The 54,638-nt window shown below is 71.8% G+C and carries 58 protein-coding genes (1 of these 58 running past the window's edge); 25 read left to right on the plus strand and 33 right to left on the minus strand.

Annotated elements, in window-relative coordinates; translation table 11 throughout:
• Positions 1–521: 521 nt before the first annotated feature.
• Positions 522–1,172, minus strand: a complete 651-nt coding sequence (locus ACIQ6Y_RS06405; RefSeq protein ID WP_404033749.1) for a DNA-3-methyladenine glycosylase — start codon at positions 1,170–1,172, stop codon at positions 522–524.
• Between the two features lie 98 nt (positions 1,173–1,270).
• Between ACIQ6Y_RS06405 and ACIQ6Y_RS06410 the strand changes: the two genes are divergently transcribed.
• The 3 genes from ACIQ6Y_RS06410 to ACIQ6Y_RS06420 all read left to right on the plus strand — a co-directional run bounded on the left by ACIQ6Y_RS06410 (position 1,271) and on the right by ACIQ6Y_RS06420 (position 3,286).
• A complete protein-coding gene (locus tag ACIQ6Y_RS06410; RefSeq protein WP_404033751.1) occupies positions 1,271–2,053 on the plus strand; it encodes a sporulation protein in 783 nt (260 codons plus the stop codon).
• A 40-nt stretch (positions 2,054–2,093) separates the two neighbouring features.
• Positions 2,094–2,633, plus strand: coding sequence for a YbhB/YbcL family Raf kinase inhibitor-like protein (locus tag ACIQ6Y_RS06415; protein ID WP_404033753.1), 540 nt, complete (start codon positions 2,094–2,096; stop codon positions 2,631–2,633).
• A gap of 146 nt (positions 2,634–2,779) precedes the next feature.
• Positions 2,780–3,286, plus strand: coding sequence for an HNH endonuclease (locus ACIQ6Y_RS06420; RefSeq protein ID WP_404033755.1), 507 nt, complete (start codon positions 2,780–2,782; stop codon positions 3,284–3,286).
• Between the two features lie 112 nt (positions 3,287–3,398).
• Here the strand turns inward: ACIQ6Y_RS06420 and ACIQ6Y_RS06425 are convergent, their stop codons facing one another.
• The 3 genes from ACIQ6Y_RS06425 to ACIQ6Y_RS06435 form a co-directional block, all read right to left on the minus strand.
• Complete coding sequence (locus tag ACIQ6Y_RS06425) at positions 3,399–4,328, minus strand: SPFH domain-containing protein (RefSeq protein WP_404033757.1); 930 nt, start codon at positions 4,326–4,328, stop codon at positions 3,399–3,401.
• Positions 4,329–4,468: 140 nt separating this feature from the next.
• Positions 4,469–4,900 carry an NfeD family protein gene (locus ACIQ6Y_RS06430; protein WP_404033759.1) on the minus strand — a complete coding sequence of 144 codons (432 nt, stop codon included), beginning with the start codon at positions 4,898–4,900 and terminating at the stop codon, positions 4,469–4,471.
• Positions 4,901–4,982: 82 nt separating this feature from the next.
• Positions 4,983–5,780 carry an ABC transporter ATP-binding protein gene (locus tag ACIQ6Y_RS06435; protein WP_404033761.1) on the minus strand — a complete coding sequence of 266 codons (798 nt, stop codon included), beginning with the start codon at positions 5,778–5,780 and terminating at the stop codon, positions 4,983–4,985.
• A 162-nt stretch (positions 5,781–5,942) separates the two neighbouring features.
• On the opposite strand from ACIQ6Y_RS06435, the gene ACIQ6Y_RS06440 reads away from it, so the two are divergent.
• Positions 5,943–6,728 (plus strand): hypothetical protein, encoded by a 786-nt coding sequence (locus ACIQ6Y_RS06440; protein ID WP_404033763.1) that lies wholly within the window; start codon positions 5,943–5,945, stop codon positions 6,726–6,728.
• Between the two features lie 128 nt (positions 6,729–6,856).
• On the opposite strand, the gene ACIQ6Y_RS06445 is transcribed toward ACIQ6Y_RS06440, so the two are convergent.
• The 4 genes from ACIQ6Y_RS06445 to ACIQ6Y_RS06460 form a co-directional block, all read right to left on the minus strand.
• Positions 6,857–7,096 (minus strand): chaplin, encoded by a 240-nt coding sequence (locus ACIQ6Y_RS06445; protein ID WP_404033765.1) that lies wholly within the window; start codon positions 7,094–7,096, stop codon positions 6,857–6,859.
• A gap of 144 nt (positions 7,097–7,240) precedes the next feature.
• Positions 7,241–7,483, minus strand: a complete 243-nt coding sequence (gene chpE / locus ACIQ6Y_RS06450) for a chaplin ChpE (RefSeq protein ID WP_404036302.1) — start codon at positions 7,481–7,483, stop codon at positions 7,241–7,243.
• Positions 7,484–7,609: 126 nt separating this feature from the next.
• The gene (locus ACIQ6Y_RS06455) at positions 7,610–8,251 is read right to left on the minus strand and encodes a response regulator (RefSeq protein WP_404033767.1); all 642 of its coding nucleotides are present in this window, start codon (positions 8,249–8,251) and stop codon (positions 7,610–7,612) included.
• Positions 8,244–9,389 carry a GAF domain-containing sensor histidine kinase gene (locus ACIQ6Y_RS06460; RefSeq protein ID WP_404033769.1) on the minus strand — a complete coding sequence of 382 codons (1,146 nt, stop codon included), beginning with the start codon at positions 9,387–9,389 and terminating at the stop codon, positions 8,244–8,246. The genes ACIQ6Y_RS06455 and ACIQ6Y_RS06460 overlap by 8 nt, the downstream gene beginning before the upstream one ends.
• Positions 9,390–9,576: 187 nt before the next feature.
• Between ACIQ6Y_RS06460 and ACIQ6Y_RS06465 the strand changes: the two genes are divergently transcribed.
• The 3 genes from ACIQ6Y_RS06465 (at position 9,577) to ACIQ6Y_RS06475 (ending at position 12,492) form a co-directional block, all read left to right on the plus strand.
• A complete protein-coding gene (locus ACIQ6Y_RS06465) occupies positions 9,577–10,275 on the plus strand; it encodes an SDR family NAD(P)-dependent oxidoreductase (RefSeq protein ID WP_404033771.1) in 699 nt (232 codons plus the stop codon).
• Positions 10,272–11,399 (plus strand): S-adenosylmethionine:tRNA ribosyltransferase-isomerase, encoded by a 1,128-nt coding sequence (locus ACIQ6Y_RS06470; RefSeq protein ID WP_404033773.1) that lies wholly within the window; start codon positions 10,272–10,274, stop codon positions 11,397–11,399. The genes ACIQ6Y_RS06465 and ACIQ6Y_RS06470 overlap by 4 nt, the downstream gene beginning before the upstream one ends.
• A 325-nt stretch (positions 11,400–11,724) precedes the next feature.
• Complete coding sequence (locus tag ACIQ6Y_RS06475; RefSeq protein ID WP_404033775.1) at positions 11,725–12,492, plus strand: transglycosylase SLT domain-containing protein; 768 nt, start codon at positions 11,725–11,727, stop codon at positions 12,490–12,492.
• A 102-nt stretch (positions 12,493–12,594) separates the two neighbouring features.
• Here the strand turns inward: ACIQ6Y_RS06475 and ACIQ6Y_RS06480 are convergent, their stop codons facing one another.
• Positions 12,595–15,168: an FHA domain-containing protein gene (locus tag ACIQ6Y_RS06480; protein WP_404033777.1), complete on the minus strand. Its 2,574-nt coding sequence runs from the start codon at positions 15,166–15,168 to the stop codon at positions 12,595–12,597.
• Between the two features lie 241 nt (positions 15,169–15,409).
• On the opposite strand from ACIQ6Y_RS06480, the gene ACIQ6Y_RS06485 reads away from it, so the two are divergent.
• Together ACIQ6Y_RS06485 and serB are read left to right on the plus strand one after the other, a co-directional pair.
• On the plus strand, positions 15,410–17,509 hold the full coding sequence (locus ACIQ6Y_RS06485) for a streptophobe family protein (RefSeq protein WP_404033779.1): 2,100 nt from the start codon (positions 15,410–15,412) through the stop codon (positions 17,507–17,509).
• A gap of 129 nt (positions 17,510–17,638) precedes the next feature.
• Complete coding sequence (gene serB / locus ACIQ6Y_RS06490; RefSeq protein WP_404033781.1) at positions 17,639–18,850, plus strand: phosphoserine phosphatase SerB; 1,212 nt, start codon at positions 17,639–17,641, stop codon at positions 18,848–18,850.
• Between the two features lie 64 nt (positions 18,851–18,914).
• On the opposite strand, the gene ACIQ6Y_RS06495 is transcribed toward serB, so the two are convergent.
• The 4 genes from ACIQ6Y_RS06495 to ACIQ6Y_RS06510 all read right to left on the minus strand — a co-directional run bounded on the left by ACIQ6Y_RS06495 (position 18,915) and on the right by ACIQ6Y_RS06510 (position 21,543).
• On the minus strand, positions 18,915–19,433 hold the full coding sequence (locus ACIQ6Y_RS06495; RefSeq protein ID WP_404033783.1) for a SixA phosphatase family protein: 519 nt from the start codon (positions 19,431–19,433) through the stop codon (positions 18,915–18,917).
• A gap of 119 nt (positions 19,434–19,552) precedes the next feature.
• A complete protein-coding gene (locus ACIQ6Y_RS06500) occupies positions 19,553–19,768 on the minus strand; it encodes a hypothetical protein (RefSeq protein ID WP_404033785.1) in 216 nt (71 codons plus the stop codon).
• Positions 19,769–19,995: 227 nt separating this feature from the next.
• Positions 19,996–20,112 carry an SGM_5486 family transporter-associated protein gene (locus ACIQ6Y_RS06505; protein WP_086169366.1) on the minus strand — a complete coding sequence of 39 codons (117 nt, stop codon included), beginning with the start codon at positions 20,110–20,112 and terminating at the stop codon, positions 19,996–19,998.
• Positions 20,113–20,187: 75 nt separating this feature from the next.
• Complete coding sequence (locus ACIQ6Y_RS06510; protein WP_404033787.1) at positions 20,188–21,543, minus strand: CynX/NimT family MFS transporter; 1,356 nt, start codon at positions 21,541–21,543, stop codon at positions 20,188–20,190.
• Between the two features lie 70 nt (positions 21,544–21,613).
• On the opposite strand from ACIQ6Y_RS06510, the gene ACIQ6Y_RS06515 reads away from it, so the two are divergent.
• Positions 21,614–22,303, plus strand: coding sequence for a FadR/GntR family transcriptional regulator (locus ACIQ6Y_RS06515; protein ID WP_404033789.1), 690 nt, complete (start codon positions 21,614–21,616; stop codon positions 22,301–22,303).
• On the opposite strand, the gene ACIQ6Y_RS06520 is transcribed toward ACIQ6Y_RS06515, so the two are convergent.
• The 3 genes from ACIQ6Y_RS06520 to fabG form a co-directional block, all read right to left on the minus strand.
• Positions 22,284–22,622 (minus strand): hypothetical protein, encoded by a 339-nt coding sequence (locus ACIQ6Y_RS06520; RefSeq protein WP_404033791.1) that lies wholly within the window; start codon positions 22,620–22,622, stop codon positions 22,284–22,286. The genes ACIQ6Y_RS06515 and ACIQ6Y_RS06520 overlap by 20 nt on opposite strands.
• A 165-nt stretch (positions 22,623–22,787) precedes the next feature.
• Entirely contained in the window at positions 22,788–23,555 is a 768-nt protein-coding gene (gene fabI / locus ACIQ6Y_RS06525) for an enoyl-ACP reductase FabI (RefSeq protein ID WP_404033793.1), read from the minus strand.
• A 5-nt stretch (positions 23,556–23,560) separates the two neighbouring features.
• The gene (gene fabG / locus ACIQ6Y_RS06530) at positions 23,561–24,265 is read right to left on the minus strand and encodes a 3-oxoacyl-[acyl-carrier-protein] reductase (protein ID WP_404033795.1); all 705 of its coding nucleotides are present in this window, start codon (positions 24,263–24,265) and stop codon (positions 23,561–23,563) included.
• 284 nt (positions 24,266–24,549) lie between these two features.
• On the opposite strand from fabG, the gene ACIQ6Y_RS06535 reads away from it, so the two are divergent.
• From ACIQ6Y_RS06535 to tyrS, 3 genes are all read left to right on the plus strand, one after another.
• Positions 24,550–26,073, plus strand: coding sequence for a TldD/PmbA family protein (locus ACIQ6Y_RS06535; RefSeq protein WP_404033797.1), 1,524 nt, complete (start codon positions 24,550–24,552; stop codon positions 26,071–26,073).
• A gap of 82 nt (positions 26,074–26,155) precedes the next feature.
• Positions 26,156–27,550, plus strand: coding sequence for a metallopeptidase TldD-related protein (locus ACIQ6Y_RS06540; protein ID WP_404033799.1), 1,395 nt, complete (start codon positions 26,156–26,158; stop codon positions 27,548–27,550).
• A gap of 88 nt (positions 27,551–27,638) precedes the next feature.
• A complete protein-coding gene (gene tyrS, locus ACIQ6Y_RS06545) occupies positions 27,639–28,907 on the plus strand; it encodes a tyrosine--tRNA ligase (RefSeq protein ID WP_404033801.1) in 1,269 nt (422 codons plus the stop codon).
• Between the two features lie 86 nt (positions 28,908–28,993).
• Here the strand turns inward: tyrS and ACIQ6Y_RS06550 are convergent, their stop codons facing one another.
• Positions 28,994–29,275 (minus strand): GlsB/YeaQ/YmgE family stress response membrane protein, encoded by a 282-nt coding sequence (locus ACIQ6Y_RS06550; RefSeq protein WP_404033803.1) that lies wholly within the window; start codon positions 29,273–29,275, stop codon positions 28,994–28,996.
• Positions 29,276–29,448: 173 nt separating this feature from the next.
• Between ACIQ6Y_RS06550 and ACIQ6Y_RS06555 the strand changes: the two genes are divergently transcribed.
• Both ACIQ6Y_RS06555 and ACIQ6Y_RS06560 read left to right on the plus strand, forming a co-directional pair.
• Positions 29,449–29,787: a DUF3099 domain-containing protein gene (locus tag ACIQ6Y_RS06555; protein ID WP_404036305.1), complete on the plus strand. Its 339-nt coding sequence runs from the start codon at positions 29,449–29,451 to the stop codon at positions 29,785–29,787.
• A 220-nt stretch (positions 29,788–30,007) separates the two neighbouring features.
• On the plus strand, positions 30,008–30,226 hold the full coding sequence (locus ACIQ6Y_RS06560; RefSeq protein WP_057618194.1) for a hypothetical protein: 219 nt from the start codon (positions 30,008–30,010) through the stop codon (positions 30,224–30,226).
• A gap of 243 nt (positions 30,227–30,469) precedes the next feature.
• On the opposite strand, the gene moaA is transcribed toward ACIQ6Y_RS06560, so the two are convergent.
• The 3 genes from moaA to ACIQ6Y_RS06575 all read right to left on the minus strand — a co-directional run bounded on the left by moaA (position 30,470) and on the right by ACIQ6Y_RS06575 (position 33,590).
• Entirely contained in the window at positions 30,470–31,459 is a 990-nt protein-coding gene (gene moaA, locus ACIQ6Y_RS06565) for a GTP 3',8-cyclase MoaA (protein ID WP_404033805.1), read from the minus strand.
• Between the two features lie 149 nt (positions 31,460–31,608).
• Positions 31,609–33,237 carry a cation acetate symporter gene (locus ACIQ6Y_RS06570; RefSeq protein WP_404033807.1) on the minus strand — a complete coding sequence of 543 codons (1,629 nt, stop codon included), beginning with the start codon at positions 33,235–33,237 and terminating at the stop codon, positions 31,609–31,611.
• The gene (locus tag ACIQ6Y_RS06575; protein WP_404033809.1) at positions 33,234–33,590 is read right to left on the minus strand and encodes a DUF485 domain-containing protein; all 357 of its coding nucleotides are present in this window, start codon (positions 33,588–33,590) and stop codon (positions 33,234–33,236) included. The genes ACIQ6Y_RS06570 and ACIQ6Y_RS06575 overlap by 4 nt, the downstream gene beginning before the upstream one ends.
• 351 nt (positions 33,591–33,941) lie before the next feature.
• Here ACIQ6Y_RS06575 and ACIQ6Y_RS06580 point away from each other — a divergent pair, with 351 nt between their 5' ends.
• From ACIQ6Y_RS06580 to ACIQ6Y_RS06590, 3 genes are all read left to right on the plus strand, one after another.
• Positions 33,942–35,468 (plus strand): S8 family serine peptidase, encoded by a 1,527-nt coding sequence (locus tag ACIQ6Y_RS06580; RefSeq protein WP_404033811.1) that lies wholly within the window; start codon positions 33,942–33,944, stop codon positions 35,466–35,468.
• A 76-nt stretch (positions 35,469–35,544) separates the two neighbouring features.
• The gene (locus tag ACIQ6Y_RS06585) at positions 35,545–36,897 is read left to right on the plus strand and encodes a CoA transferase (protein WP_404033813.1); all 1,353 of its coding nucleotides are present in this window, start codon (positions 35,545–35,547) and stop codon (positions 36,895–36,897) included.
• Positions 36,894–37,586 carry a hypothetical protein gene (locus tag ACIQ6Y_RS06590; protein WP_404033815.1) on the plus strand — a complete coding sequence of 231 codons (693 nt, stop codon included), beginning with the start codon at positions 36,894–36,896 and terminating at the stop codon, positions 37,584–37,586. Before ACIQ6Y_RS06585 ends, ACIQ6Y_RS06590 begins: the two co-directional genes overlap by 4 nt.
• A gap of 135 nt (positions 37,587–37,721) precedes the next feature.
• On the opposite strand, the gene ACIQ6Y_RS06595 is transcribed toward ACIQ6Y_RS06590, so the two are convergent.
• Positions 37,722–38,765 (minus strand): zinc-dependent alcohol dehydrogenase family protein, encoded by a 1,044-nt coding sequence (locus ACIQ6Y_RS06595; protein WP_404033817.1) that lies wholly within the window; start codon positions 38,763–38,765, stop codon positions 37,722–37,724.
• 81 nt (positions 38,766–38,846) lie between these two features.
• The gene (locus tag ACIQ6Y_RS06600) at positions 38,847–39,557 is read right to left on the minus strand and encodes a VIT family protein (RefSeq protein WP_404033819.1); all 711 of its coding nucleotides are present in this window, start codon (positions 39,555–39,557) and stop codon (positions 38,847–38,849) included.
• 122 nt (positions 39,558–39,679) lie between these two features.
• On the opposite strand from ACIQ6Y_RS06600, the gene ACIQ6Y_RS06605 reads away from it, so the two are divergent.
• The 5 genes from ACIQ6Y_RS06605 (at position 39,680) to ACIQ6Y_RS06625 (ending at position 44,599) form a co-directional block, all read left to right on the plus strand.
• Entirely contained in the window at positions 39,680–40,672 is a 993-nt protein-coding gene (locus ACIQ6Y_RS06605) for a DEDDh family exonuclease (protein WP_404033821.1), read from the plus strand.
• Positions 40,673–40,779: 107 nt separating this feature from the next.
• Complete coding sequence (locus ACIQ6Y_RS06610; RefSeq protein WP_404033823.1) at positions 40,780–41,013, plus strand: hypothetical protein; 234 nt, start codon at positions 40,780–40,782, stop codon at positions 41,011–41,013.
• Positions 41,014–41,087: 74 nt separating this feature from the next.
• Entirely contained in the window at positions 41,088–41,876 is a 789-nt protein-coding gene (locus ACIQ6Y_RS06615; protein WP_404033824.1) for an SURF1 family protein, read from the plus strand.
• 178 nt (positions 41,877–42,054) lie between these two features.
• Complete coding sequence (locus ACIQ6Y_RS06620) at positions 42,055–43,839, plus strand: glycoside hydrolase family 15 protein (RefSeq protein ID WP_404033826.1); 1,785 nt, start codon at positions 42,055–42,057, stop codon at positions 43,837–43,839.
• A gap of 4 nt (positions 43,840–43,843) precedes the next feature.
• Entirely contained in the window at positions 43,844–44,599 is a 756-nt protein-coding gene (locus tag ACIQ6Y_RS06625; protein WP_404033828.1) for an SDR family oxidoreductase, read from the plus strand.
• Between the two features lie 51 nt (positions 44,600–44,650).
• On the opposite strand, the gene amaP is transcribed toward ACIQ6Y_RS06625, so the two are convergent.
• Genes amaP through ACIQ6Y_RS06650 form a run of 5 tightly spaced genes read right to left on the minus strand, consistent with a single transcriptional unit; the run spans position 44,651 to position 47,005 of the window.
• A complete protein-coding gene (gene amaP / locus ACIQ6Y_RS06630) occupies positions 44,651–45,229 on the minus strand; it encodes an alkaline shock response membrane anchor protein AmaP (RefSeq protein WP_404033830.1) in 579 nt (192 codons plus the stop codon).
• A 4-nt stretch (positions 45,230–45,233) separates the two neighbouring features.
• Positions 45,234–45,884: a DUF6286 domain-containing protein gene (locus ACIQ6Y_RS06635; protein WP_404033832.1), complete on the minus strand. Its 651-nt coding sequence runs from the start codon at positions 45,882–45,884 to the stop codon at positions 45,234–45,236.
• Complete coding sequence (locus ACIQ6Y_RS06640) at positions 45,881–46,291, minus strand: Asp23/Gls24 family envelope stress response protein (RefSeq protein WP_404033834.1); 411 nt, start codon at positions 46,289–46,291, stop codon at positions 45,881–45,883. Before ACIQ6Y_RS06640 ends, ACIQ6Y_RS06635 begins: the two co-directional genes overlap by 4 nt.
• Entirely contained in the window at positions 46,288–46,473 is a 186-nt protein-coding gene (locus tag ACIQ6Y_RS06645; protein ID WP_399639422.1) for a hypothetical protein, read from the minus strand. The genes ACIQ6Y_RS06640 and ACIQ6Y_RS06645 overlap by 4 nt, the downstream gene beginning before the upstream one ends.
• 43 nt (positions 46,474–46,516) lie before the next feature.
• Positions 46,517–47,005 (minus strand): Asp23/Gls24 family envelope stress response protein, encoded by a 489-nt coding sequence (locus ACIQ6Y_RS06650; RefSeq protein WP_404033836.1) that lies wholly within the window; start codon positions 47,003–47,005, stop codon positions 46,517–46,519.
• 87 nt (positions 47,006–47,092) lie between these two features.
• Here ACIQ6Y_RS06650 and ACIQ6Y_RS06655 point away from each other — a divergent pair, with 87 nt between their 5' ends.
• Positions 47,093–47,821: a nucleopolyhedrovirus P10 family protein gene (locus ACIQ6Y_RS06655; RefSeq protein ID WP_404033838.1), complete on the plus strand. Its 729-nt coding sequence runs from the start codon at positions 47,093–47,095 to the stop codon at positions 47,819–47,821.
• 89 nt (positions 47,822–47,910) lie between these two features.
• Here the strand turns inward: ACIQ6Y_RS06655 and ACIQ6Y_RS06660 are convergent, their stop codons facing one another.
• From ACIQ6Y_RS06660 to ACIQ6Y_RS06670, 3 genes are all read right to left on the minus strand, one after another.
• Positions 47,911–48,702: an enoyl-CoA hydratase/isomerase family protein gene (locus ACIQ6Y_RS06660; protein ID WP_404033840.1), complete on the minus strand. Its 792-nt coding sequence runs from the start codon at positions 48,700–48,702 to the stop codon at positions 47,911–47,913.
• Between the two features lie 132 nt (positions 48,703–48,834).
• Positions 48,835–49,056 (minus strand): helix-turn-helix domain-containing protein, encoded by a 222-nt coding sequence (locus ACIQ6Y_RS06665; protein WP_018567695.1) that lies wholly within the window; start codon positions 49,054–49,056, stop codon positions 48,835–48,837.
• Positions 49,057–49,391: 335 nt separating this feature from the next.
• Positions 49,392–50,990 carry an ABC-F family ATP-binding cassette domain-containing protein gene (locus ACIQ6Y_RS06670; protein ID WP_404033842.1) on the minus strand — a complete coding sequence of 533 codons (1,599 nt, stop codon included), beginning with the start codon at positions 50,988–50,990 and terminating at the stop codon, positions 49,392–49,394.
• Between the two features lie 261 nt (positions 50,991–51,251).
• Here ACIQ6Y_RS06670 and ACIQ6Y_RS06675 point away from each other — a divergent pair, with 261 nt between their 5' ends.
• Entirely contained in the window at positions 51,252–51,662 is a 411-nt protein-coding gene (locus ACIQ6Y_RS06675) for a VOC family protein (RefSeq protein WP_404033844.1), read from the plus strand.
• 15 nt (positions 51,663–51,677) lie between these two features.
• On the opposite strand, the gene ACIQ6Y_RS06680 is transcribed toward ACIQ6Y_RS06675, so the two are convergent.
• The 3 genes from ACIQ6Y_RS06680 to ACIQ6Y_RS06690 all read right to left on the minus strand — a co-directional run.
• Entirely contained in the window at positions 51,678–53,084 is a 1,407-nt protein-coding gene (locus tag ACIQ6Y_RS06680; protein ID WP_404033846.1) for a hypothetical protein, read from the minus strand.
• A gap of 160 nt (positions 53,085–53,244) precedes the next feature.
• Entirely contained in the window at positions 53,245–54,372 is a 1,128-nt protein-coding gene (locus tag ACIQ6Y_RS06685; protein WP_404033848.1) for an alpha/beta hydrolase, read from the minus strand.
• Between the two features lie 93 nt (positions 54,373–54,465).
• Positions 54,466–54,638 carry the 3' portion of a class II aldolase/adducin family protein gene (locus ACIQ6Y_RS06690; protein ID WP_404033850.1) on the minus strand. Its footprint extends 493 nt past the window's final position, so 173 of the gene's 666 nt are visible here — the last part of the coding sequence; its start codon lies off the right edge, out of view — the gene reads right to left on this strand; its stop codon occupies positions 54,466–54,468.

Consider the following 54,638-nt stretch of genomic DNA (forward strand, 5'->3'; position numbering starts at 1 on the left):
ACCGGTAATCCGGTCGACACACACGAGAGCGGAACATCGGGAGGAATAGTCCCGATGTTCACAGCGTCCTCGCTGTGTTTTTTCAAAGGAACCTCAACCCGATCGGAACCGATCAGGTCGGGGTATCAACATATCTGGCGTTGACTTTTGGCACGCTGTTGAGTTCTCAAGGAACGGACGCTTCCTTTGTACTCACCCTCTCGGGCTTTCCTCCGGGCGCTTCCCTTCGGTCTTGCGTTTCCGACTCTATCAGATCTTTTTCTCGATCCGATTCCCTGTCGGCGGGATGTCCAGGGCTTTCGGGCTTTCGCCCGGCGGCCTTTCGACATTCACTACGTTAGCTCATTCCCTCTGCGACTCATAATCGAGTCTCGCGAGTTCGAATTCAGACGTGCGGACACGACGGAATTCACCCCCGCTGAGGGGATGTAGTAGGTAGTGGGTTGGCCGCTTCCGGCTGCAGGCGATTGCCGTACCCGTTCCAGCGGCTCGGGCTACATTACGCACCTCGTAGGGGCGAGTCAAGTTCGGCGCCGCCGGGGCACATGGGCCCGGTAGGGGCTGACCGTGGGGTCGTCCGCGACCCAGAAGCGCCAGGGGTGGAGGTCGCCGCTGCCGCCCTCGCCGGCCACTCCGGTGCGGGGGCCGTTGCGTACCTGGTCAGAGGGGACCGGGGTGCCGGTGAGGATCCTCAGCGGCGTCTCCTTTGAGGTGCAGGCGTCCGTGCCGTCGAGGGTGCGGTCGATGTCCAGGGCCGTGGCGAGGCGGGCGGGGCCTTTGGCGAGTTCCTTGTCGTTGCGGGCCGAGAGTCGACGGGTCCGGGCGAGCTCGGCGCCCTCGACGATCTCTCCGGCGCGGAGCAGGACGGCGCTCGCCCTGCCCTCGGGGCCGCAGACGAGGTTCATGCAGTGCCACATGCCGTAGGTGAAGTAGACGTACACATGTCCGGGCGGTCCGAACATCACCGCGTTGCGGGGCGTACGCCCGCGGTAGGCGTGGGAGCCCGGGTCGTCCTGGCCGTCGTAGGCCTCGACCTCGGTCAGGCGGAGGGCGATCGGACCGTCCGGGGTGCGGCGCACGAGGATGCGGCCGAGGAGGTCGGGGGCGACGTCGAGGACGGGTCGGTCGAAGAAGTCTCGGGGCAGGGGCGTACGGTCGGGGCTCGCGATCACGCCGTCCGAGAGTAGTGCAGGCGGAACCGGCCACGGCCGGATCGCGTTTCTAGGGGACAAGGGTCCGGGACAAGGGTCCACTCGTCACAAGGAGAGTCATGGGGTTCAAGAAGCTGCTCGCGAGCCTGGGTGCCGGCGGTGCGTCGGTGGAGACGGTGCTGACCGAGGTCAACGTCGTGCCGGGCGGTGTCGTCCAGGGCGAGGTGCGCATCCAGGGCGGCAACGTCAGCCAGCAGATCGAGGGGCTGTCCGTCGGGCTCCAGGCGCAGGTCGAGGTCGAGGGCCAGGACCAGGAGTACAAGCAGAACATCGAGTTCACCAAGCAGCAGCTGGGTGGTGCCTTCGAGCTTCAGGCGGGTGCCGTGCACGCGGTGCCGTTCGGGCTGGAGATCCCGTGGGAGACGCCGGTCACCACGATCGACGGTCAGACGCTGCGCGGGATGCACATCGGTGTGACGACCGAGCTGGCGATCGCGCGTGCGGTGGACTCCAGCGACCTGGACCCGATCAACGTGCACCCGCTGCCGGCGCAGAAGGCGATCCTGGACGCGTTCATCCAGCTGGGCTTCCGGTTCAAGAGCGCCGACATGGAGCGCGGCCACATCCGCGGGACGCGGCAGACGCTGCCGTTCTACCAGGAGATCGAGTTCTTCCCGCCGCAGCAGTACCGGGGGCTGAACCAGGTGGAGCTGAGCTTCGTCGCCGACGCGCAGGCCATGGACGTGGTGCTGGAGATGGACAAGAAGCCGGGTCTGTTCGGCGAGGGCAGCGACACGTTCCGCTCGTTCCAGGTCGGTCTGAACGACTATCAGGGGACCGACTGGGCGGCGTACCTCAACCAGTGGCTGTCCGAGGTCGGCAGCAAGCGCAACTGGTTCTAGGCTCGGTTCCGACTGCAGGAACCGATCAGGAGGTACCGAGGTGACCGAGCTCAAGCGGCGGCCGCTCCCCCATGACTTCCATCCGCCCGTGCCGTCGTTCACGGTCACGAGCGAGGACGTCCAGGAGGGGGCGACGCTCAAGGAGGCTCAGGTCTACGCGGCCGGCAACACCTCGCCGCAGCTGCGGTGGGAGGGCTTCCCGCCGGAGACCAAGAGCTTCGCCGTCACGTGCTTCGACCCGGACGCGCCCACGGGCAGCGGGTTCTGGCACTGGAGCGTCTTCGACATCCCGGCCTCCGTGACCGAGCTGCCGGCGGGTGCGGGCAGCGGCAAGTTCGAGGGGCTGCCGGAGGGCGCCGTACAGGTGCGCAACGACTACGGGTCGAAGGACTTCGGCGGTGCCGCGCCGCCGCCCGGGGACGGGCCGCACCGCTATGTGTTCACGGTGTACGCCGTGGACCAGGAGAAGCTCGGTCCGGACTCGGACACCTCGCCCGCCGCCGTCGGCTTCAACCTGCGGTTCCACACGCTCGCGCGTGCCCAGCTCGTCGGTGAGTACGAGGTGCCCGCCGAAGACTGACGTTCATGGAACGTTTGCCCGCCCCCGGTCATGGAATTGATCGGGGGCGGGCACTTTTTATTGCGTTGTCCATCTCGGCGTGCCCGGCCAGAGTTGATCGCAGCCCGCCAGGGGGGTGGGCCGCTGCGCACGGGAGGTGGGCTGGTATGCGGGACACGCTGGTGCTGAACGCGAGCTTCGAGCCGCTGTCGACGGTGACGTTGAACCGAGCCGTCGTTCTGGTGCTCCAGGACAAGGCCGTCGTCGAGCAGTCCCACCCCGAGCTGCGGATGCGAGGAGCCGAGGTCGACATACCGGCGCCGCGGGTGATCAGGCTGTGCAGGTACGTACGGGTGCCCTTCCGAAGACAAGCTCCGTGGTCTCGGCGGGGTGTGCTGGTCAGGGACCGGCACCGGTGCGCGTACTGCGGGCGCAGGGCGACGACCGTGGACCACGTCGTGCCTCGGGCTCAGGGGGGTCAGGACACCTGGCTGAACACGGTGGCTTCCTGCGCGGAGGACAACCACCGCAAGGCGGACCGGACTCCTGAGCAGGCGGGTATGCCTCTGCTGCGGGAGCCGTTCGAGCCGAGCCCTCAGGATGCGATGCTGCTGGCGCTGGGGGCCGAGGACCTTGCAGCGCTGCCTGACTGGTTGGCTGTGCACGCTGCCTGATGGTCTCGCCGTTGGGGCGATGGTCGTCCTTCGGCGCTCCCGCCGTTGTGGTTGACCGCGCCCCCGCAGCGGAGCCGCATGTCGATGCGGCCCCGCGCCCCTCAAAGGAACGTCAGTCGATGCTCGGCTTCTCCGTGCGCTCCGTGCCGTTGCCCGAACTCGGCTTCGGGGCCCCGAAGTTGCCCATGGCGCCGGAGAGGCCCTTGAGGGCGTCGCCGATCTCGCTGGGGACGATCCAGAGTTTGTTGGCGTCGCCCTCGGCGATCTTGGGGAGCATCTGGAGGTACTGGTAGCTGAGGAGCTTCTGGTCGGGGTCGCCTGCGTGGATGGCCTCGAAGACCGTGCGGACGGCCTGGGCCTCGCCCTCGGCGCGCAGGGCGGCGGCCTTGGCCTCACCTTCGGCGCGCAGGATCTGGGACTGCTTCTCGCCCTCGGCGCGCAGGATCTCGGACTGGCGGACACCTTCGGCCTGGAGGATGGCGGCGCGCTTGTCGCGGTCGGCGCGCATCTGCTTCTCCATCGAGTCCTGGATGGAGGTGGGCGGCTCGATGGCCTTCAGTTCGACGCGGTTGACGCGGATGCCCCACTTGCCGGTGGCCTCGTCGAGGACGCCGCGCAGGGCGGCGTTGATCTCCTCGCGGGAGGTCAGGGTGCGCTCCAGGTCCATGCCGCCGATGATGTTGCGCAGTGTGGTGACCGTGAGCTGCTCGATGGCCTGGATGTAGCTGGCGACCTCGTACGTCGCGGCCCGCGCGTCCGTCACCTGGTAGTAGATGACGGTGTCGATGTTGACGACCAGGTTGTCCTGGGTGATCACCGGCTGGGGCGGGAACGGCACGACCTGTTCGCGCAGGTCGATGCGGTTGCGGATGGTGTCGATGAACGGGACGACGATGTTGAGGCCCGCGTTCAGGGTGCGTGTGTAGCGGCCGAAGCGCTCGACGATGGCGGCGCTGGCCTGTGGGATGACTTGGATCGTCTTGATCAGGGCGATGAAGACCAACACCACCAGAATGACCAGGACGATGATGATCGGTTCCATCGTCGTTCCCCGTACCCTTCTCGCCTCGGCGCTTTCGGCAGATCTTATGTTTGTCGAAGATCTTGCTGGTCGAGTCTGACAGACCGTCGCGTACCCCGGGGGGCGTTCGGTTCAGTTGCGCCATACCTTGGCTGACAAGATCACATGACGATCGCCGTGGCTCCCTCGATGTCCACCACATCGACCGCGTCGCCCACGTCGTAGCTGCGGTCGGTGTCCAGGGCGCGGGCCGACCAGACCTCGCCCGCGAGCTTGATACGGCCGCCGGAGCCGTCGACGCGTTCCAGGACGACGGCCTGTCTGCCCTTCAACGCCTCCACGCCGGTGACGAGTTGGGGGCGCTGGGTGCGGTGCCGGGTCGCGATGGGCCGTACGACGGCGATGAGGGCGACGGAGACGGCGAGGAAGACGAGGACCTGGAGGACCGTGCCGCCGCCGAAGCCGGCCACGACCGCCGCGGCGACGGCGCCCACCGCGAGCATGCCGAACTCCGGCATCGCGGTGACCACGAGCGGGATTCCGAGCGCGGCCGCGCCGACGAGCCACCACACCCATGCGTCGATGTCGTTCACAGGGTCATGGTAGGTCCGTGCTCCGGTCGCCGACAGGGCGCGCCGGGGCGTGAACGGGTACGCGCGACGGGGCCGTTGACGATCAGGAGAGCGGCAGGCCCTGGGCGGTCCAGCGGTCGCCGACCTGCTCGACGACGAGCGGGAGGCCGAAGCAGAGGGAGAGGTTGCGGGAGGTGAGCTCCAGCTCCAGCGGGCCGGCGGCGAGGACCTTGCCCTGGCGGATCATCAGGACGTGGGTGAAGCCGGGGGCGATCTCCTCGACGTGGTGCGTGACCATGATCATGGAGGGGGCGATCGGGTCGCGGGCGAGCCGGCCGAGGCGGCGGACGAGGTCCTCGCGGCCGCCGAGGTCGAGGCCTGCGGCGGGCTCGTCGAGGAGGAGCAGCTCGGGGTCGGTCATCAGGGCGCGGGCGATGAGGGTGCGCTTGCGCTCGCCCTCGGAGAGGGTGCCGAACTTCCGCTCCAGGTAGTCGCTCATGCCGAGGCGGTCGAGGAAGGCGCGGGCGCGCTGCTCGTCGACCTCGTCGTAGTCCTCCTGCCAGGTGGCGGTCATGCCGTACGCGGCGGTGAGGACGGTCTCCAGGACGGTCTGGCGCTTGGGGAGCTTGTCGGCCATGGCGATGCCGGCCATGCCGATGCGGGGGCGCAGTTCGAAGACGTCGGTGCCGGGCTTGCCGAGGGTCTCGCCGAGGATGGTGGCGGTGCCCTGGCTGGGGTAGAGGTAGCTCGAGGCGACGTTGAGGAGGGTGGTCTTGCCGGCGCCGTTGGGGCCGAGGATGACCCAGCGCTCGCCCTCCTTGACCGACCAGGAGACCTGGTCCACCAGAGCCCGGCCCTCACGGACCACGGATACGTCCTGAAGCTCCAGAACATCGCTCATGAGCGCGTTGTCTCCCCTTGCAGTGTGGCCGGTCTCGGCTGTCGCGTACGCCTGTGGCTCGTAGCGCCGCGCCGGTGGGCGCAGCCCTCGAAGAAATCTACGCCACTGGTCGGGCGGGCCGTTCCATCGGTCCCGTGCTTGGGTGTTCCTTAGGGTGGAGGCATGCTTTCGGAACCGCGCTCTGGTCGCCTTGCCGCTTGGGGAAATGCCCTACTTGCCGGTCTTGTCTCGCCTGATGACGCCGTGTCGGCGATCGTCGGGGAGGACGCCGTGCACCGGGTGGAGGGGCTGCCAGGTGAGTCGGCGCCCGTGGGTCTCACGCTCGCACTGGGGCGTCTGCGGGGGCTGGGGGCGGCCGGGCTGCGGGTGGCGCTGCCCGCGCCGGGGCATCCGCTGGGGCTGAGCGGGCCGCCGGAGTTCAACGCGCGGGCGCTGGAGGCGGAGGAGGCCGTCGTCTGTCACGGGGCCGCGCTGGGGCTCGTACCGGAGGTGTACGAGGCCGGGCCCGAGGGTGATGTGCATGTCGAGGTGGTCTGGCACTGCCTTGCCGTGCGGGAGGCGCCGCCGGCCGATGTGCCGTCGCTGGGCGAGGCGGAGCGGGAGCTGGCGGAGGCGCTGCGGGAGGCGACCGAGGTGCTGACGCGGCTGGATGTGGCGGCGTCGGGGCCGGTGGCCGAGGCAGCGCTGGAGGCGTACCGGGCGCGGGCCGAGCGGGGGCGGGAGGTGCTGGCGCCGGGGTATCCGCCCCGGGCGGTGCGCGTGCTGGAGCTGGCTCAGCGGGTGGGGCTGCTGGTCTCGCTCGCCTACGACCACGGGCACGGGGGTGCGGTGAGCGCCTCGGAGATGGCGGCGCGTGGGGCCGCGCTGCGGCCGGTGGAGCGGACGGCTCGGCGGGCGCAGGTGGCGGCGTACAACGCGTATGTGGAGGAGCGGGAGCGCAACACGTAGCCGAGGACGTCGTTCGGCCGCGGGCCGTGGGTGGCCGGTCGCGCAGTTCCCCGCGCCCCTGGCCAGGCACAGCGGAGGGCCCCTCCGCGTCGGCCTTGACGCGGAGGGGCCCTGTCGGCTGAGGCGCCTCAGTCGTTGACGCCGGTGTTGCCGAATGCCGGGTTGAGGGCGGCGATGCCGTTGACGGTGTTGCCGACCACGTTGACGGGGATGTGGATGGGCACCTGGACGACGTTGCCCGAGGCGACGCCCGGCGACTTCACGGCCGCGCCCTCGGCACCGGCGGACGCGACAGCGGCACCGGCGGACGCGCCCGCGGCGGCACCGGCGACGGCGATGGCCACGGCGGCCTTCTTGGCGATGTTCATGGGAAGGGTTCCTCCTGCGTGTACGAATCCGACCCGGCCGCGGGTCGTACGCTGATCAACGCCGGGTCCGGCGTGGACGGCACGGAACGTCCTCATGAACTGCCCGTTCGGATCATTGAACGGACAAGCTGATCGCGGTGCGGCTCAGTGGTTCACGCCGAGGTTGCCGAACGCCGGGTTCAGCACACCGATCACGTTCACGCTGTTGCCCACGGCGTTCACCGGGATGTGCACCGGGGCCTGGACGAGGTTGCCCGAGAGGACGCCCGGAGAGTGCTCGGCCTTGCCGTGGGCGTGCGCCTCGGTGGCGGAGGCCATCCCGGCTCCGGCGGCCACCAGACCGCCGGCCACCATCGTCACGGCCGCTGCCTTCTTCAGGTTCTTCACTGTTCTCAAGCCCTCCCTTGCGATCGCCGCGGCGGTCGCCGCAGCACGCACTGGAGAACGCCGGAGATCCACGGAGGATGCGCCATCCGGGTGACATTCCCACGACGGTATGAATCTCAGCCCGGATCAACCGGCCATTCCATGGCGTACCGCCCAGAGCGCGGCCTGGGTGCGGTCCGCCAGGTCGAGTTTCATCAGGATGTTCGAGACGTGGGTCTTGACCGTCTTCTCGGACAGCACCAGCGCCCTGGCGATCTCGCGGTTGGAGCGGCCGTCCGCTATCAGGCCGAGCACCTCGCGCTCCCGCTCGGTGAGCGAGCCGCCTCGGCCCTGGCCGGGCCCGGACTCCTCCTGGGACAGCAGGGCGCCGGCGACCTCGGGCTGGAGCAGGATGTGGCCGGCGTGCACGGAGCGGATGGCGCCGGCGAGGGCGTCGGGGTCGACGTCCTTGTAGACGTATCCGGCGGCACCCGCGCGCAGGGCCGGGACGACGGTGCGCTGCTCGGTGAAGCTGGTGACGATCAGCACGCGCGCGGGGTTGTCCAGCGCGCGGAGTCTGCGCAGGGCCTCCACGCCGTCCATGCCGGGCATCTTCACGTCCATGAGGACGACGTCGGGGCGCAGTTCCTCGGCGCGGGCGACGCCTTCCGCGCCGTCGGCGGCCTCGCCGACGACCTCGATGTCGTCCTGCACCTCCAGGAACGTTCTCAGGCCCCGGCGGACGACCTGGTGGTCGTCGACGAGCAGCACCTTGATTGCGTCAGCCACCGGGGACCTCCATCTCGACCGTGGTGCCCTTTCCGGGCGCCGATTCCACTGTGAGGCGTCCGCCGACGCCGCTCGCGCGGTCCCGCATGGAGACCAGGCCCAGATGGCGTCCCGCCCGCCGGACCGTACGGGGTTCGAAGCCGCTGCCGTCGTCCGTGACGCGCAGGACCGCGCCGCTGCCCTGTCGGTCGAGGCTGACGTCGACATGCTCGGCGCCGGAGTGCCGCAGCGCGTTGTGCAGGGCCTCCTGGGCCACGCGCAGCAGCGCCTCCTCCTGGGCGGCGGGCAGGGCGCGTACGCCGTGGCTCGCGAAGGTCACGCGCGCGGTGTGGGCGCGGTCGAGGACGTGGGTCTGGTCGCGCAGGGTGGCGACGAGGCCGTCCTCGTCGAGGGCGGCGGGGCGCAGCTCGACGACCGCGGCGCGCAGTTCGTCGGCGGCCTCGGCGGCGAGCGCGGCGACCTGCTGGAGCTCGCCCTTGGCGCGCGCGGGGTCGCGGTCGACCAGGGCGGCGGCGGCCTGGGCGGTCAGGCGCAGGGAGAACAGCTTCTGGCTGACGGCGTCGTGCAGCTCGTGGGCGAGGCGGGAGCGCTCCTCGGCGATGGTCAGCTCGCGGCTGCGCTCGTACAGGCGGGCGTTGGTGAGCGCGATCGCCGCGTGCTGGGCGAGGATGCCGAGCAAATCCTCGTCCTCCTCGGTGAAGCCGCAGCCCGCCTCGGGCCTCTCGCAGTTCTTGTTCGCGAGGAACAGCGCCCCGATGATCTCGTCGCCGTCGCGGATGGGCAGGCCGAGGAAGTCGGACAGGTCGGGGTGCGCGGAGGGCCAGCCCTCGAAGCGGGGGTCCTTGCGGACGTCGGCGAGGCGCTGCGGTGTGGCCTCGTGGAGCATCGAGGCGAGGATGCCGTGCTGGCGGGGCAGGGGGCCGATGGCCTTCCACTGGGCGTCGCTGACGCCGTCGACGACGAACTGGGCGAAGCCGCCGTGGTCGTCGGGCACGCCGAGCGCGGCGTACTGCGCGTCGAGCAGCTCACGGGCGGAGGCGACGATCGTCTTGAGGACGTCGCGCATCTCCAGGTGCCTGCTCATGGCCAGCAGCGCGGAGCTGACCGCGGCGAGGCCGGACCGATGACCTTGACTCATGTCCTCACGGTACCGGCGGGGTGTGACAGCGAGGATCCGACCTGTGACGGCCCTCGCCTAGGGCGCCGGTCCTAGGGCGAAGGGCCCCGCTTCCTTGCGTCCCGCGTCCGAGGTGGCGGGGCGGGCCACGTTCCTACGTTGGGATCAGCGCCGGTCGGCGGCGTACGGGACCGAGGGAGACGGTGTCATGGCGGTGGCGATCATCACGGGGGCCTCGAGGGGGCTGGGCCGGGCGCTCGCGGGCGCGCTGGCCGCGCGGGGCTGGGACCTGGTGCTGGACGGGCGGGACGCGGGGCGGCTGAAGGAGGCCGCGGACGCGCTGTCGGTGCACGGCACGCGTGTGTCGGCCCTGGCCGGGGACGTCACGGACGCCCGGCACCGCGCCGAGCTGGTGGCGGCGGCCTGGCGGCTGGGCGGCGTCGATCTGCTGGTCAACAACGCGGGGATCCTCGGTGTGGAGCCGCTGGTGCCGCTGGAGGAGCATCCGCTGGAGGCGTTCCGGGCCGCGCTGGAGACGAACGTGGTGGCCCCGCTGGGCCTCGTGCAGGAGGCTCTGCCGCTGCTGCGGCAGGCGGCGGCCGGGGCGGTGCTGAACGTCAGCTCGGACGCAGCGGTGGAGGCGTACCGGACGTGGGGCGGGTACGGGGCGACGAAGGCGGCCCTGGACCAGCTGTCGGCGGTGCTGGCGGTGGAGGAGCCCGGGCTGCGGGTGTGGTGGGTGGACCCGGGCGGCATGCGCACGGACATGCTGGCCGCGGCCGAGCCGGACGAGGACCTGTCGGGGACGCCGGAGCCGGAGGACGTCGCGCCGGTCCTGCTGAGGCTGATGGACGAGCGTCCGCCGAGCGGGCGGTACAGCGCGCCGGCGCTGCTGGGGTCGCGGTGAGCCTGGCGCTGCGCGTTCCGGTGGAGCTGTCCGCGCGGGTGCCGGCCGAGCAGCGGGGGCCGGGGCTGGACCGGGACGACGTACGGCTGCTGGTGTCGCGGGGGTGTGCGATGTCGCACCATGCGTTCGCCGAGCTGCCGCGGCTGCTGCGGGCGGGGGATCTGCTGGTGGTGAACACCTCGCCGACGCTGGCGGCGGCGGTGGACGGGTGGATCGGGCACACGCGTGTGGTGGTGCATTTCTCCACGCACGGGGACGACGGGCGCTGGGCGGTCGAGCTGCGGGAGCCGGACGGCCGGGGCGCCACGCGTGCGCGTGCCGGAGGGCCGGCGGGGGCGGTCGTAGGGCTGGCCGGGGGTGGGCGGCTGGTGCTGGAGGGGCCGCTGAGCGGGCGCGGGGAGCGGCTGTGGTGGGCGCGTCCCTCCGATCCGGACGTCGTGGGGCTGCTGCGTCGGCACGGGAGGCCGATCCGCTACTCCTACACGGAGCGGGATCAGCCGCTGTCCGTCTATCAGACGGTGTTCGCGCTGCCGTCGCCCGACGGGGCCGGGAGCGCGGAGATGCCGAGTGCGGCGCGGCCCTTCACGGCCCGGCTGGTGGCGGAGCTGGTGAGCCGTGGGGTGCAGTTCGCGCCGGTGACGCTGCACACGGGCGTGGCCTCCGCGGAGGCGCACGAACCGCCGTATCCGGAGCGGTTCGCGGTGCCGGAGGCGTCGGCGCGGCTGATCAACGCCGTGCGGGCCGAAAGGCGGAGGGCGCGAAGCGCTTCCTTGGAAGGGCGGTGGTGGGGGACGGGCGGGCAGGTCGTGGCCGTGGGGACGACGGCGGTGCGGGCCGTGGAGTCGGCGGCGGGGCCCGACGGGGTGGTGCGGGCGGCCGAGGGGTGGACGGATCTGGTGGTCACGCCGGAGCGCGGCGTACGCGTGGTGGACGGTCTGCTGACCGGGCTGCACGAGCCGGAGGCCTCGCATCTGCTGATGCTGGAGGCGGTGGCGGGGCGGGCCGCGGTCGGCCGCGCGTATGAGGAAGCGCTGCGTGAGCGCTACCTGTGGCACGAGTTCGGGGACGTGCATCTCCTCCTGCGGGAGGAGGCCGCTCACGCTGAGCGTTGCAGCGGCAACTGAGGGTGAGACGGGGGTGGTGGCGGTGTGAGCCCGCGCATAGGGCGCAGGTCACGTACGAAGGCGCGTAGGAGACGCGGTCACCCGCCCTAGCGGGACAGACGGCCCGGTCTGTCCCGTTTTGCCATTCCCTGATCCACTATCGGGGATCGTACGTCACACCTTTGCCTGGGATTTTTGCGGCCGCTAACAATGGCTCACGTCGCTCAGCGCCGCGGGTCTTTGCCCGCGGCGTTCGTGTGGGAAGCACCCGCGCCCCGCCGGACGAAGAGGTTCCCCCGCCGGACGAAGAGCGACCTCCGCGCTATTCGAAGAGGTCCATCCCGCCATGCCCAAGAACACCCAGAACCCCGGTCGTAGTCGCACGCTGACCAAGACCCACAAGCTCGCGCTCGCCGGTGTCGCCACCCTCGGTGCCGCAGCGCTCGCGTTCTCCGTGATCCCCGCGGGCGGCGAGACCACCACGGACGAGGCCGCCGCCGCGGCGCCCGTGGCCTACGGCTCGCAGAAGGTCACCGACGTCAAGGCGACCCTGACCGACCAGCTCGCCGCCGCGAGCGTGAAGGTCGAGGCCATCGAGGCCCAGCACAAGGCCGCCGAGACCGCCGCCGCCAAGGCGAAGGCCGAGGTCGAGGCCGCGGCGAAGAAGAAGGCCCAGGCCGAGGCCAGGGCGAAGGCCGCCGCCGAGAAGGCCGCCCAGGAGCGTGCCGCGAAGAAGGCCGCGAGCCGGTCCGCCGCGCGTCCGAAGGTGCAGCCGGTCGCCGCGAAGACCTACGCGAACAACCTGGACGGCTGGATCCGCCACGCCCTGGACATCATGCACGACAAGGGCATCCCGGGTACCTACAACGGCCTGTACCGCAACATCATCCGGGAGTCCTCGGGCAACCCGAACGCGATCAACAACTGGGACATCAACGCCCAGAACGGCGTCCCGTCGATCGGTCTGCTCCAGATCATCAAGCCGACCTTCGACGCGTACCACGTCCCGGGCACGGCCTGGAGCCAGTACGACCCGGTCGCCAACCTGACCGCCGCGGCGAACTACGCGGCCGACCGCTACGGCTCGATCGACAATGTGAACAGCGCGTACTGAGGCCCGGCGCGGGACCTCACCACGTGTGCGCCGCAGGGCGGCACCCAACTGACGGGGTGCCGCCCTGCGGCGTATGCGTATGAGCTCTTGTACTTGTGGGACCTACTTGCGCATGACCTCGGGCTCGTGGCGGCGCAGGAAGCGGGCCACGAAGAAGCCGCAGATCACGCCGAGCACGATGAGGGCGGCCATGTCCAGGCTCCAGGCGCCGACCGAGTGCTCCCACAGCGGGTCGGTGTCGGCGCCCTCCTCGGGCGGGCTGATCCGGTTGAAGTCCAGCGAGGCGCCGGCGGCGGCGACCGCCCAGCGGGACGGCATCAGGTACGAGAACTGGTTGACGCCGACCGTGCCGTTCAGGGCGAAGAGGCAGCCGGTGAAGACGACCTGGATGATCGCGAACATGACCAGCAGCGGCATGGTCTTCTCGGCGGTCTTCACCAGCGAGGAGATGATCAGGCCGAACATCATCGAGGTGAAGCCCAGCGCCATGATCGGCAGGGACAGCTCGACGAGGGTGGCGCCGCCGAGGACGAGGCCCTCCTCGGGGATCTCCCGGGTGGCGAAGCCGATCACGCCGACCAGCAGGCCCTGCAGCACGGTGATCATGCCGAGCACGAACACCTTGGACATCAGGTACGCGGAACGCGACAGGCCCGTCGCACGTTCCCTCTCGTAGATGACCCGTTCCTTGATCAGCTCACGGACGGAGTTGGCCGCGCCCGCGAAGCAGGCGCCGACGGAGAGGATCAGCAGGACGGTGGTGGCCGTGCCGTTGGGGATGATCCGCCCGGACTGCGGGTTGGGCGGATTGGGCAGCAGACCCCGGTCGGGGTCGATGAGCAGGCTCACCGCGCCGAGCACGGCCGGCAGGATCACCATCAGGGCGAGGAAGCCCTTGTCGGAGACGATCACCGAGACGTAGCGGCGTACGAGCGTGATGAACTGCGACATCCAGCCCTGGGGCTTGGGCGGCCTGATCGCCTGCATGGCCGGCATCTGTACGGCCTGCGGGGCGACGGCGTCGATGTCGGCCGCGTACATCTGGTAGTGCTGCGAGCCCTTCCAGCGGCCCGCCCAGTCGTAGTCGCGGTAGTTCTCGAAGGCGGAGAAGACATCGGCCCAGGTGTCGTAGCCGAAGAAGTTCAGCGCCTCCTCCGGCGGGCCGAAGTAGGCCACCGAACCGCCGGGCGCCATCACCAGGAGCTTGTCGCAGATCGCCAGCTCGGCCACCGAGTGGGTGACGACGAGGACGGTACGGCCGTCGTCGGCGAGGCCGCGCAGCAGCTGCATCACATCGCGGTCCATGCCCGGGTCGAGGCCCGAGGTGGGCTCGTCCAGGAAGATCAGCGACGGCTTGGTCAACAGCTCCAGGGCGACCGAGACGCGCTTGCGCTGGCCGCCGGACAGGGAAGTGACCTTCTTGTCCTTGTGGATGTCGAGCTTGAGCTCGCGCAGCACCTCGTCGATACGGGCCTCGCGCTCGGCGGCCGTGGTGTCGGCGGGGAAGCGCAGCTTGGCCGCGTACTTCAGGGCCTTCTTGACGGTCAGCTCCTTGTGCAGGATGTCGTCCTGCGGGACCAGACCGATGCGCTGGCGCAGCTCGGCGAACTGCTTGTAGAGGTTCCGGTTGTCGTAGAGGACCTCGCCCTGGTTGGCGGGCCGGTAGCCGGTGAGTGCCTTGAGCAGGGTGGACTTGCCGGAGCCGGAGGGGCCGATGACCGCGATGAGCGACTTCTCGGGGACGCCGAAGGAGACGTCCTTGAGGATCTGCTTGCCGCCGTCGACCGTGACCGTCAGATGACGGGCGGAGAAGGAGACCTCACCGGTGTCGACGAACTCCTCGAGGCGGTCGCCGACGATACGGAACGTGGAGTGACCGACGCCGACGATGTCGGCCGGGCCGAGCAGCGCGGAGCCGCCCTTGGCGATCGGCTGACCGTTGACGTACGTGCCGTTGTGGGAGCCGAGGTCGCGGATCTCCATGCGGCCGTCGGGCGTGGAGTGGAACTCCGCGTGGTGGCGGGATACCTGCAGGTCGGAGACCACGAGTTCGTTCTCCAGCGCACGGCCGATCCGCATCACGCGGCCGATGGAGAACTGGTGGAACGTAGTCGGGCTGCGGTCGCCGTAGACCGGCGGCGCGCCCGCGCCCTGCTGGTGCGGGACCTGCACGGCGGGCTGCTGCGACGGCTGCTGCCAGCCGGACTGCGCGGCCTGCTGCTGCGGCGCCTGGTGCGGGGCCTGCTGTTGCGGAGGGGCCTGCTGCGGGGCCTGCTGGGCGGCCCAGCCGGGGCCCGCGCCTTGCGCCGCGCCCGGTGCCACGCCCTGTGCCGCGTACGGCTGCTGCTGCGGCTGCTGCGCCTGTGGTGCGCCGACGCCGGCCGCGGCGCCGGTCAGGCCGACCAGCGGCCCGTCGGTGGCGTTGCCCAGGTGCACCGCGGTGCCCGGGCCGATCTCCAGATGATGGATCCGCTGCCCCTGCACGAAGGTGCCGTTGGTGCTGCCGTGGTCCTCGATGACCCAACTGCCGCCGTTGAAGCTGATCGTGGCGTGCCGCCAGGAGACCCTGGCGTCGTCGAACACGACGTCTCCCTGCGGATCGCGTCCGAGTGTGTACGACCGGGACGGATCCAGCGTCCAGGTCCGCCCATTTGATTCCAGTACGAGTTCCGGCACTCCATGCCCCACTGAGTTGTCCCCCGAGTTACCCCCGTCGCAGGGAGTCTAGGGATGTCGAACATCGGGGGGAACTATTTCAGTAGCGGCCCCCTGACCGAAAGTCGGGCCTTGTGAAGACCGCGTACAGCGCACTGACGCTTTGCCGTTGACGGGGGTTGAAACCTGCCCGGAGAGTGGTATTCCAGGCGAGCGGGACATGCGCGACGTCCGCGCCGTGCCGCGGGTCGGGGGGTCTGCCATGCGTACCGAGGCTGTGCGGACGGACACGAAGGTGCCCTGGATCGATGTCCTGCTGTCCGCGATCGCCGCTGTGAGCTGGGCGTTGATCGGTATGGCGACGACGGCCGGGCTCGGTCTGCACCTGCTGGACGCGGATACGCGAGGCGAACTCGGGCCGATGACGGCGGCGGTCGTGGCGGTCGGTGCCGGTGGTTCGGTGACGTCTTCCGGTGATGTGTCCGCGTTCGGGCTGGCGGGACCTGAGGTGCCGGCGGCCGTCGAGATCACGCCACTGGGCGTCAGTCTGGTCGGTGCGCTCCTTTTGTCCTGGTTCTTCCTACGGTCCTTGCGGGCGGCCGGAGTTGTGGTCTCCCCGGCCGAACTCCTTGCGCGGGCAGGCTCGATGGTCGTGCTGTTCGTCGCGACGCTGGGCCTGCCGGTGTGGGCGGGACACGATGTGATCACGATCGACGCGCCCTCGGGCGGGGTCGAGGTCCCCGGCCTCGGTGACCTCGGTGGGTTGCTGCCGGACCGGGTCGGGGACCTGATCGACGCGAAGGCCTCCGTCCGGTTCGGCGTCGACACCGGGCCCACGCTGCTGGGCGGCGCCTGCTGGGCCGTCGGCGTGCTGCTCATCGCCCTGCTGGCCTCGCGCCGCACTCCCCTGCCGGCCCGGCTCGCCGTGGTGCACCGAGTCGTACGGCCGTCCGTCTCGGCCTTCGTGACCGTGCTGCTCGTCGCCGTCGCCGCCGGGTGGGCGGCCGCGGGGTGGGCCGCGCTCGACGACGACCACCCCCGCCGCATCGCCGGCGCGGCCCTGCTGGGCGCGCCCAACGGCGTGTGGCTGGGCCTCCCGATCGGCCTGTTCGTCCCCTTCGACGGCGACGCCACGGGCCTCATGTCCCGCTTCCTTCCCGACCCGCTGGACGACCTCCTCGTCGACTCCGACGGCCCGGTGACCCTGCCCCGGCTGGCCGAGCTGGACGGACGGGTGTGGCTGCTGGGGGTGGCCGCGGCGCTGCTGATGCTCCTGGCGGGGGTTCTGGTGGGGGTGCGCACGCCGACCGCGGCGGGGGCCGGGGACCTGCCCGGCGGCGGAGCCCTTCGTTTCGCCGGGGTGTGCGCACTGCGGCTCGGGGTCGTGACGGCGGTGGCGCTCCCCCTGCTGGCCGCGCTGGTGGAGGTGTCGGTGGGCGCCTCGCCGCCGGTGAGCACCGGGGTGCGGCTGGAGGGGCGGCTCGGCGTGGCGCTGCTGCTGGGCGCGGCGTGGGGCGCGGGGGCCGGGGCCGCGGGTGGGCTGTTGGCCCGGGGGTGCGGGGCCGCGGGGCGGGGGGTGGCGCCCTTGGCACTCGGTGACGTGCGGGGGGAGACGCGGCGTTCACTAGGCGTGGGCGCGTCTGGGGCGGCGGGGCCGTACTCGTCGAGGACGGGGACCGCGGGTTCGTGCTCGTCCGGGACCGGGGCGGTGGGGCCGTACCCGCCCGTGCCTGGGGCGGTGGGGCCGTACTCGTCGAGGACTGGGTCCGCGGGTTCGTACCCGTCCGGGACCGGGGCGGCGGGGCCGTACCCGCCCGGGACCGGCTCGGCGGGGCCGTACCCGCCCACGCCCGGATCGGCAGGACCGTACTCGCCCGGTACGCCGTATCGGGGGCCCAACCCTGCGACCAACCCGTACCTGCGGTTCCCGGAGGGGATGCAGGCGGCGCCGGAGGACGCCCGGCCGGAGGCGGAAGGCCGGGTGGTGTGGCCGGAGGCGGGAGGTGAGGGGGCGCAGACCGAAGCCGGGCGCACGGTGATGTGGTCGGAGGTGGACACGGGTGAGGAGGCCGACGGTGCGGGAGAGGGGGTGCCGGTGATCTCTACGGGGCGCCCACCGTGGCGCAGCCCACTGAGCCGAGGCCGCGGGGGCCCGGGCGTCGCCCTCCGGGTGACCGGCGTGGGAAGTGGCCGCCGACCTCGCCGGAGGAGGGGCCCCCGCCTCCGCCCGGGCCTCCGCCGCCACGGCCACCACGGCCACCCCGGGGGCGATGAGGTGCGCGCACGGGTCGGCCGGGACGGCAGGGCGGAAGGTGTCGGGGAGCCCGTGTCGCCCGATCGGCCCCTGGGCACACGGAGATGATCGACCAGGGAAATCCAGGTGTCGCCTCCGCGCCCGGTGCCCGACACCGAACGGACACGCGGTGTTCCATGTCCGTCAGGCGGACCTCGGGGGCGCGCGGCACTGGGTGCCGGATACGGTGGGAGCACCATGAGTGCATCGCAGACCCCCTCTGACGTCCCCACCCTCCTTGTCAAGATCTTCGGCAAGGACAGGCCGGGCATCACAGCCGGACTCTTCGACACCCTCGCCGCCTACTCGGTCGACGTGGTCGACATCGAGCAGGTCGTCACCCGAGGCCGGATCGTGCTGTGCGCACTCGTCACCGAGCCGCCGCACGGCGCCGAGGGCGATCTGCGGGCGACCGTGCACAGCTGGGCCGAGTCGCTGAAGATGCAGGCGGAGATCATCTCCGGCCTCGGCGACAACCGGCCGCGCGGGCTCGGCCGCTCCCTGGTGACGGTGCTGGGGCATCCGCTCACCGCGGAGGCGACCGCCGCGATCGCCGCGCGGATCACCAAGGCCGGCGGCAACATCGACCGTATCTTCCGGCTGGCCAAGTACCCCGTGACCGCGGTGGAGTTCGCGGTCTCCGGCGTGGAGACCGAGCCGCTGCGCACGGCGCTGGTGACGGACGCGGCGGCGCTCGGCGTCGATGTCGCGGTCGTCGCGGCGGGGCTGACCCGGCGCGCCCAGCGGCTGGTCGTCATGGACGTCGACTCCACCCTCATCCAGGACGAGGTGATCGAGCTCTTCGCGGCGCACGCCGGCTGCGAGGACAAGGTCGCCGAGGTGACCGCGGCCGCGATGCGCGGGGAGCTGGACTTCGAGCAGTCGCTGCACGCGCGCGTGGCGCTGCTGAAGGGACTGGACGCCTCGGTCGTGGACAAGGTCCGCAGCGAGGTCCGGCTGACCCCGGGCGCCCGGACGCTGATCCGCACGCTGAAGCGGCTCGGCTACCAAGTGGGTGTCGTCTCGGGTGGTTTCACCCAGGTCACGGACGACCTCAAGGAGCGGCTCGGGCTGGACTTCGCCCAGGCCAACACGCTGGAGATCGTCGACGGCAAGCTGACCGGCAAGGTCACCGGCGAGATCGTGGACCGCGCGGGCAAGGCGCGGCTGCTGCGCCGGTTCGCCGCGGAGGCCGGCGTGCCGCTGTCGCAGACGGTGGCGATCGGCGACGGTGCGAACGACCTGGACATGCTGAACGCGGCCGGGCTCGGGGTCGCCTTCAACGCCAAGCCGGTGGTGCGGGAGGCCGCGCACACCGCGGTGAACGTGCCGTTCCTGGACACGGTCCTCTACCTGCTGGGCATCACGCGCGAAGAGGTCGAGGCGGCGGACACGCACGGCGTGGACTGAGCCTGACCCGCCCTCCGGGGGCCCGGTGCCGCTGCGGTGCCGGGCCCCTGGTGCGTGCGGGTGGTCAGTCCGTCGGCGCCCAGTAGTCGAGCAGGGTGCCGACGCCGGGCTCCAGGGACTTCCAGGAGCCCTCGAAGGACAGGACGGCGTACGCGGCGGCGGGGAAGCCGCGGCGGGTCATCCGCTCGGCGGCGTCGCCCTCGGCCGTGCCGGAGAGGATGTCGGCCAGGCCGTGCACGCCGGGGTTGTGGCCGATGAGCAGGACGTTGCGCGCGTCGTCAGGGGTCTCGTTGAGCAGGGCGATCAGCTCGCCCGGAGATGCCTCGTAGACCCGCTCCTCGTAGACGGTCTTCGGGCGGTGCGGGAACTCGTGGACGGCGAGCTTCCAGGTCTCCCGGGTCCGGGTCGCGGTGGAGCACAGGGCCAGGTCGAAGGGGATGCCGGTGTCGACCAGCTTGCGGCCGGCGGCTGCGGCGTCCAAGCGGCCCCGCTCGGCGAGCGGCCGCTCATGGTCGTTCACCGGTGGCCAGTCGGCCTTCGCGTGCCGGAAGAGGACAATCCTGCGGGCTTCTGCGACGCTCATGCGTCCCAGCTTCGCATGAAAGATGCCATGAGGCGCAGGGAGTTGGCAGGCGTCCCCACCAGCTCGGAACACTGCTCGGAAGTCACTCCGAACACCACTGCGAACAGCCCGGGCGGGTCCTAGCGCCCGAGCGTGAGCAGCTGCTGCGCGCGCTCCACGAGCTGGGCGACGGCCGGTTCGCCGCCGGTCGTGGCGTGGGCCTCGGAGGGGTTGAGTATGAGCGCGAACAGGGCGATGAAGGCGAGGGTGGGCAGCGCGAGGGCCCACCAGGGCAGGCGGGTGCCGACGCCGCCCGTGATCGCCGGGTGGGGCCTGGTGTGCGTGGGGGCCGACATGGGTGCCTCCGCAGCTCCTCGAACGGTCCGTGGTCCGCCTCTCGCGGCCACACTTCGAAGCTACGGGCTCCGCGGCCCTCAACCCATCCGGTGATCCACCCACTTGACCCTGAGCCTCACCCCCTAGGGGATGGTGGGGCTAGCCCCACCATCGGCCTCACCACCGGCCCCACCATCGCCCCGCCATCCGGCATGAGCCGCGGCCACGGCCCTCGGCCCGGCCGGGCTCAGGGCGCGGCGATCGACGCGATGACGGCGATGATCACGAAGATGGCGAAGAAGGAGCCGAAGACGATCAGCATCTTCTTCTGGCCGTTCTGGGGGTTCGGGTCGAGCACAGGCATACGGCAAGTCTCGCACCCCGCGTCCGGGCCCACGCCTCGGGGTCGGACCACCGCCGCCCCTGAGCCCAGGCGGGCTCAGACCGCCGCCTCGTCCTCCACCGTGCGGTCGCGGCCCGCGAGGTAGCCGACGGCCATCTGCGGCAGCATCAGCGCGGCCATGAGGGCGATGGGGACGCCCCAGCCGCCGGTGTGCTGGTAGAGGATGCCGACCAGGAGCGGGCCGGGGATGGAGATCAGGTAGCCGGTGCTCTGGGCGAAGGCGGACAGCTGGGCCACGCCGGGCCCGCTGCGGGCACGCATCCCGACCATGGTGAGGGCCAGCGGGAAGGAGCAGTTGGATATGCCGAGGAGCACCGCCCAGGCCCAGGCGCCGCCCGCCGGGGCGAAGTAGAGGCCGGCGTATCCGGCGAGGCCGCAGACACCGAGCGCGAGGACGATCGGGCCCTGCTGGGGCAGCCGGGTGGCCAGCCGCGGGATGACGAAGGCGAGCGGCACGCCCATCACCATGGTCACGGCCAGGAGCACACCCGCGGTGGAGGCGGCCACACCGGCGTCGCGGAAGACCTGCGCCATCCAGCCCATGGTGATGTACGCGGCCGTCGCCTGGAGGCCGAAGAACACGGCCAGCGCCCAGGCGGTACGGCTGCGGGTGATGCGCAGCCGCGCCGGCCCCGCCTCCCCACGCGCGTGTGCCGCCTTTCCCGAAGCCGCGTCCCGCGCGGGGGCCTCCTCGACCGAAGCCGCACCCCCGCCCCGTACGAACGGAATCCACGGCAGTACGGCGGCCACGGCGAGTGCCGACCACACGGCGAGACCCGTCTGCCAGCTGCCGCCCAGGGCGTCGGTCAGCGGGACCGTCGCGGCGGCGGCCGTGGAGGTGCCCAGGGCCAGGGCCATGGAGTACAGGCCGGTCATGGAGCCGACCCGGTCGGGGAACCAGCGCTTGACGATGACCGGCATCAGGACGTTGCTGACCGCGATGCCCATGAGGGCGAGCGCGCTGGCAGCGAGGAAGGCGGGGGTGCTGCCCGCGAACGGCCGTACGAGCAGGCCGGCGGCGATGGCGGCCATGCCGACGCACACCACCGCGGCGGGTCCGAAGCGGCGGGCCAGGCGCGGGGCGGTGACGCCGAAGACGGCGAAGCACAGGGGCGGCACGGAGGTGAGCAGTCCGGCCACGCTGCCGCTCATGCCGAGCCCGTCGCGGACCTCTTCCAGCAGCGCGCCGAGGCTGGTGATGGCGGGGCGGAGGTTGACGGCCGACAGCACGATGCCGACGACCAGCAGACGCATCGGCCATCCCGTCAACGCGCGCGTGGCCTCACTCGTCCCCGGGTCTCGTCCCGTCGTACCGGTCTGCGTACCTGTCCTCGTACGGGTCCTCGTGCGTGTCTTCGTGTGCGTCTCCTCGGCTGCCATGCCGACCATCATAGAATCATGGGATGATTGGTTGTCCATTCCCGGGTGGCCCGCGGCGGTCACGGACGTGCGAAGGTGAGCCATGCCCCTGAGCCATCCCCGTCGCTCGGCGCTGTCCGAGCAGGTCATCGCCGCGCTGCGGCACCAGATCACCTCCGGCGAGTGGCCGGTCGGCTCGCGCATCCCCACCGAGCCCGAGCTGGTCGAGCAGCTCGGGGTGGCGCGTAACACCGTCCGCGAGGCCGTCCGGGCGCTCGCGCACAACGGCCTGCTGGACATCCGGCAGGGCTCGGGCACCTATGTCGCGGCCACCAGCGAGCTGGCCGGGGTGATGCACCGCCGCTTCGCCGACGCCGACCCGCGGCACATCGCGGAGCTGCGGGCCACGCTGGAGTCGAGCGCGGCGAAGCTGGCCGCCGAGCGGCGTACGGAGCGGGATCTGCGGCAGCTGGAGACGCTGCTGCGGCGCCGCGAGGAGGCGTGGGAGTCCGGCGACAAGGAAGCCTTCGTGACCGCGGACGCCACGTTCCACCTGGCCGTGGTGGCGGCCTCGCGCAACGACGTCATGACGGCGATGTACGCCGACCTGGGCGAAGTCCTGCGCGACTGGCTGCGCGACGACGTGGGCGAGGAGCTGACGCCGGAGACGTACATGGACCACGCGAGGCTGATGGAGGCGATCCGCGCGGGCGACGCGGAGACGGCGGCCACCGAGGCGGCGAGCTACCCGCTCGGCTGCCGCCAGGGGCGGCTCACAGCCGCTGGTGACTGATCCACACCGAGCGGATCTCCTTCCAGCAGCGGCCGGCCAGCCGCACGGTCGTCGCCGGGCCGATGTCCACCGGGGTGCTGTCGGTGTCGAGGTCCCACCAGCGGTCGCACTCGATGTGCAGCCGCACCCGGTCGATGTCGACGTAGGCGTTGTGGCAGTGGGCGACCACATGGGATCCGCTGACGTCGGTGCGGCACTCGGCGCCGAACGGCGACGAGCTCTCCTCGGCCACGCGCGCGTGGGGCCTCGCTTCGTACGGCGCGCAGAGGGCGAGTGCGACGGCGAGGGTCACTGGGGCCAGGCTGCGGGACAGGCGCACAAGGGAACCTCCTCGGCCGGGCTGGGGAGGGACATCACGCGGTGGACGCGTAGTCCAGCCTGCCCGCTCGCCCCGGCCCCCCGCCCGGCCGGTTGAGCCGAACGAGTGACGCCCCGCTCCCCGCGCAGTGCGGGAAACGGGGCGTCACCTGCGAAGAGGTGAGGGTCAGGCGCCGATGGCGTGCAGACCGCCGTCGACGTGGATGATCTCGCCGGTGGTCTTCGGGAACCAGTCGCTCAGCAGGGCGACGATGCCGCGGCCGGCCGGCTCCGGGTCCTGCAGGTCCCACTCCAGCGGGGAGCGGGAGTCCCACACGGAGGCCAGGTCGCTGAAGCCCGGGATGGACTTGGCGGCCATCGAGCCGAGCGGGCCGGCGGAGACGAGGTTGCAGCGGATGTTCTGCTTGCCCAGGTCGCGGGCCATGTAGCGGCTGGTGGCCTCCAGGGCGGCCTTGGCCGGGCCCATCCAGTCGTACTGCGGCCAGGCGAACTGCGCGTCGAAGGTGAGGCCCACGACCGAGCCGCCGTTCTGCATCAGCGGCAGGCAGGCCATGGTCAGCGACTTCAGGGAGTACGCCGAGACGTGCATGGCCGTGGCGACGGACTCGAACGGCGTGTTGAGGAAGTTGCCGCCGAGCGCGTCCTGCGGCGCAAAGCCGATGGAGTGCACGACGCCGTCCAGGCCGCCCAGCTCCTCGCCGACGATGTCGGCCAGCCGGGCGAGGTGCTCGTCGTTGGTGACGTCGAGCTCGATGACCTTGACGGGCTTGGGGAGCTTCTTGGCGATGCGCTCGGTCAGCGTGGGCCGCGGGAACGCGGTCAGGATGATCTCGGCGCCCTGCTCCTGGGCCAGCTTGGCGGCGTGGAAGGCGATGGAGGCCTCCGTCAGCACACCCGTGATCAGGATGCGCTTGCCCTCGAGAATTCCGCTCATGGTGATCAGTGACCCATTCCCAGTCCGCCGTCAACAGGGATGACGGCTCCAGTGATGTACGAGGCGTCGTCGGAGGCGAGGAACCGCACCGCCGCGGCGATCTCCTCCGGCTGCGCGTACCGGCCGAGCGGGACCTGCGACACGATGTTCGCGCGCTGCTCGTCGGTGAGCACCTTGGTCATGTCGGTGTCGACGAAACCGGGCGCGACGACGTTGAAAGTGATGTTGCGCGAGCCCAGCTCACGGGCGAGGGAGCGCGCGAAGCCGACCAGGGCGGCCTTGGAGGCGGCGTAGTTCGCCTGCCCCGCGGAGCCGAGCAGCCCGACGACCGAGGAGATCAGCACGACGCGGCCCTTCTTGGCGCGCAGCATGCCGCGGTTGGCACGCTTGACGACGCGGAAGGTGCCGGTGAGGTTGGTGTCGATGACCGAGGTGAAGTCCTCCTCGGACATGCGCATCAGGAGCTGGTCCTTGGTGACGCCCGCGTTGGCGACGAGGACCTCGACGGGGCCGTGGGCGTCCTCGATCTCCTTGTAGGCCTGCTCCACCTGCTCGGGGTCGGTGATGTCGCACCTGACGGCGAGGAAGCCGGCCGGCGGCTCACCCGAGCGGTATGTGATCGCAACCTTGTCGCCGGCGTCGGCGAAAGCGCGGGCGATGGCGAGGCCGATGCCCCGGTTGCCTCCGGTGACGAGAACCGAGCGGCTCAACGGATCACCCTTTCGATAGCGGTCTGTCTGACCCGCCCGAACACCTGGATGACAGGCGGCTACATCGAAAACCTATCGGGCCCGTCGCCGCGGCGGACAATCGGGCACCGACAGTGGCACAGGGGCCGCACTGTCGGATCCCTACAGAACCGTGTCGGCTCCGGCCCGAAACATGTGGTCCGCGCGCTGGATGAGGGCCATGATCGGAGCTGCCGCCGCGCCGAACGGGCGTACCGCCGACGTATCCCTACAAATCCGATCCATCGCTACAGAAAGAGACGCCGGTGCCTCATAGCATTGACGAGTCGTTCACGGCCCTGCCTCTACGCGCCCTCGCCGACGCCGCGCTGGCACGCGCGCGTGCGCTCGGGGCCGAGCACGCCGACTTCCGGTTCGAGCGGGTGCGCAGCGCCTCCTGGCGGCTCAGGGACGCCAAGCCGGCCGGGACCTCGGACGTCACCGACCTGGGGTACGCGGTGCGGGTCGTGCACGGCGGGACCTGGGGCTTCGCCTCGGGCGTCGACCTGAGCATGGACGCGGCCGCGCGGGTCGCGGGCCAGGCGGTGGCGATGGCCAAGCTGTCCGCGCAGGTGATCAAGGCGGCGGGCTCCGACGAGCGCGTGGAGCTGGCCGACGAGCCCGTGCACGCCGAGAAGACGTGGGTCTCCTCGTACGAGATCGATCCGTTCACCGTGCCCGACGAGGAGAAGTCGGGGCTGCTGGCGGACTGGAGCGCCCGGCTGCTGGCGGCGCAGGGCGTCGACCATGTGGACGCCTCGCTGCTCACCGTGCACGAGAACAAGTTCTACGCCGACACGGCCGGGACCGTGACCACGCAGCAGCGCGTGCGGCTGCACCCGCAGCTGACCGCGGTGTCGGTGGACGAGTCCAGCGGCGAGTTCGACTCCATGCGCACCATCGCGCCGCCGGTCGGCCGGGGCTGGGAGTATCTGACCGGCACCGGATGGGACTGGGACGCGGAGCTGGCCGGGATCCCGGAGCTGCTCGCCGAGAAGATGCGGGCGCCGAGCGTGGAGGCGGGGTCGTACGACCTGGTCGTCGACCCGTCCAACCTGTGGCTGACCATCCACGAGTCCATCGGGCACGCCACCGAGCTGGACCGGGCCCTCGGCTACGAGGCCGCCTATGCCGGGACCTCCTTCGCCACCTTCGACCAGCTCGGCAAGCTGCGTTACGGCTCGGAGCTGATGAACGTCACCGGTGACCGCACCGCCGAGCACGGCCTGGCGACCATCGGCTACGACGACGAGGGCGTCGCGGCCCAGTCCTGGGACCTGGTGAAGGACGGCACGCTGGTCGGCTACCAGCTGGACCGCAGGATCGCGCGGCTGACCGGCTTCGAGCGCTCCAACGGCTGCGCCTACGCCGACTCCCCCGCCCATGTGCCGGTGCAGCGCATGGCCAACGTCTCGCTCCAGCCGGACCCGGCGGGCCTTTCGACGGAGGATCTGATCGGCGGGGTCGACCGGGGCATCTACGTCGTCGGCGACCGGTCCTGGTCGATCGACATGCAGCGCTACAACTTCCAGTTCACCGGCCAGCGCTTCTTCCGCATCGAGAACGGCCGGATCACCGGGCAGCTCAAGGACGTCGCCTACCAGGCCACGACCACCGACTTCTGGGGCTCGATGACGGCGGTCGGCGGCCCGCAGACCTATGTCCTGGGCGGCGCCTTCAACTGCGGCAAGGCCCAGCCCGGCCAGGTCGCCGCCGTGTCCCACGGCTGCCCGTCCGCCCTGTTCCGGGGCGTCAACATTCTGAACACCACCCAGGAGGCCGGTAAGTGAGCGCCGACATCAGGATCTGCCGGGGGTCCGGGGGTCGTTCCCCGGGCAAGCACAGTCTCAACACCACGCAGGAGGCCGGTCGATGAGCGCCCGCGCGAGCAAGCCGTACGAGATCGTCGAGCGGGCTCTGGAGCTGTCCCGCGCGGACGGGTGTGTCGTCATCGCCGACGAGCAGTCGACCGCCAACCTGCGCTGGGCGGGCAACGCGCTGACCACCAACGGCGTCACGCGCGGGCGCACGCTCACGGTGATCGCCACCGTGGACGGCAAGGAGGGCACGGCCGCGGGCGTGGTGTCGCGGTCCGCCGTGACGGCCGACGAGCTGGAGCCGCTGGTGCGGGCCGCCGAGGCCGCCGCGCGCGGGGCCGCGCCCGCCGAGGACGCGCAGCCGCTGGTCACGGGCGTGGCCGCGTCGCCCGACTTCACGGACGCGCCCGCGGAGACCTCCTCCGCGGTGTTCGCCGACTTCGCCCCGGCGCTCGGCGAGGCCTTCGCCCGCGCGCGTGCCGGAGGCCGCGAGCTGTACGGCTTCGCCAACCATGAGCTGACGTCCAGCTATGTGGGGACGTCCACGGGTGTGCGGCTGCGGCACGACCAGCCCAACGGCACGCTGGAGCTGAACGCCAAGTCGCCCGACCGCACCCGCTCGGCCTGGGCGGGCCGCTCCACGCGGGACTTCAAGGACGTCGACCCGGCGGCGCTGGACGCCGAGCTCGCGGTGCGCCTCGGCTGGGCCGAGCGGCGGATCGAGCTGCCGGCCGGGCGGTACGAGACGCTGCTGCCGCCGACCGCGGTCGCGGACCTGCTGATCTACCAGATGTGGTCGGCGTCGGGCCGGGACGCCGCCGAGGGCCGGACGGTGTTCTCCAAGCCGGGCGGCGGCACCAGGATCGGCGAGAAGCTCACCGACCTGCCGCTGACCCTGCGCAGCGACCCGAACGAGCCCGGCCTGGAGGCGCTGCCGTTCGTGCTCGCGCACGCCTCCGGCGGTGACGCGTCGGTGTTCGACAACGGGCTGCCGCTCGCGCCCACCGAGTGGATCGACCACGGCGAGCTGAAGAACCTGATCACCAGCCGGCACACCGCGGGCCTGACCGGGCTGCCGCTGGCGCCGGGCGTGGACAACCTGATCCTGGAGGGCGGCGAGGACCGCTCCTTGTCGGAGATGATCGCGAACACCGAGCGCGGGCTGCTGCTGACCTGCCTGTGGTACATCCGCGAGGTCGACCCCGCGTCGCTGCTGCTCACGGGCCTGACCCGGGACGGCGTCTACCTCGTGGAGAACGGCGAGGTGACCGGCGAGGTGAACAACTTCCGCTTCAACGAGTCCCCGGTCGGCCTGCTCGGCCGGATCACCGAGGCGGGGCGCACCGAGCGCACGCTGCCGCGGGAGTGGAGCGACTGGTTCACCAGGGCCGCGATGCCCGCGGTGCGGGTCCCCGATTTCAATATGAGCTCTGTCAGTCGGGGCGTATAACCTCATAGGCGTGGTCGCTCGACCACGCGAGATCGTCGAAGAGCACCTTCGAGGATCACCTCTGACCATCCGAGGAGACACGAGAACCGTGACGGACATCGTCGACGAGCTGAAGTGGCGCGGGCTGTTCGCCCTCTCCACCGACGAGGAAGCCCTGCGCAAGGCTCTCGCGGACGGTCCCGTCACGTTCTATTGCGGCTTCGACCCGACCGCGCCGTCGCTGCACGTGGGACACCTGGTCCAGGTGCTCACCGTGCGCCGGCTCCAGCAGGCCGGGCACCGGCCGCTGGCGCTGGTCGGCGGCGCGACCGGGCTGATCGGCGACCCGCGCCCGACGGCGGAGCGCACGCTGAACGACCCGGAGACGGTCGCCGGCTGGGTCGGCAAGCTGCGCGGCCAGATCGAGCCGTTCCTGTCCTTCGAGGGCGAGAACGCCGCGATCATGGTCAACAACCTCGACTGGACCGCGGGCCTGTCCGCGATCGAGTTCCTTCGGGACATCGGCAAGCACTTCCGCGTCAACAAGATGCTGACGAAGGACTCCGTCGCCCGCCGCCTGGAGTCCGACCAGGGCATCAGCTACACCGAGTTCAGCTACCAGATCCTGCAGGGCATGGACTTCCTCCAGCTCTACCGGCGCTACGGCTGCACGCTCCAGCAGGGCGGCAGCGACCAGTGGGGCAACCTGACCGCGGGTCTGGACCTCATCCACAAGCTGGAGCCGCACGCCGAGGCGCACGCGCTGGCCACGCCGCTGATGACCAAGGCGGACGGCACCAAGTTCGGCAAGACCGAGGGCGGCGCCGTCTGGCTCGACCCGGAGATGACGACGCCGTACGCGTTCTACCAGTTCTGGCTGAACGTGGACGACCGGGACATCTCGACGTACATGCGGATCCTGTCCTTCAAGTCCCGTGAGGAGCTGGAGGAGCTGGAGAAGCAGACGCAGGAGCGGCCGCAGGCGCGGGCGGCGCAGCGGGCCCTCGCCGAGGAACTGACGACGATGGTGCACGGCGCGGAGCAGACCGCCGCCGTCATCGCCGCGTCCAAGGCGCTGTTCGGTCAGGGTGAGCTGGGCGAACTCGACGAGAAGACCCTCGCCGCCGCGCTGTCCGAGGTGCCGCACGCCCGGGTCGCCGAGCTCGCGCCGGTGGTCGACCTGTTCGCCGAGGTCGGCCTGGTCCCGAGCAAGTCCGCCGGTCGGCGGACCGTGAAGGAGGGCGGGGCCTACGTGAACAACGTCAAGGTCACGTCCGAGGACGCGGTCCCGGCGAAGGAGGACCTGCTGCACGGGCGGTGGCTCGTGCTGCGGCGCGGCAAGAAGAACCTGGCTGCCGTGGAAGTGACCGGGGCCTGAGAACAGCGCCCCAAAGGGGCGCGGGGGACGGCGCGACCAGCCACGACGAACGGTCAGCCGCACAAAGGCCCGCGCCCCGACGGCGCTCAGGCGCGCTGGTGCTTCCTCTTGCCCAGCGTCGCCATGTACAGCATGTCCCCCACCGCCACGATGATCACCGCGGCGATGAGCTGGAAGATATGCCGGCTCCAGTCGATGCCGGATGTCTCCTCGACCCCGAATCCCCGGGCCATCGCGTTGCCGGCGATCGCGCCGAGCATGCCGAAGATGGTGGTCAGCCACAGGGGGCTGTGCTGCTTTCCGGGGATGATCGCCTTGGCGATCAGACCCAGCACGAACCCGACGATGATCGCCCACAACCAGCCCATGGCTGCCTCCCTGTTCGGCTCCACGCAAGCATTGCCCTCAGTCTGGGCTCGGTCCTCGTACGCCGCATGTCGGCGTCGGCCGTACGTGGGAGGGGCGACGGCGTTCGCGCAGGCAGAAGGGGAACCCGGTCTCGTACGCGACGCAGGCGCGGCGTACCGTGGACGTCATGCGGATGCGGCATTCAGGCGGTGGCGGCGCCCAGGTCTACCGGATCACCGGAGCCCGGCAGGGGCTCCATGACGATGTCCGCGGCCGGCAGCGCCGGTACGTGATCTCGATGAGCGTGCGGACGGTGTCGGTGGTCCTGGCCGCGGTGCTGTGGAACGTGGAACGGCACGTGGCGATGGTGGCGCTGGTCCTGGGGCTGATCCTGCCGTACATCGCGGTGGTGATCGCGAACGCGGGCCGGGAGAACGCGCCTGGTCTGCCGTCGACGTTCGTGGAGATGCCGGCCAAGCCGATGATCGCGCCGCCGCGGGACGAGGAACACGAGCCGACCGAGCAGCCCTGAGTGTGCCGGTGCGGAGGTGAGCGCGAAAGCCCTGTCATCGCCCGCGCGCAAGCTCAGGAAAAGCTCAGATCAATCATGTGCTTCCGGTGCCCGGCAACCGGTTACCCGTGACATACTTCGTACGCGCTCCGCATCCCCCGTCGGAGCGACAGACCGACGCCGGGCAGCTCCCCCCGTGGCTGCTCGGCGTCGCCTTTTGTGTGCGGCTGTGAGACGAAGCGTGAGTGACGAGACCCCGATCTGTTCCGCCAAGGGCTGCCGTGCCGACGCCGTGTGGGTGCTGGCGTGGAACAACCCGAAGATCCATACGCCGGAGCGGCGCAAGACGTGGCTGGCGTGTGAGGAGCACCGGGAGCACCTGTCCCAGTTCCTGGGCGTGCGCGGGTTCCTCAAGGACGTCGTGAAGTTCGAGGACTGGCAGGCACCCGAAGGGGCCTAGGGCCCGGCCCTGCGAAGGCCCTAGGGCCTGTCGTTTGGATCATGCCGGCGTCGCGGGGCCTGGCACGCACATCTGCGGCGTTGTCGTCGGTTGCCGACTCCCCCACGCTCGAATCGAGCTCGCGCGGGGGGACCCCCATCGCGTCGACGCCCTCCTCCGCCTTGCAGCTGCACGCACCAGACCCCGCTCGACCCGGCCAAGAAGCGCAGTCCCTTTCAGCCGACCTGATCCAAACGACAGGCCCTAGCCGCCGATCGCCGACATCGGCCGGTCCGGCTGGACGAAGGTCGGGTCGTCCAGGCCCGCCCCCGCCTTCTTGCCCCACATCGCCAGCCGCCAGATGCGGGCGACCTCCTCGTCGGGGGCGCCGGAGCGCAGGGCGGCGCGCAGGTCGGTCTCCTCGGTGGCGAAGAGGCAGGTGCGTATCTGGCCGTCGGCGGTGAGGCGGGTGCGGTCGCAGGCGGAGCAGAACGGGCGGGTGACGGAGGCGATGACTCCGACGACATGAGGGCCGCCGTCGACGACCCAGCGCTCGGCCGGGGCGGAGCCGCGCTTCTCGTCGCCCTCGGGCGTCAGCTCGAAGCGGGTGCGCAGCGAGGTCAGGATGTCCCCGGCGGTGATCATGCCGTCGCGCTTCCAGCCGTGCTGGGCGTCCAGGGGCATCTGCTCGATGAACCGCAGTTCGTAGTCGTGCTCCACGGCCCAGGCCAGCAGGTCGGGGGCCTCGTCCTCGTTCAGCCCCGGCATCAGCACCGAGTTGACCTTCACCGGGGTCAGGCCCGCCTCCCGGGCGGCGTACAGGCCCTCCAGGACGTCCTTGTGGCGGTCGCGGCGGGTGAGGGTCTTGAAGACGTCCGGGCGCAGGGTGTCCAGGGAGACGTTGACCCGGTCGAGGCCCGCGGCCTTCAGGGCGGACGCCGTGCGCTTGAGGCCGATGCCGTTGGTGGTCAGCGACATCTGGGGGCGAGGCTCCAGGGCGGCGACGCGCTCGACGATGCCGACCAGGCCGGGGCGCAGCAGGGGCTCGCCGCCGGTGAAGCGGACCTCGCGGATGCCGAGGGTGCGCACCGCGATGTCGATCAGGCGGACGATCTCGTCGTCGGTGAGCAGGTCGGGCTTGGCCAGCCACTGCAGGCCTTCCTCGGGCATGCAGTAGGTGCAGCGGAGGTTGCACCGGTCGGTGAGCGAGACCCTGAGGTCGGTGGCCACCCGGCCGTAGGTGTCGATGAGCACGTGGGCCCTCCCCGGACTGCGGATCGCACGTTTTCCGTCACCTGCGAGCCTACGTGACGGCACCGACAACGACACCGTCCCGATCCACCAGGTAAGACGCGGCCGTGTCGTAGAGAGCTACGACACGGCCGCGCCAGGGGTTCGTGCGATCAGTGGGCGCCGGTGCCGGTCAGGGACCTGACCTCCAGCTCGGCGTACTTGGCGGCGTCGGGCTCCTCCTTGGAGACGACGGTGCCGAGCCAGCCCATCAGGAAGCCGAACGGGATGGAGATGATGCCCGGGTTCTTCAGCGGGAACCAGGCGAAGTCGACGTCGGGGAACATCGCCTTCGGGTCGCCGGAGACGACGGGCGAGAACAGCACCAGGCCGACGGCGACGATCAGGCCGCCGTAGATCGACCACAGGGCGCCCTGGGTGGTGAACCTCTTCCAGAAAAGGCTGTAGAGGATGGTCGGCAGGTTGGCGGACGCGGCGACCGCGAAGGCCAGCGCGACCAGGCCGGCCACGTTGAGGTCGCGGGCGAGGGCGCCCAGCAGGATGGAGACCGCGCCGATGCCGATGGTGGCCAGGCGGGCCGCCCGGACCTCCTCCTTCTCGGTGGCCTTGCCCTTCCTGATGACGTTGGCGTAGATGTCGTGGGCGAACGACGAGGACGAGGCCAGGGTCAGACCCGCGACCACGGCGAGGATGGTCGCGAAGGCCACCGCGGAGATGGTGGCGAGCAGGATCGCTCCCCAGGCGGAGTCGACGCCGCCCAGATGCAGGGCGAGCAGGGGTGCCGCGGTGTTGCCGGACGGGTTGGAGTCGATGATCTCCTGCTGGTCGATCAGCGCGGCCGCGCCGAAGCCGAGCGCGATGGTCATCAGGTAGAAGCCGCCGATGATGCCGATGGCCCAGTTCACGGACTTACGGGCGGCCTTGGCGTTGGGCACCGTGTAGAAGCGGATCAGGATGTGCGGCAGGCCGGCGGTGCCCAGGACCAGGGCGATGCCGAGGGAGATGAAGTCCAGCTTGGAGGTGCCGGTGGCGCCGTACTGGAGGCCCGGCTCCAGGAAGGCGGCGCCCTTGCCGCTGTTCTCGGCGGCCTTGCCGAGCAGGTCGGAGACGTTGAAGTCGAACTTCAGCAGCACCAGGAAGGTGATCAGGATGGTGCCGCCGATGAGCAGCACGGCCTTGACCATCTGGACCCAGGTGGTGCCCTTCATGCCGCCGATGGAGACGTAGACGATCATCAGGACGCCGACGAGGGCGACGATGAGGACCTTGCCCGCGTCGGAGGTGATGCCGAGCAGCAGGGAGACCAGGACGCCGGCGCCGGCCATCTGCGCCAGCAGGTAGAAGATCGACACGACGATGGTGGAGGTGCCGGCCGCGGTGCGGACCGGGCGCTGGCGCATGCGGTACGCCAGGACGTCGCCCATGGTGTAGCGGCCGGAGTTCCTGAGCGGCTCGGCGACCAGCAGCAGCGCCACCAGCCAGGCGACGAGGAAGCCGATGGAGTACAGGAAGCCGTCGTAGCCGAAGAGGGCGATGGCGCCGGCGATGCCGAGGAAGGACGCGGCGGACATGTAGTCGCCGGAGACGGCGAGGCCGTTCTGGAAGGCGCTGAAGCTGCGGCCGCCCGCGTAGAAGTCGGCGGCGTCCTTGGTCTGCCGGCCCGCCCATACGGTGATGACGAGGGTGGCCACGACGAACAGGCCGAACAGGGTGATGATGAGCGGCCGGTGCTCGCTGGCCTCGTTGGCGGCGAGCTGCATCTGGGTGATCGCGGGGCTCATGCGCCGCCCTCCATCCGGGACTTGATCGCCTCGGCCTTGGGGTCGAGCTTCGCGGCGGCGTGGCGCGCGTACCACCAGGCGATGAGGAACGTGGTGAGGAACTGGGCGAGGCCCAGCGCGAGGGCGACGTTGATGTTGCCGAACAGCTTGGTGCCCATGAAATCGCCGGCGTAGTTCGACAGCAGGACGTACAGCAGGTACCAGGCGATGAAGGCGATGGTGAGCGGGAAGGCGAACGAGCGGTGGGCGCGGCGCAGTTCACCGAACTCCGCGCTCTCCTGCACGGCGGTGAACTCCTCGGCGGAGGGCAGCCGTCGTGTGCTGCTCGAGGGGGGCGGTGTCTCGGTGGCCACGGAGTCTCCTCGCGGTGCGGCGGGCATACGGCTTTGACCTCATAGTGACGTGGATCACATGACCGGCCGGTGACTGTACTGCCTCCGGCGGCGATCCGACAGGGGCTCGATCGTGCTCGTGCGCCCTGCTCAACGTCACGGCGCCGCGCACGACGCGGTTCAACCGGATTTCCGCGACTTGCGCGCGCGGCCGAGGGAAAACCCTCGGAGCCTCAAGTCAGGGGTCCTGGAACATTGCTGGCCAGCGAGTTCGGGGGATAGCTTCGGGCCTGCACCAACCCCGTCATGTACCTGCCCGAGTGCCCACTGATGCCTCGGGCCGGTTCCGTTTCAGGATGATGTGGAGACCCCATGGCTCATCTGCCTTCCAGACGCCGTCTCGCTCTCGCCGTGCCCGTCGTGCTGTCGCTGACCGCCTCGCTCGGCTTCCTGCCGTCCGTCGCCTCCGCGGCTCCGGTCGCGGAGTCCGGTGTGCAGGCGCAGGACGCCTCGACGCTGTCCTACGTCGTCAACACCAGGACGGACCACCGCACGATCGAGTCGGTGAAGAAGGCGATCGCCGCGGCCGGCGGCTCCGTCGTGATCGCGTACGAGAAGATCGGCGTGATCGTCGTCCACTCGGCGAACCCGGACTTCGGCAAGCAGATACGCACGGCGCCCGGCGTGCAGTCGGCCGGCGCCACGCGTACGGCGCCGCTGACGCCCGCGAGCACCACCGAAGAGGGGGCCGTCGACTACCTGACGGCCGCCGAGGCCGCGAAGGTCGAGGCCGCGGCGACCCCGGGCAGCGAGCCGCTCGAGGCCGACCAGTGGGACCTGCGCGCGATCGGCGCCGACAAGGCCGCGACGATCAACCCGGGCAGCTCGAAGGTGACCGTCGCCGTCATCGACACCGGAGTCGACGACACGCACCCCGACATCGCCCCGAACTTCTCCAGGTCGCAGTCGGCCAACTGCGACGGCGGTGTCCCCGACACCAGCGAGGGCTCCTGGCGCCCGTACACGCCGCAGGACTACCACGGCACCCATGTCGCCGGTGAGATCGCCGCCGCCCGCAACGGCGTCGGTGTGGCCGGTGTCGCGCCGGGCGTGAAGGTGTCGGCCATCAACGTCACCGACCGCACCAACGGTCTGTTCTACCCGGAGAGCGTGGTCTGCGCGTTCGTGTTCGCCGCCGACCACGGCGTGGAGATCACGAACAACAGCTACTACGTCGACCCGTGGCTGTACAACTGCATGGACGACCCCGACCAGAAGGCGATCGTCGACGCGGTCAACCGGGCCCAGCTGTACGCCCAGAAGAAGGGCACCCTGTCGCTGGCCTCGGCCGGCAACTCCAACCACGACCTGGACTCGGACGCGATCCTGGACGACTCCAGCCCGGACGACTCCACCGCGGTCGACCGCACCATCGACCCGCACGAGTGCTACGACGTGCCGACCCAGCTGCCGGGCGTCGTCACGGTCAGCGCGACCGGCGTGAAGAGCCTCAAGTCGTACTACTCGTCGTACGGCAAGGGTGTCGTGGACGTGGCCGCGCCGGGCGGTGACCGCCGCTACCAGCTGCCGGACACCCCGTCGAAGGACGGCCGCATCCTGTCCACCATGCCCAACGGCGGCTACGGCTTCCTCCAGGGCACCTCGATGGCCGCGCCGCACGCGTCGGCCGTCGCCGCGCTGCTGAAGTCCAAGCACCCGTGGGCGACCCCGGCCGCGCTGCAGGCGATGCTCAAGGCGCAGGCGGACCCGACGGCCTGCCCCGAGTCCTACGACCAGAACGGTGACGGCACGCAGGACGCGACCTGCGTGGGCGGGCCGCAGTACAACGGCTTCTACGGCTTCGGCATCGTCAACGCGCTGGACGCGGTGACGAAGTAGCCGACGGAGCAAGGGACATCCGTCCCTGGGGGGGCCGGGCGGTTCGCCGCCCGGCCCTTTGCCGCATAGTGCCGTCATGACAGACATCGCATCCGCCTGGTCCGCACTCGGCGGCGATCCCGCCCTCCTCGCGCGCGTGGCGGCCGTCGTACGGCCCGGAGTTCTGCAAGCCCGCCTTCCGGTACGGCCGTTGGCGCGCGCCTGCGTCGGCGCGTGTGCGCTGGCCGCGGCCGAGCTGGGCGCCCGGCGGGCGGGGCTCGCCGAGGTGCCGCGGGTGACGGTGGACGACGGGGCGGTGGCGACGGCGTTCACCAGTGAGCGGCAACTGCTGGTCGACGGGCGGGCGCCGATGACGTTCGCGCCGCTGTCGCGGTTCTGGCGCACCTCCGACGGCTGGGTGCGCACGCACGCCAACTATCCGCACCACACGGCGCGGTTGCTGTCGGCGCTCGGCGTCGGTGACGACCACGCGCGCGTGGCGGCGGCGTTGGCCGAGCGGCCCGCGCGCGAGATCGAGGAGGCCGTGTACGCGGCCGGTGGCCTGGCCGTCGCGGTGCGCACACCCGAGGAGTGGCTCCCCGTCCCCGGCCCCCTGGTGGAGACGGAGCGGCTGGGAGCGGCCCACGCGCGTGTGCTGCCGTCGCCGGCCGGCACGCCCCTGCTGCCGGCTGCCGGGGTGCGCGTGCTGGACCTGACCCGGGTCATCGCCGGCCCCGTCGCCACCCGCACGCTCGCCCTGCTCGGCGCGGACGTGCTGCGCGTCGACCCGCCGGGTCTGCCCGAACTGCCCGACCAGCACGCCGACACGGGCTTCGGCAAGCGCTCGACGACCCTGGACGCGACGAGCGACCGTTTCGCGGAGCTGCTCGGCGCCGCGGACGTGGTCGTCACCGGCTACCGGCCCGGCGCGCTCGACCGCCTCGGCCTCTCCCCCGCCGCCCTCGCGGCACGCCGGCCCGGCCTGATCGTCGTACAGCTGTCGGCCTGGGGGACGGACGGCCCGTGGGGCGGGCGGCGCGGCTTCGACAGCCTGGTGCAGGCGGCCACCGGCATCGCGGCCGTCGAGGGCTCGCCCGAGCAGCCCGGCGCGCTGCCCGCGCAGGCGCTGGACCACGGCACGGGCTATCTGCTGGCGGCTGCCGTCCTGCGCGCGCTCACCGAGCGGTCGTACGACGGTCAGGGCCGCCTGGTGCGGCTGTCGCTGGCACGCACGGCAGCCTGGCTGCTGGCGGGCAGGGCGGCGGCGGAGGAGGCCGGGGAGGCGTACGACGGGCCCGAGGCGTGGCTCGCGCAGGCCGACAGCCCGATCGGGCGGCTGCGGTACGCCCGCTCCCCGGTCGGCTTCGACGGCGGGCCCGCCGACTGGGCCAGGCCGCCGGGGGTGTGGGGTGCGGACGAGGCACGGTGGGAGGGAGCGTCGGAGGAGTGACGTTCCGTCGGGAGACGGCCGATGCGAGCGGCCCGGCGCGGCCTGCCGGGACCGGGCGGGCGGTCGCCGTCCTCGTGCTGGTGGCCCTGGGCGCGCTGGTGCCTCTGCTGGGCCCGTCGGCCGCGCTGCACGGCACCGGGGAGGCCGCCGCGCCCGGCGTGGGCGGCGTCGGGCTGCTGCGGACGGTGCTGTTCGCCGCGCTGTGCGTGCCCTTGGGCGAGCTGTTCGTGAACCGGCTCGCGCGCGGGGTGACGGGCGCTTCGGCGGAACGGCCGTGCAGTCGGGCGGCGTTCGCGGCGGGTGCCGGGTTCGTGGCCGCGCTGGGGCCGGCCTCCGTCGTGGCGACCGGGAACCTGGTGCCGAGCGGGTGGGCACAGATCGACGTGGGCGGGCTGTACGCGTCGCGGGACGGCAAGCTGGCGCTGCTGGAGGTGAATGCGTTCGCGGTGGCGTGGCTGTGCGCGCTGTCGCGGCGGCCGGGCAGCCAGGTGTGGCCGCTGACCCTCCTGGCGAAGGTGCTGCTCGTGGCCGCCGTCGCGGCGCTGGCGCTGTGGGCGCGGGTCCGGCTGCGCCGCGCCGCCGACGCGCTGACCGCCTGTGTCCCCGCGCGCGGGGAGGTCGCCCTGCTGGGGGTGGTGGTCGCGGCGTCGGGGCTGCTGACGGCGCTGCCGGTGCCGATCCGGTGGTGAGGGTCGGCGGGTGACGGGGCCTTCGGCCGGTGAGGGTCGGCGCGTGACGGGGCCTTCGGCCGGTGAGGGTCGGCGCGTGACGGGACCTCCGGCCGGTGAGGGTCGGCGGGTGACGGGGCCCTCCGCCGGTGCGCGTCAGTTGGTGACGAGGACCTTCAGGGCGGTGCGCTCGTCCATCGCCTTGTAGCCGTCGGGGACGCCGTCCAGACCCACCGTCATGTCGAAGACGGGCGAGGGGTCGATGGTGCCGTCCAGGATGTCGGGCAGCAGCTCGGGGATGTAGGTGCGCACGGGGGCGACGCCGCCGCGCAGGGCGACGTTCCGGTCGAACATGACGCTCAGGTCCAGGCCGGTGCCGCTGCCGTGCGGCACGCCGACGAAGCCGATGGCGCCGCCGTCGCGGGCGATGTTCACGGCGGTACGCATCGACTGCTCGGTGCCGACCGCCTCGACGACGGCGTGCGCGCCCTGGCCGCGGGTGAGTTCCCGCACGGCCTCCTCGGCGTCCTCGCCGCGCTCGGCGACGACATCGGTGGCGCCGAAGCGGCGCGCGATGTCGGTGCGCACCTGGTGCCGGCCGAGCGCGATGATCCGCTCGGCGCCGAGCCGCTTGGCCGCGAGCACCGCGCACAGGCCGACCGCGCCGTCCCCGACGACGGCCACGGTCGCGCCGGGCCGGGCGCCCGCTCCGAGGGCCGCGTGGTGGCCGGTGCCCATCACGTCGGACAGCGTCAGCAGCGCGGACAGCAGATGGTCGTCGGAGGCCGCCTCCTTGGGCAGCCGCACCAGGGTGCCGTCGGCGTGCGGGACGCGCACGGCCTCGCCCTGGCCGCCGTCGTAGCCGACCGAGCCCCAGAAACCGCCGTGCACACAGGACGTCGTCAGGCCCTCGCGGCAGTAGTCGCAGGTGCCGTCGGACCACATGAAGGGAGCGACGACCAGATCGCCGCGGCGCACGCCGGTCACCTCCGAGCCGGTCTCCTCGACGACGCCGAGGAACTCGTGCCCGATGCGCTGGCCCGGCTGCCGGGCGGCCTCACCGCGGTACGCCCACAGGTCGCTGCCGCAGATGCAGGCGCGCAGCACCCGCAGGACGGCGTCGGTGGGCTGCTGCACCACCGGCTCGGGCACGTCCTCCACGCGCATGTCGAACGGGGCGTGGATGGTGGTGGCGCGCATGGGAGAGGTCTTTCTGCTCGGCTGCTGATGCGCTCGCGGGGTAGGAGAGCGCCCTTCACGGTACGCCGCCCGCGGGCATGGCTAGACGCCCGCCGCGTCCAGCAGTGCCCCCGCCGCGTACGTCACCGCCATGGCCAGGGCCCCGCCGGCGACGTTGCGCAGCATCGCCCGGCCGGGCGCGGCCGCGCCGAGGCGGGCGCTGCTCCAGCCGGTGCCGCACAGCGCGGCGAGGACCGACAGGACCGTCACGGGCAGCCGCCAGTCGGCGGGCGGCAGGACGATGGCGAGCAGCGGCAGCAGCGCGCCCGCGGTGAAGGCGAGGAAGCTGGCCCAGGCCGCGTGCCAGGGGTTGGTCAGCTCGTCCGGGTCGATACCGAGCTCCACACGCGCGTGCGCGCGAAGGGCGTCCCGCTCGGTCAGCTGCACGGCGGCCTCGCGCGCCACCTCGCGGGACAGGCCGCGTTCCTCGAGGAGTCCGGTCAGCTCCGCCAGCTCGGCGTCGGGGCGTTCGCGCAGCTCCCGTCGCTCCAGGGCGAGGGCGGCCTTCTCGGAGTCGCGCTGGGTGGACACCGACACGTACTCGCCCGCGGCCATCGACATCGAGCCGGCGAGCAGTCCGGACAGGCCCGCGGTGAGCAGCGCGGCGCGGCTGCCGGTGGCGCCGGCCACACCGACGACGAGGCCGGCCGTGGAGACGATGCCGTCGTTGGCGCCGAGGACCGCCGCGCGCAGCCAGTTGAGCCGCTCCCCCAGCGCGCCGCCGTGGGCCTCGTCGTGCGTTGGTTGCGTCACACCGGGAGGATGGCACCCGGTCCGCCGGCGGGCGGGCACCGACCCGCGCGGTTCGAACAGGCGGCGGTGACAGGCCACCTGGGAGCGGGCGCTGTCAGTCCCGGCCCGTATCCTCAGTGACCATGCTCGAAGACCGGACGACCGAAGCGTCCTCCCCCACAGCGTGGCCGGCCGTGTATCCCCAGGGATACGCGGTCGTTGACGTGGAGACCACCGGCCTGGCCCGCGACGACCGGATCATCTCCGCGGCCGTGTACCGGCTGGACGCGCGCGGTGAGGTCGAGGACCACTGGTACACGCTGGTCAACCCCGAGCGCGATCCGGGCCCGGTGTGGATCCACGGTCTGACGAGCGAGACGCTCGAAGGGGCGCCCCTGTTCGCGGACATCGCCGAGGAGTTCACCGCGCGGCTGGCGGACCGGGTGCTCGTCGCGCACAACGCCGTCTTCGACTGGCAGATGATCGCCCGTGAGTACGCGCGCGCGAGGCGTGAGCCGCCGGTGCGTCAACGTCTGTGCACCATCGCGCTGTCCAAGGAGCTGGGCCTGCCGCTGCCCAACCACAAGCTGGAGTCGCTGGCCGCGCACTTCGGTGTCGTGCAGCAGCGCGCGCACCACGCGCTCGACGACGCGCGTGTGCTGGCCGAGGCGTTCCGGCCGAGCCTGCGGGCCGCGGCGGAGGGCAGTGTGCGGCTGCCGTTGCAGGAGTGCCGGCCACTGACGGAGTGGGCGGACCGGCCCGCGCCGCGCATCGGGCAGCAGGCGGGCGGCTACGGCGGCTATCGGTCGAGCGGTTGGCGTCCCTCGCGCAAGCGGCCTGCGTGCCCGTACCCCAACCCCGGCCGGTACGAAGAGGGCAAAAGGCTCAAGCAGGGCATGCGGGTCGCCTTCTCGGGCGACACGTCGATCGAACGCGAGCTGCTGGAGGACCGCGCCGTCGAGGCGGGGCTGCATGTGGCGACCAGCGTGTCCCGGCTCACCAGCCTGCTCGTCACCAACGACCCCGACTCCGGCACGTCCAAGGTGGCCAAGGCCCGGCAGTTCGGCACGCCGGTGGTGGACGAGGCGGCCTTCGGGCAGCTGTTGCGGGATGTGGAGCCGGCCGCGGAGGGGTGAACCGTACGAAAAGGTCACAGAACGTGACCCGTACGGACGGGTGATTGCCGGGCGACTCGCCCGCCGCCCGCTCGCCCGCGCCGCGGTGACGGCTCACCCTGTGGCGCATGGCGACATGCGAAGTATGCGGCAATCACTACGGAATGACCTTCGAGGTGCACGCGCAGGGCGCGGTGCATGTCTTCGACTGCTTCTCCTGTGCGATCCATCGCATGGCCCCGATCTGCGAGCACTGCCGGGTGCAGATCATCGGCCAGGGCGTCGAGGTCGAGGGCCACTGGTACTGCGGTGCGCACTGTGCCCGCGCGGAGGGAAGGGCGGGCATCGTCGACAAGGTCTGACGGTCCCGACCTCATGAGGACCCTGAGGACCCCCCTCCGGAAACACCCCGCGACCCGCGATGTACGGTCGTGGGGTGTTCCGCTTCCTCTTGTCCCGGCAGTGGGTGATTCTCACCCTCGTCGCCGTCGCGCTCGTCCCGACGATGATCGAGCTGGGCTTCTGGCAGCTGCACCGCCATGAGCACCGGGTCGCGCTGAACCAGGTCATCGCCGACTCGCTCGCCGCGAAGCCGGTGCCGGCGCAGGAGCTGACCTCCCCCGGGGCGGAGGTCGAGGGCGAGGACCGCTACCGCCGGGTGACGGCCACGGGCCGCTTCGACACCGCGCGCGAGGTCGTCGTACGCCGCCGTACCAACGCCGACGACAAGGTCGGCTTCCACGTCCTGACGCCCTTCGTCCTCGACGACGGCAAGGTCCTGCTGGTGAACCGGGGCTGGATCCCCGCGGACGGCGCGCAGACGGAGTTCCCGAAGATCCCGGCGCCGCCGAAGGGCGAGATCACCGTCACCGGGCGGCTGATGCCCGACGAGACGTCCGCGGACAGCGGCATCAAGGACGTCAAGGGCCTGCCGGACCGCCAGGTCATGCTCATCAGCAGCGAGCAGGCCGAGCGCAGGCTCGGCGCCCCGGTCCTCGGCGGCTACATCGACCTGACCGCCCCCGAGCCGCGCACCGGCTCCCCCGAGCCGATCCCCGCCCCCGACCACGACGACATCGGCCCGCACCTCGCCTACGCCATCCAGTGGTGGCTCTTCTGCGCGGGTGTCCCCATCGGCTGGGTCGTCCTGGTCCGCCGCGAACTGCGCGACCGCGAGGAGGCGGCGACCGAGGAGGGCGTTGCCGCGGAGCCGGCCTCGGTGTGAGCTCGGACGGCGCTGGAGGCTTCGCCGACTCGCCGTGGGAAATCCGTTGTTCTGCGACCGCCGGCCGGGTGTGGTTGCTCGCGCCTCTGGCACATCCACCGCAGCCGCCCGACAGGAACTGTCACTCGGGCGGCCCCCAGGCGGATTGTCGGCCCGGTCCGCCGGGAACCCGCACTCCGTGCATCACCGCATCGAGGACTACGCCCTGATCGGCGACGAGCAGACCGCCGCGCTGGTCGGCCGGGACGGCTCCGTCGACTGGCTGTGCCTGCCCCGCTTCGACTCGGGGGCCTGCTTCGCGCGGCTCCTCGGTGACGAGAACAACGGCCACTGGCGGATCGCCCCCAAGGGCGCCCGCACCTGCACCCACCGCGCCTACCGGCCCGGCACCCTCGTGCTGGACACCGACTGGGAGAGCGACGAGGGCGCGGTGCGGGTCACCGACCTGATGCCGCAGCGCGACCACGCCCCCGACCTCGTCCGGATCGTCGAGGGCCTGCGCGGCCGGGTCACCGTGCGCAGCACCCTGCGTATCCGCTTCGACTACGGCTCGATCGTGCCGTGGGTGCGCAACAGCGGCGGCCACCGGGTCGCCGTCGCCGGACCCGACTCGGTCTGGCTGCGCAGCGAACCCGCGGTGCACACCTGGGGCGAGGACTTCGCCACCTATGCCGAGTTCACCGTCGGCGAGGGCGAGAAGGTCGCCTTCGTCCTGACCTGGCACCCCTCGCACGAGCCGCGCCCGGCGCTGGTCGACCCGTACGAGTCGCTGGAGTCGTCGCTCACCGACTGGCGGGCCTGGTCCGACCGCTGCCGCTACGACGGCCCGCACCGGGACACGGTCCTGCGCTCCCTCATCACCCTCAAGGCCCTCACCTACCAGCCCACCGGCGGGGTCGTCGCCGCCCCCACCACCTCCCTGCCGGAGGAGCTGGGCGGCGTCCGCAACTGGGACTACCGCTACTGCTGGCTGCGCGACTCCACCCTCACCCTCGGCGCGCTGCTCGCCGCCGGCTACCACGAGGAGGCCGAGGCCTGGCGCGACTGGCTGCTGCGCGCGGTCGCGGGCGACCCGGCCGACCTGCAGATCATGTACGGCGTCGCGGGCGAACGCCGGCTGCCCGAGGTGGACGTGCCGTGGCTGGCCGGCTTCGGCGGCTCCTCCCCCGTACGGATCGGCAACGACGCCGTGCAGCAGCTCCAGCTCGATGTGTACGGCGAGGTCATGGACTCCCTCTCCCTCGCCCGGAAGGCGGGCCTGCCGACCCAGCCGCACATCTGGTCGATCCAGGTGGCGCTCCTCGAATGGCTGCGCGCGAACTGGCGGCAGCCCGACGAGGGGCTGTGGGAGGTGCGCGGTGGCCGCCGGCACTTCGTGCACTCCAAGGTGATGGTGTGGGTGGCCGCCGACCGCGCGGTGCGCGCGGTGGAGCGGTATCCGGAGCTGCACGGCGACGTGGACGCCTGGCGCGAGATGCGCGAGCAGGTCCACCGCGAGGTGTGCGAGAAGGGCTACGACCCCGCACGCAACACGTTCACGCAGTACTACGGCTCACGCGAACTGGACGCGGCCCTGCTGCTCATCCCCTCCGTCGGCTTCCTGCCGCCCGACGACCCGCGTGTGGTCGGCACGGTCGACGCGGTCCGCGCGGAGCTCGGCCGTGGCGGGTTCCTGCACCGCTACAGCACCGACGACACCGCCGTCGACGGTCTGCCGGGCACCGAGGGCACCTTCCTGGCCTGCTCGTTCTGGCTGGCGCAGGCCCTGCATCTGACGGGCCGCCGGAAGGAGGCCCGCGAGCTGTTCGACCGGCTGGTGGACCTCACCAACGACGTGGGCCTGCTGGCGGAGGAGTACGACCCGGAGACCGGGCACCAGCTCGGCAACTTCCCGCAGGCGTTCAGCCACATCGCCCTGGTGACCACCGCCCTCGCCCTGTTCCGGGACGAGGGGGCAGGATAGGGCCATGGATCTTGGACTGAAGGACCGGGTGTACGTCGTCACCGGAGCCACGCGCGGGCTGGGCAACGCCGTCGCGCGCGAACTGGTCGGCGACGGGGCGAAGGTGGTCGTCACCGGACGGGACGACAAGCGGGTCGCCGACGCGGCGGCCGAGCTGGGGCCGAACGCGGTGGGTGTCGCCGTGGACAACGCCGACCCCGAGGCCGCGGCCCGTCTGATCGCGGTCGCGCGCGAGCGGTTCGGCGGCTTCGACGGCGTGCTCGTCAGCGTGGGCGGGCCCCCGCCGGGGTTCGTCGCCGACAACACGGACGAGCAGTGGCAGGCGGCGTTCGAGTCGGTGTTCCTGGGCGCGGTGCGGGTCGCTCGCGCGGCGGCGGCCGAGCTGGAGGCCGGGGGTGTCATCGGGTTCGTGCTGTCCGGCTCGGTGCACGAGCCGATCCCGGGGCTGACCATCTCCAACGGGCTGCGGCCCGGCCTCGCCGGGTTCGCCAAGTCCCTCGCGGACGAGCTCGGTCCTCGCGGGATTCGCGTGGTCGGGCTGCTGCCGGCGCGCATCGACACCGACCGCGTGCGCGAGCTGGACGGGCTGTCCGCCGATCCCGAGGCCACCCGGGCGGAGAACGAGGCGCGGATTCCGCTGCGGCGGTACGGGAGGCCCGAGGAGTTCGGGCGGACTGCGGCGTTTCTCCTGTCCCCCGCGGCTTCCTACCTGACCGGAATCATGGTGCCTGTTGACGGCGGGATGCGGCACGGGTTCTGACGCGCCGTTGCCGGGTGCGGCGCAGTTCCGCGACGCGCCCCCCTGGGTGTCTCAACTGACTCTCTGCTCACGATGTCTGAGCGACCTCATACGCACCTCCGAGGGCAGCGACTCCAGGTTGGCCGAGTCCTTCGCGTGGGCCAGGGTCTGGGTCGTCAGGGTGTGCAGGGTCGTCGACGGGTCGGCGTGCGGGTCCAGGACCAGGTTCATACGGGTCTGGGGGGCGTTTCTGCGGCCCGTCAGATGGACGTGGGCGCGGTTGACGCCGTCCAGGGCGGCTGCCTCCGTGGTGAGGGCGGACTGGAGGGCGCGGCCGCGCAGGAGGGCGCCCGCGCCGTCGCCGGTGTCGACGAGGATCTCGGCGAGCCTGCGGCGGCGCAGGACCGCGGTCAGCCACCACAGGGCCAGCAGGAGCAGGACGGCGAGCACGGCGATGACGACGGGCCACCACCAGCCGTGGTCGCGCCAGCGGGTGCGCTCGCTGTCGTCGAGGAGGACGTCGTGGCGTCCGTCGTGGATCCACCACGAGGGCGCCGGGGCGCCCAGACCGACGGCCAGCACCGAGCCGCCGACGGCCAGCAGCACCAGGCCCAGCAGCCCGAGCAGAACACGGTTCACGGTCTTCGGCACCGGCTCACCCCTTCCGTCCGGGCCGCCGCACCCGCACCGACAGCGACAGCGGCCGGGCCAGCCCCAGCGCGCGGACCGCTTCGTCGAGCACGGCGTCCAGGTCCTGTCGTACGTCGTCCACGGCGCGGAAGTGCGAGACCGCGCGGACGTCGGCGCGGCGGCGGCCCGCCCGCACCCGGACCGACTGCACGCCCGAGACCTCCATGGCGCGGTCGCGCAGCACCATCGCGGCCGCGGACCGGTCCAGCGCGGCGCGCACCTCGGCGTCGGTGCGCCGCATGGGCAGCAGGGCGCGCAGGCCCGGGGTGACGGCGAGGACGATCAGCCACAGGCCGAGCGCGGCGGCGACGCCCGCGCCGACGAGCACCCAGGTGTCGTCCAGCGGCCGGTGGGCGAGTTGGTGGGCCAGTTCGCGGCGCCAGCGCATGGCCGGCCGTCCGGCGCGCACGGAGGCGATGTCGTAGAGGAAGATCCCCGCGGCGCCCAGCAGGAGCACGGCGGCGAGGGCCCCGGGGACGCGGCGGGGCGACCAGAAGCGGCGGGCGCCGGCCAGGATCGGCCGCGGGACCGGGGCGGTGGGCTCCGGTTCCTTCTCCAGGACCGGCATGCGCCGGGTGGTGCCCTCGGGGCGCTCGCTGTCGTGGGCTCCGCTCATCGCGTCCTCCCCTGTGCCGTGCCGTGCCCCGGCGCCAGGTGCAGCCGCTCGACCTGGACGGCGACCTCGGGCACGTCCATGCCCACCAACGCGCCCACCCGCTCCGCGACATGGCGCCGCACCGAGCGGCAGCGGGCGCCGATGTCGGTCGGGTAGTCGAGTTCGAGGTGGACGTGGATATGGGCCGCGTCCTGCCCCTCACGGCCGGGGGCGTGGCCCTGCCGTACGACGACGTTGGCATGCGGGCGCGCCGCGTCCGGCGGCAGCGGGCCCAAGGCCTCGCGTGCCGCCTGCGCGGCGACCTTCGCCACGACGCGGTCGGCGATCCGCGTCGCCCCGCGCTCGCCCGGCGGAACGACGGTCAGCGGTCTGCCGAGCTCGCCGATCCCTTCGCTCACGGGCGTCACCGCCGTCGTTCGTCACGCGGACGGAAGAAGTCGCCGAGCTCGAAGTCGCCCTCGACGAACCGGCCGACGACGAAACCGACCGCTCCCAGGGCGGCGACGAGCAGGAACGCGCCGAAGCCGCCGAAGTACCCGGCGAACCCCAGCGCCATTCCGGCGATCATGCCGACCACGGCCATGCTCATGGTGCGCTCCCCTCAGCAGTGCGGTTGTCGGGCCGGCCGCGTGTCACTGGAGCCGGGACTCCGGCTCTTCTTCCTCTTCGTCGGGCAGCTTCACATCGCTGACCGCGATGTTGACCTCCACGACCTCCAGGCCGGTCATCCGTTCGACGGCCGCGACGACGTTCTCACGCACGTCGCGCGCCACGTCCGAGATCGACACGCCGTAGTCGACGACGATCTCCAGGTCCAGCGCGGTCTGCACCTCGCCGACCTCGGCCTTGACGCCGCGGGTCACCGACTTGGCGCCGCCGCCCGGAACACGGTCGCGTACGGCGCCGAAGGTGCGGCTGATGCCGCTGCCCATCGCGTGCACGCCGACGACATCGCGTGCCGCGAGGCCGGCGATCTTCTCGACCACGCCGTCGGCGATGGTGGTCCGGCCCCGGGTCCCGGGGTCGCCGCCGCCACGCCGGGTGGCCTTACGGGTCTGCACCGAGGGCTCGCTGCCGCCCTCGGAGGTCTGCGTCCGGTTCTGGTCCGTCATATCGGTCATCGCCGTACGTCCTTTTCGGTCGTCGTCCTTCGACCACCGTAAGTGGGGTTGCTCGGCCGCGCGCCATGGATACGGCAGGCTGGAGGAATGACGGCGGATCGATGGACACGGGTGGTGCGGGAGCAGCTGGGCCTGGGCAGGCTGCTGCCCCTTGGTGGGCCGCGCGACGGCTCGTGGATCGCGGAGAGCGCCGCAGAGTCCATTCTGCGGCGGTTCATGGAGGGTGTGCCAGGGGTGCGGCTGGGTCCGCTGCGGATCGCCCCGGCCGGTCCGGACGACGGTCAGGAGCCGGCGGTGCCGCCCCCGCCGAGTGCCCTGCCGCCCGGCCCCCTCCGGGTGACGGCCGACTTCACGGCGAGCGGCACCGAGCCTCTGCCGGCGGCGGCGTCCCGTCTGCGTGACGCCCTGGCGCGGGCCGCGACGGAGGCCGTGGGGCTGACGGTCACGGAGGTGGATCTGCGGGTGACGGGGCTGGGCGAGGAGGAGGCCGTTCCGCCGTCCGGGGGTGCGGCACGTTCGGACGGCTCGGATGTGAGGCCCGGGTCCGGCGACGAGTCCCTGGTCGCCGCGGCCGCGCTGTCCGTCCCGGGCGTCTCCCGGCTGACCGGCACCCTCGGCGGCCTGGGCAGGGCGGTGCACATCGAGGAACGCCAGGAGGCGCCGGCGTCCCTGCCCCGCCGCCATGTCCGCGTGGAAGTGGCGGTCCACCCGGGCCACCGCCCACTGACGGTGGCCCGAGAGGTGAGAGCGGCCGTGACAGCGGCCTTGCCGGACGGCCCTACGGTGGCAGTACTGATCACATCAGTGGCCCCGTAAGGGGCGCGCGGGGCTGTGCCGATGTGCGGCTACCGCCGCGCGGGCGCGGCCGGCCCGCCACGGTCCGCAGTCGGCAACGAACCGGACGCCTACTCCCCCAGCCCCGCCCGGTCCCGCAGGCGCCGGGCCTGCGACTGACGCTCGGCAGCACGCTGAGCCTCGTACGACCGGTCGGAGGCACCCCGCAGCAGCGCCTTGGTCTCGATGACCGCGTCACGCGGGGCAGCCAGCAGCGCCGCCGCGAGGTCGGTCACCGTGGCGTCGAGCTGGTCGAGCGGCACGGCGAGGTTGGCGAGGCCGGTGTTCACGGCCTCCTCGGCCAGCACGAAGCGCCCCGTCGCGCAGATCTCGAGCGCACGGGCGTAACCGACCAGCGACACCAGCGGATGCGTGCCGGTGAGGTCGGGGACGAGGCCCAGGCTGGTCTCGCGCATGGCGAACTGCACGTCGTCGGCGACGACGCGCAGGTCACACGCGAGGGCGAGCTGGAAGCCCGCGCCGATGGCGTGGCCCTGGACGGCGGCGATGGAGACGATGTCGCTCTGCCGCCACCAGGTGAACCCCTCCTGGAACTCGGCGATGGCCGCGTCCAGTTCGGCGTCGCTGCCACGCGCGAGGTCGACGAAGGACTTCTCGCCCTCGATGCCCTCGGGCGTGAACATCTGCCGGTCGAGGCCGGCGGAGAAGGATTTGCCCTCACCGCGCAGCACCACGACACGGACGGAGCCCGGCAGCGACCGCCCGGCCTCGGCGAGCGTCCGCCACATGGCGGGGCTCTGCGCATTGCGCTTGGCCGGGTTGGTCAGCGTCACCGTGGCGATCGCGTCGTCGACGGTGAGCCGTACGCCGTCCTTGTCGAGTACCGGGTCGAGCGAAGCCATACGGCGCCTCCGATGGGTGCGGTCAGCAGTGGACGCCGTACGCCGGCATCCATAAGTGACTGCACAGTAACCACCCGGTCGACCGTGCGACCGACCGGGTGGCCACCATCACGCCGTGGGGCCGCCCGGGAGTCAGGCCGAAGCGGCCTTCTTGCCCCGCGTCGCCCCGCCACGCCCGCGGAGCGTGACGCCCGACTCGCTGAGCATGCGGTGCACGAAGCCATACGAGCGGCCGGTCTCCTCGGCCAACGCCCGGATGCTCGCACCGGCGTCGTACTTCTTCTTCAGGTCTGCCGCGAGCTTGTCGCGCGCGGCGCCGGTCACCCGGCTGCCCTTCTTCAGAGTCTCGGCCACCCGTGCCTCCTCATGGGAAGTGCGCTCTGGTCCCCTCATGATCACCCCTCCCGGCCGTCATGGCCACCCATTCGGCAAGGTCCGTGCGACAGGGTTGTGACGACAGGAGCAGGTCCACACATACGGAATCGGTGATTCCGCGCGCCGGCGTTCGTACCGCCGAACGGGTAATTCCGCGAAGTGCCAGGTCAGTGACGCACCACGGCCGAGCCCTTGTCGACAAAGGGCTCGGCCGGGAAATGGATGTAGGACACACCTCGGTACGAGGAGATCTCACACAGATGGTGGATCACCGATGGGCCGAATGATCCATAGCCTGTGGATCACTCATTCGATCAAGCGAGGGCGACGAGGTCCGCGTAGTCGGAGCCCCACAGGTCCTCCACGCCGTCCGGCAGCAGGATGATCCGCTCCGGCTGGAGCGCCTCGACGGCGCCCTCGTCGTGGGTGACCAGGACGACCGCGCCCTTGTAGGTGCGCAGCGCGCCGAGGATCTCCTCGCGGCTGGCGGGGTCGAGGTTGTTGGTGGGCTCGTCGAGGAGCAGGACGTTCGCCGAGGAGACGACCAGGGTGGCCAGGGCGAGGCGGGTCTTCTCGCCGCCGGACAGCACGCCGGCGGGCTTGTCGACGTCGTCGCCGGAGAACAGGAACGAGCCCAGCACCTTGCGGACCTCGACCAGGTCCATGTCGGGGGCCGCCGAGCGCATGTTCTCCAGGACCGTGCGCTCCGGGTCGAGGGTCTCGTGCTCCTGGGCGTAGTAGCCGAGCTTGAGGCCGTGGCCGGGGACGACCTCGCCGGTGTCGGGCTGCTCCACGCCGCCGAGCAGCCGCAGCAGCGTGGTCTTGCCGGCGCCGTTGAGGCCGAGGATGACGACCCGGGAGCCCTTGTCGATGGCCAGGTCGACGTCGGTGAAGATCTCCAGGGAGCCGTACGACTTCGACAGGCCCTCGGCCATCAGCGGGGTCTTGCCGCAGGGCGCGGGCTCGGGGAAGCGGAGCTTGGCGACCTTGTCGGACTGGCGGACCGCCTCCAGGCCGGAGAGCAGCTTGTCCGCGCGGCGGGCCATGTTCTGCGCGGCGACCGTCTTGGTGGCCTTGGCGCGCATCTTGTCCGCCTGCGAGTGCAGCGCGGCGGCCTTCTTCTCGGCGTTGGCGCGCTCGCGCTTGCGGCGCTTCTCGTCGGCCTCGCGCTGCTGCTGGTAGAGCTTCCAGCCCATGTTGTAGACGTCGATCTGGGCGCGGTTGGCGTCCAGGTAGAACACCTTGTTGACGACCGTCTCGACCAGGTCGACGTCGTGGGAGATCACGATGAAGCCGCCGCGGTAGGTCTTGAGGTAGTCGCGCAGCCAGACGATCGAGTCGGCGTCGAGGTGGTTGGTCGGCTCGTCCAGGAGCAGGGTGTCCGCGTCGGAGAACAGGATGCGGGCCAGCTCGATACGGCGCCGCTGTCCGCCGGAGAGGGTGTGCAGGGGCTGGCCGAGCACCCGGTCGGGCAGGTTCAGCGCGGCGGCGATGGTGGCGGCCTCGGCCTCGGCGGCGTACCCGCCCTTGGTGAGGAACTCGGTCTCCTGGCGCTCGTACTGCTTGAGCGCCTTCTCCCGGGTGGCGCCCTGGCCGTTGGCGATGCGCTGTTCGTTCTCGCGCATCTTGCGGATCAGTACGTCGAGGCCGCGCGCGGAGAGGACGCGGTCGCGGGCGAGCACGTCGAGGTCGCCGGTGCGGGGGTCCTGCGGGAGGTAGCCGACCTCGCCGGAGCGGGTGATGGTGCCGCCGGCGGGCATACCCTCGCCCGCGAGGCACTTGGTGAGGGTGGTCTTGCCGGCGCCGTTGCGGCCGACGAGGCCGATGCGGTCGCCCTTGGCGACACGGAAGGTGGCGTTCTCGATGAGGACGCGCGCACCGGCGCGCAGCTCGATACCGGAGGCGGAAATCACGGACAGACTCCAGGGCAGACGGGTTGGCGGGACTGAGCGGCTGAGGACGTTCCCGCTGTCTAATGCGCGAGGAGAATGGCCATGGCATTCAGTCTAACGGGCTCATGCAACCGGATTTCCGCCGCAGCCGGGTGACCATGGCGTCACTGATCAGGGTCGCGGGGCCGGCGGAGCTCGCCGGCGGGGCGTTGTCAGTGGTGGCTGCAACACTGGCGACAGACGGGATTTCCGGAGCAGGATGATCACGAAGGGGTGATCGGCATGGCAGGCACGAGCAGCGGTCCGAGCATCTTCCCGACGGTGCTGTACGCGGACGCCAAGGCGGCGATCCAGCAGCTCACGGAGGGTCTGGGGTTCACCGAGCTGTCGCTGTACGAGAGCGAGGACGGCACGGTGATGCACGCCGAGCTGGTCCAGGGCAACGGCGCGGTGATGATCGGCTCCAAGGGCCGCGGCGGCGTCTTCGACGGGGCGATGAAGGGCGCGGGCCCGGCCGGGGTGTACGTCGTCGTGGACGATGTCGACGCGCACCACCGGCGTGCGGTGGACCACGGGGTGGAGATCCTGATGCCCCCGACGGACCAGGACTACGGCTCGCGGGACTACATGGCCCGGGACGCCGAGGGCAACATCTGGAGCTTCGGCACGTACGCGCCCGCGATAGGCGGCTGAGCCGCCCCTCGCGCTTCAGAGGCCTCCGGTGTGCACCTGGAAGGCCGCGCGGCGCACGGCCTTGGCCAGGGCCGGGTCGGGGTGGGCGGCGGCGAGCGCGACCAGGACCTGCACGGTGCGGGGGTGGCCGACCGCGCGCACCTCGTCGAGCAGGGCGGGGACCGTCGGCTGGACCGCGGACTCCAGGTGACGCACCAGCATCGGGGCCTCGCCGTGGTCGGCGACGGCGGCGGCGGTGTCGACCCACAGCCACGTGGCCTCTTCCCGGGTGAGGACCTCGTGCACGTCCTCCGGGTCGCCGCCGTCGTGCTCCGCCAGCCACAGCAGGGCGTACGGCCGCAGGGTCGGCTCGTCGAGCACCGCGCGTACGTCGGGCTCGGCGGGGGCGCCGACGACGCGCAGCGCCTCGAAGGCCAGGCCGCGCAGCAGGGCGTCCTCGCCGCGGGCGGCGTCGATGAGTTCGGTGACGGCGCTGCCGACGGGCCGGGCGGCGAGCCAGGCGCGGTACTCGGCGCGGGCGGCGTTGGGGCGCAGCTGGGCGCAGCCGCGCAGCATCTCCTCGGCGGAGGCCTCGATGTTGCCGGCGGGGCTCTGCGCGGCGACGCAGATCTGCTCCAGCTTGACCCAGACCGCCCAGTTGCCCAGCGGGGTGAGGGTGGCGTGGGCGGCGTCGCAGGTGAGGGCGCCGACGGAGGCGAGGGCGTGCAGCGCCCAGTCCAGGAGGGGGGCCAGCGGGGCGCCGGGCTGCGGCTCGACAGGCTGCGCCTCGACGGACTCGGGCTGCGGACCGTAGGCGACCTCGCAGCGTTCGGTGCGCAGCTCGGTGACCCGCTGCTCCAGCAGGTCCAGCAGCTGCGCCACGGGGACGGGGCCGGCGGAGAGCTGGAGGAAGGAGAGCACCTGGGGCATGGCCGAGACGACCTCGGCGACGGCCGCCGCCTCGTGCCCGGCGGGCTCCGGGTGGGCGAGCGACCAGGCGTCGAAGAGGGCGACCCAGCCGCGCAGGACGGCGCTGTCGTCGCGGTTCCAGGCCCGCAGCCGCCAGCCGGGGCGGGCGCTGTCGCCGTGCACCTCGACGAGACCGGCGAGCCGGGCGGTGTCCCATTCGGCTCGGATCTGAGCGGGGGTCAGGCCGAGTTCGGCCGCGGCCCGTTCGGCGGTCGCCGCGGAGAGGGTGGCCTTGCCGTCGGCGGAGCCCGCCCGGCCGGGGCGCAGGGCGGCGTCGGCCCAGCGGGCGACGCGGACCGCGCCGGCGAGCTGGGAGCGCGCCATTCTGGCCAGCTCCGCGGGGGCCGGGGTGCCCTCCGGGGGGCGCGGGGCGGGGCGGCGCGGGCGCCGCTGGTCCATGGCTCGGGGAGCGGCGGCCAGGGGTCGTGGGCGGACGAGTCGAAGCCTGGAGTCGCGCGGGATACGGGACGTCACGGGTGCAGTCTTCCGGTTGACGGTCGGAAAACCCAAACGGAATGTCACGGCGGGCGACGGGACTGGCCAACGCACCGGGCGGCGAGGGCGTGGAGGAGGTGGGAACAGGCCAGTGGTACAGGGCTAAACGGAATGACTGCGACCGGGACGGCGGGGGGTGTCACATGAGCGGGGTCAGAAAGCGGCGCAGGGCTTCCTGGTAGCCGGCGGGGTCGGGGTTCCACATGGCGCTGTGCGGGGCGTTCTGGACGGTGTGCAGGGAGACCAGTCCGGGGTGGCTGTCGGCGAGGCGGCGGGACAGCCGCCAGGGGGCCACGGTGTCGCCGGGGCCGTGGAAGACCAGGGTCGGCACGGTCAGGCCGTCGGCCTCGGCGGCGCTGCGGCCCGGGTCGCCGTACAGGCCGGTGCGGCCCTGGGCGGCGCGCACGGCGAGCGGCAGCAGGGCGTGCGGGGTGCGGCGGGCCGCGGCCAGGGCGCGCAGGGTGGTCTGCCAGTCCAGGACCGGGGAGTCGAGCACCAGCCCGCGGACCCGGTCGCGGACGGCGGAGCGCGCGGTGGTGTGCAGGCACATCGCGGCGCCGGTGGACCAGCCCAGCAGGACGACCCGCTGGGCGCCGTAGCGCACGGCGTAGCGGATCGCGGCGTCCACGTCGCGCCACTCGGTCTCGCCGAGGTGGTTGAGGCCGTCGGCGGAGCGGGGTGCGCCGAGGTCGCCGCGGTAGGCGAGGGCGAGGACGGGGAAGCGGAGGCGGTGCAGGAAGCCCATCACGTTCATGGCGAGTTCGCGGGTGGCGCCCAGGCCGTGCACGGCGATCACCCAGGTCTCGCGGGCGCCGGGCACGAACCAGGCGGGCAGGGCGCCGAGTTCGCCGGGGACGTCGACGTCGGCGTGGTCCAGGCCGAGGGCGCTCGCGGGGTCGCCGATGTGCACGTTCGGGGTGAGCCAGACGTGGTCGCCGGGTTCGAGGGTGCCGTGGGTGACGCGTTCCAGACGGCGTACGACGGTGTCGGCGGGGTGCGGGGTGGCGTCCAGGACGGGGCCGACGACGGCGTGGCTGCCGTCACCGGCGAGGCCGTAGGTGCCGGGGCGCAGGGAGGCGAAGTCGCGGGTCAGGGTGATGCGGCCGGCGGCCGTGCCGTGCACGGTGAGCCTGGGCTCGGTGGGCAGGGGACGGCCGGGCGGCGCCTTGAGCGCGGCGTCGCTGGCGAGGCGTCCGGCGGCGACTCCGGCCGCGCCGGCTGCCAGGGCAACGGTGACGGCGGCGGCCGTCGCTTTGACAGTGCGCACGGGTTCAGTGTCCTGGCGGACCCGGTTCTCGGCCAGCGGGCGGGGGCGATCGGGCCTTGTTCAGCGCATTTGGGCTTGTTCAGCGCATTTGTCCTACTGCTGGCCGTAGCCCTTCAGCCTCTCCCCCACCTCCGCCACCTGTTCCCGGGTCAGCAGGGTCGGGGTCAGACCGGGGATCGAGGAGGCCGTCAGCCAGACGCGGCACATCCACTCGAGTTGGGCGGTGCGGTCGTAGGCCTGGTCGAGGGTGGCGCCGTAGGCGAGGG

It is taken from the genome of Streptomyces sp. NPDC096205 (assembly GCF_044763135.1).
GTDB lineage: Bacteria > Actinomycetota > Actinomycetes > Streptomycetales > Streptomycetaceae > Streptomyces.

Bases quoted from the DNA above. Each gene is read 5' to 3' on its own strand.
- ACIQ6Y_RS06410 (WP_404033751.1), top strand. From the start codon at position 1,271: ATGGGGTTCAAGAAGCTGCTCGCGAGCCTGGGTGCCGGCGGTGCGTCG.
- ACIQ6Y_RS06420 (WP_404033755.1), top strand. From the start codon at position 2,780: ATGCGGGACACGCTGGTGCTGAACGCGAGCTTCGAGCCGCTGTCGACG.
- ACIQ6Y_RS06425 (WP_404033757.1), bottom strand. From the start codon at position 4,328: ATGGAACCGATCATCATCGTCCTGGTCATTCTGGTGGTGTTGGTCTTC.
- ACIQ6Y_RS06435 (WP_404033761.1), bottom strand. From the start codon at position 5,780: ATGAGCGATGTTCTGGAGCTTCAGGACGTATCCGTGGTCCGTGAGGGC.
- ACIQ6Y_RS06440 (WP_404033763.1), top strand. From the start codon at position 5,943: ATGCTTTCGGAACCGCGCTCTGGTCGCCTTGCCGCTTGGGGAAATGCC.
- ACIQ6Y_RS06445 (WP_404033765.1), bottom strand. From the start codon at position 7,096: ATGAACATCGCCAAGAAGGCCGCCGTGGCCATCGCCGTCGCCGGTGCC.
- ACIQ6Y_RS06460 (WP_404033769.1), bottom strand. From the start codon at position 9,389: ATGAGTCAAGGTCATCGGTCCGGCCTCGCCGCGGTCAGCTCCGCGCTG.
- ACIQ6Y_RS06465 (WP_404033771.1), top strand. From the start codon at position 9,577: ATGGCGGTGGCGATCATCACGGGGGCCTCGAGGGGGCTGGGCCGGGCG.
- ACIQ6Y_RS06475 (WP_404033775.1), top strand. From the start codon at position 11,725: ATGCCCAAGAACACCCAGAACCCCGGTCGTAGTCGCACGCTGACCAAG.
- ACIQ6Y_RS06485 (WP_404033779.1), top strand. From the start codon at position 15,410: ATGCGTACCGAGGCTGTGCGGACGGACACGAAGGTGCCCTGGATCGAT.
- serB (WP_404033781.1), top strand. From the start codon at position 17,639: ATGAGTGCATCGCAGACCCCCTCTGACGTCCCCACCCTCCTTGTCAAG.
- ACIQ6Y_RS06495 (WP_404033783.1), bottom strand. From the start codon at position 19,433: ATGAGCGTCGCAGAAGCCCGCAGGATTGTCCTCTTCCGGCACGCGAAG.
- ACIQ6Y_RS06500 (WP_404033785.1), bottom strand. From the start codon at position 19,768: ATGTCGGCCCCCACGCACACCAGGCCCCACCCGGCGATCACGGGCGGC.
- ACIQ6Y_RS06505 (WP_086169366.1), bottom strand. From the start codon at position 20,112: ATGCCTGTGCTCGACCCGAACCCCCAGAACGGCCAGAAGAAGATGCTG.
- ACIQ6Y_RS06510 (WP_404033787.1), bottom strand. From the start codon at position 21,543: ATGATGGTCGGCATGGCAGCCGAGGAGACGCACACGAAGACACGCACG.
- ACIQ6Y_RS06515 (WP_404033789.1), top strand. From the start codon at position 21,614: ATGCCCCTGAGCCATCCCCGTCGCTCGGCGCTGTCCGAGCAGGTCATC.
- fabI (WP_404033793.1), bottom strand. From the start codon at position 23,555: ATGAGCGGAATTCTCGAGGGCAAGCGCATCCTGATCACGGGTGTGCTG.
- ACIQ6Y_RS06540 (WP_404033799.1), top strand. From the start codon at position 26,156: ATGAGCGCCCGCGCGAGCAAGCCGTACGAGATCGTCGAGCGGGCTCTG.
- ACIQ6Y_RS06550 (WP_404033803.1), bottom strand. From the start codon at position 29,275: ATGGGCTGGTTGTGGGCGATCATCGTCGGGTTCGTGCTGGGTCTGATC.
- ACIQ6Y_RS06555 (WP_404036305.1), top strand. From the start codon at position 29,449: ATGCGGCATTCAGGCGGTGGCGGCGCCCAGGTCTACCGGATCACCGGA.
- ACIQ6Y_RS06570 (WP_404033807.1), bottom strand. From the start codon at position 33,237: ATGAGCCCCGCGATCACCCAGATGCAGCTCGCCGCCAACGAGGCCAGC.
- ACIQ6Y_RS06580 (WP_404033811.1), top strand. From the start codon at position 33,942: ATGGCTCATCTGCCTTCCAGACGCCGTCTCGCTCTCGCCGTGCCCGTC.
- ACIQ6Y_RS06585 (WP_404033813.1), top strand. From the start codon at position 35,545: ATGACAGACATCGCATCCGCCTGGTCCGCACTCGGCGGCGATCCCGCC.
- ACIQ6Y_RS06595 (WP_404033817.1), bottom strand. From the start codon at position 38,765: ATGCGCGCCACCACCATCCACGCCCCGTTCGACATGCGCGTGGAGGAC.
- ACIQ6Y_RS06605 (WP_404033821.1), top strand. From the start codon at position 39,680: ATGCTCGAAGACCGGACGACCGAAGCGTCCTCCCCCACAGCGTGGCCG.
- ACIQ6Y_RS06610 (WP_404033823.1), top strand. From the start codon at position 40,780: ATGGCGACATGCGAAGTATGCGGCAATCACTACGGAATGACCTTCGAG.
- ACIQ6Y_RS06625 (WP_404033828.1), top strand. From the start codon at position 43,844: ATGGATCTTGGACTGAAGGACCGGGTGTACGTCGTCACCGGAGCCACG.
- ACIQ6Y_RS06635 (WP_404033832.1), bottom strand. From the start codon at position 45,884: ATGAGCGGAGCCCACGACAGCGAGCGCCCCGAGGGCACCACCCGGCGC.
- ACIQ6Y_RS06645 (WP_399639422.1), bottom strand. From the start codon at position 46,473: ATGAGCATGGCCGTGGTCGGCATGATCGCCGGAATGGCGCTGGGGTTC.
- ACIQ6Y_RS06650 (WP_404033836.1), bottom strand. From the start codon at position 47,005: ATGACCGATATGACGGACCAGAACCGGACGCAGACCTCCGAGGGCGGC.
- ACIQ6Y_RS06655 (WP_404033838.1), top strand. From the start codon at position 47,093: ATGACGGCGGATCGATGGACACGGGTGGTGCGGGAGCAGCTGGGCCTG.
- ACIQ6Y_RS06660 (WP_404033840.1), bottom strand. From the start codon at position 48,702: ATGGCTTCGCTCGACCCGGTACTCGACAAGGACGGCGTACGGCTCACC.
- ACIQ6Y_RS06675 (WP_404033844.1), top strand. From the start codon at position 51,252: ATGGCAGGCACGAGCAGCGGTCCGAGCATCTTCCCGACGGTGCTGTAC.